The sequence below is a fragment of the Microvirga aerilata genome (genome assembly GCF_016743775.1).
In the GTDB taxonomy this organism is placed as follows: domain Bacteria; phylum Pseudomonadota; class Alphaproteobacteria; order Rhizobiales; family Beijerinckiaceae; genus Microvirga; species Microvirga aerilata.
In genome coordinates, this window is sequence record NZ_JAEQMY010000016.1 from 1 (window position 1) to 55,736 (window position 55,736).

The following is a 55,736-nucleotide window of genomic DNA, read 5'->3' on the forward strand; positions in this document are numbered from 1 at the left end:
TGGGCGCCTCCGCAAATCGGCGCCAACCAGTGAATCACAAGTCATTGCTCGGATTCAAATTTCACTCGGACAGGCTCTAAGAACCTCAAGCTGACCGCGGCTGACTTCCTGATCATCTAAGGAAGGTAACTACACGAGAAAAGCTCTTCCTGGTGAACCAGGAAGAACTTTTCCTGCAGCGTAGAATCGAAGAAAAACGTCAGGGTAGTATTGTCTTCGGGCGAAGAATGATCAGACCGCAAAGGGCAGAACCGCCCGGGTCCCCGCGTGCTTCTGATCGTACTCGACGGCGGATTGCAGGTTTGACGCCATGGCCTTCACGATCTTCGTGCCGAGGCCACTGCCCTGCACCTTTCCGGTGCCTTTCCAGCCGATGCCGTCGTCCTCGACAACGAGGACCACATTCTCACCTGCAGCAGACAACGCAACGCGGATGTCGCCGGTCGCGCCCTCCGGATAGGCGTATTTGAACGCGTTCGTCACGAGCTCGGTGACGATCACCCCCACGGATACGGCCTTGTCGGTAGGGATGGGGATCGCCTGCGCGATAAGGGTGATGGTGTGCTCCCGCCCCGCGGCCCGCATGGCGCCCTCGAGTTCCTCGACGAGGCCCTGAAGATAGGTATCCATTTCGACGAAGCGGACATCGTTCGAGGTGTAGAGGCGGCGGTGAATCTGCGCGATTGCCGCGATGCGGCTTTGGGTTTCCGTGAGAATGTCCTGAGCCACGGTGTCCGTGCCGAGAGCGCGCTGCTGCATGGCGACCAGGGAGGCCACCAGCTGAAGGCTGTTCGCAACGCGGTGGTTCACCTCCCGCAGCAGCATTTCCGCCCGCTCCCGCGCCTCGCGCATCTCCCGCTCTGCGGCTTCCTTCTCCTGGCGGAGCCGTTGGGCCGCAAGGGCCTGCTCGGCTGCCGTGCGCAGGAGGTCGAGGAACACGCCGCCCACATCCTTGACCACGTAGTCGGCCGCACCTGCCTTGAGGGCGGCCACCGCGATCCTTCCTTCGTCCGCCCCGGTCACGTAAACCACGGGGGGTGGATTAGGGAGAGCCTGGATCTCCGAGAGAACCTCCAGGCCTTCCTTGCCGGGCATGAAGTGATCGAGGGCGATCACGTCGAAGCATGCCGATGCGAGCTGTTTCAGCCCATCATCGCCACTGAGGGCATGGCTTACCTGGAAGCCATGGCGCGACAGCGCCCGCTCGACAAGGCGGCCGAGGCCGGGATCGTCGTCGATGTAGAGAAGCCGGGTTGGCTGGCTGTCTGTCACGCCTCTCTCACAGTGTCTCGGGTACCTGGATAACGGAAAGGAACAGTCCAAGCTGGCGTATCGCTTGCGAGAAGGATTCGTACTCGACCGGCTTGGTGATGTAGACATTGGCGCCAAGGTCGTAGCAACGCTGCACCTCGCGCTGGTCGTCCGTGGTCGTCAGCACCACCACCGGAGCGCGCTTCAGCTTCTCGTCGTTCTTCAGCTTGGCCAGAATGTCGACACCGTTCATGTCGGGCAGGTTGAGATCCAGCAGCACCAGGAAGGGACCGGCGTTGCGCACCACGTCGCTGAACAGGTGCTCGATGGCGCTCGTGCCGCTCGCGAAGGTGCGGATCTCGTTGCAGACGCCTGCCCGGCGGATATTCTTCTCGATCAGACGGGCATGCCCCTCGTCGTCCTCGATCATGATGATGGTGACGGGATGCTGGTGGGGCATTACGCGGCCTCCGAACTCATGTTGATGTATTTGGGCAGCACGACCGTGAAGGTCGAGCCTTCTCCCAGCCGCGACGACACCGAGATCGTACCGCCGAGCCTTCGCACAAGAGCGCGCACGTGCGCAAGACCGATTCCCTCCCCCTGCTGATCCTGCACTCCCGAGCGCCGGAACAGGTCGAAGATGCGCTCGTAGTCCTTGGGGTCGATCCCTCGGCCATTGTCCTCGATCTCATAACGGATGCCGATGCCGAGATCCTGTCCGCGCACCACGATCCGGCCCTGACGCGCGGGATCGAGGTACTTGACGGCATTGTCGATGAGGTTTCCGAAGATCTGCTCGACCGCCAGGCGGTCGCTCGTCAGATCCGGAACATTCTCGATCACAAGCTCCGCCCCACGTTCATGGAGCTGGTGTGCGACGCTTTGGCGCTGAGCCTCCAGAAGCGCGCCCATGCCCAGATGCTCCGGGGCCAGGACGCGCCGCCCTTCCCGCGACAGCTTGAGGATGGCGTTGATCAGCTTGTCCATCTTGACGGTCGAGGATCTGATGAAGCCGATCGCCTCCACGAGATCGGCCTCGACGGCCGAGCGAGTGTCTGGAGAGACCAGCCCTGGGTTCGTCTCGAGGACCTTCCTGTAAAACTGCTCGATCTCCGCGTGAGCGCTTTCGAGTTCACTGGTGAACCCCATGACGTTGACCAGCGGCGCCCGCAGGTCGTGGCTGACGATGTAGGCGAAGCGCTGGATTTCCTCGTTCGCGGCGTCAAGCTCGGCAACCCGGTCTGCGAGCATCGACGCGAGCCGCCGGGTTTCCTCCTCGGTTCGAACCGCGCGCTCCCGGCTTTCCCGGAGCTCCTCCTGGGCCTGCTTGAAGTCGTGGATGTCGGTGCAGGTTCCGAACCAGCGTATGATCCGGCCCTGGTCGTCCCGAACCGGCTGGGCCCGCCCGAGAACCCAGCGGTATTGCCCGGAACGATGCTTCAGGCGATATTCGATGTGGTAGGGCTCGCCCGTCTCGAGGCAGTGGCGCCAGATGCTCCAGGCCCGCTCTTGATCGTCCGGGTGGAACATGCCGCTCCAGCCTGCCCCGTCGGTGGTCCCCTCGGGAACGCCCGTGTACTCGTACCAGCGTTGATTGTAATAGTCGTGATAGCCGTTCGGCTGCGTGGCCCAGATCAGCTGATCGATCGAGTTGGCGATTGCGCGGAAGCGCTCTTCGCTTTCCCGCAGCGCCCGTTCCGTCTGCCGGTTTTCCGTAATGTCCACATTCACGCCGATCATGCCCAGGAACTCTCCGCCGGGGCTGAAACGGGGCTGCGCGTTGGTGCTGACGATACGATACTCGCCGTCGGCGCGTTGCAGGCGGGCCTCCGTGGAAAAGGGCGCTTGAGCCTGCATCCCCTGGCCGAACGGGCCGTAGAGGGCGTCGTGATCTTCCGGGTGGACCGTCGTGCCCCAGTCGAAGTCCGCAATGGCCTCAAGCTCCACGCCCCAGAACTCCCGCTGCGCCCGGTTGAGGTAGACGCACTTGCCGTTCTGGTCTCCCATCCACAGCATGACGGGAGCGCTTTCCGCCACCAGCCGGAAACGCTGCTCGCTTTCGCGAAGGGCGTCCTCGACGCGCTTCTGGTCGGTGATGTCGAGGATCACGCCCACAGCCCTTGCGGGGGTCCGGTCGGGGTTCAGCTTCATCTCGGCTCTCAGCAGCATCCACCGGATCGCCTGGTCAGGTCGGATGAAGCGGAACTCGACTTCGACGAAACGCTCGCCCCGAGCCATCGCCTCCTGCCCGGCCGCCTGCATCCGGTCGCGCTCGCCAGGGTAATAATGGGCGCGGATTTCGTCGATGCTTGGGCGCGCGTCGGCAGGAAAGCCGAGAAGCTGGTACAGTTCCGGCGAGCCGACGAGAGTGTCCGTCGCCACGTCGAGCTCCCAGACCGCCATGCGCCCGGCATCGATCGCCAGACGGAGGCGGGACTCGCTTGCCCTTAGAGCATCCTCGCTCCGTTTCTGCTCGGTCACATCGTGCCCTTGCACGAAAATGCCCGAAACGGCACCGTCCGTGCCAAAGATGGGCTGGTAAACGAAGTCTAGGAAGCGCTCCTCCGGAGGGCTCCCCGGCTCCTGGCTAAGCGCGACGCGGATGCTCCGTCCGACAAACGGCTGACCGCGATTGTAGACGCGGTCGAGCAGGTCGATGAAGCCTTGGCCGACAACCTCGGGCAGGGCTTCCCGAACAGGCTTGCCGACGATGTTCTCGCGGCCGACGAGATGGAGATAAGCTGCATTGGCCATCGTGAAGACGTGATCCGGCCCGCTGAGGGCGGCCATGAAGCCAGGCGCCTGTTCGAACAGACCGCGCAGGTGCTGCCGCTCCTTTTCAAGGGCGTCATTGGCCTCCTGCATCGCCTGTGCTTGGCGGAGCATGTTGGTCTCGATCAGGGCAGATGCGGCCGGGGATGGGGCCGAACTCCTCGCCAGAACCCGGAGGCGGTGGAGCTCCGATACGTCAACCGTATGCTGGAGGATGAATGTCATCTCTCCGTCATGGTTGAAAAGGGGAGTATGCGACGCACTCCAGTAGCGTTCTTCGAAGCCCTGCCCGTTCGGAAGCGGGATCGCATATTCGATGAGCGGCAGGTGATCGGCCACCTTGTCCCGGATGACGCGGTCGAAGGAGGCGCGCAGCTGACGGTAGCCGGGGGAGTCCGGATCGCTGGGGAAGGCATCGAACATGTTGCGTCCGATCAGATCCTCCCGCTCCCGCATGGTCACCTGGAGATAGGCATCGTTCATCCCGCGGATGGTCAAGGATGAATCGAGCAGGATGTAAGGGTTCGGCGACGCGCTGAACAAAGCTTCGAAATTGATTGTCTTCAACGGTATGTGCTGGGCAACCGCCAGCCCCCTTCATGATTGCCGGGCAGAGCTTGTCCATATTTAGGACGGATTTGGACAAGTGCCACGGGTCTGCGCAATCGCTGGGCCAGTGTGACCGATCCGTCACTCGGGAGGCTTGAAAGCGGCTCCCATAAGCGCAGGGCGGCTCCTTCATTGCCGGGGAGCCGGCCCTCCTCGCACTGAGGCAGAGCGTTTCTCCTGGAGCATGCGATCCCTTGCACCCCCGGAGCACGCAACCAAACCTTGGCCACAGGCGTTCCGCTGGCAGGATGAGGCTCAGGGCGTCCCGTGGCTTCGGGCGGATTGGGAAGACAGAATGATGGGCGTTGAATCTGGCACCAGACAGCCCACGCCGGAAGCTGACCGGTTCAAGGATCTCCAGGGCCGGCTGACCCAAGCCTTCCGTGCCTTCGCCTCTCCCGACGCTCCCCGCACGGTTCTGATCGTGCCCAGCTTGAGCTTGGATCAGGAGGTGCTCGCAAGGATCTCGGGCGCTCACCATTACGAGGAGCGCATGCTGTGCTACCTCATGCTGCTGCGGCTTCCCCGTACTCGGATCATCTACGTTTCGAGCTATCCGATCCCGGAGCCCATCATCGACTACTACATGCACCTCCTTCCGGGGATCCCGGCTCAGCATGCGAGAGCTCGCCTGACGCTCCTGTCCTGCCATGACGGATCGCCTGTCCCGCTGACGTCTAAGATTCTCGAGCGCTCCCGGCTGCTCCAGCGGATTCGTGACGCGATCCCCAATCCGGCATCCGCCTACATGACCTGCTTCAACGTCACGGAGCTGGAGCGCGACCTCGCATTGCGTCTCGATCTGCCCATCTACGGCTGCAGCCCGGATCTTCTCTCGTGGGGGTCCAAGAGCGGCTCCCGGAAAATCTTCCGGGAGGCCGGCATCGCGATGCCCGAAGGGTTCGAGGATCTTTGCGGGGCCGATGAGGTTGCCGATGCCCTCGTGGAACTCAAGGCGCGGCGCCCGGGCATCAAGCGGGCGGTCGTCAAGCTCAACGAAGGTTTCTCCGGCGAGGGCAATGCCGTCTTCGCCTATGAGGGCTCCCCAGAGGAATCGGAGCTGCGCCCCTGGGTTCGGGAGCGCCTGCCCCATCTCGCCTTCGAGGCGAAGGACATGACTTGGGAACTCTTCTGCAAAAAGCTCGCACAGATGGGCGGGGTTGTTGAGGAGTTCATCGAGGGTGAGGTCAAGCGCTCCCCCTCGGCGCAATTCCGGGTCGACCCGCTTGGGCAGCTGGAGCCCGTCTCAACGCATGACCAGGTCCTTGGAGGCGAAAGCGGCCAGGTCTTTCTGGGCTGCACCTTCCCGGCCGATGATCGTTATCGCCTCGAAATCCAGGCGGATGGCCTGAAGGCCGCCCGGGCGCTGGCAGGAAAAGGCGTATGCGGACGCTTCGCAATCGACTTCCTGTCCGTCGAGGAAGGCGGGGAATGGCACCATTATGCCATAGAGATCAACCTGCGGCGCGGCGGGACGACCCATCCCTTCATGATGCTCGAATTCCTCACAGACGGCCGCTACGATCCGGCCACAGGCTCCTTCCAGACGCCATCCGGGCACCCGCGCTGCTACTACGCGTCGGATAACCTCGAGGCGGCGCAATACCGGGGCCTGGCTCCTGCGGACCTGATCGACATCGCCGCCCTGAACGGGCTCCATTTCGACGGAGCCTGCCAGAAGGGCGTGGCCTTTCACCTGATCGGCGCCCTGTCGGAGTTCGGCAAGCTGGGCGTTCTGTGCATCGCCCCGTCCCATGAGGAGGCGGAGGCCCTTTATCGCCGCACCACCGAGGTTCTCGACCGGGAAAGCAGCCCTGCCTAAAGGCGTGCCGGATCAGTCCTCGTAGGTGATCCGAACCTTTGCGGCTGCCTGCCGCGCCCGCTCCCGGGCTTCGTCGACCGAGCGTCCAGCGGCCAAGGCAACGCCCATGCGGCGATGCTTGCGGGTCGTCGGCTTGCCGAACAGCCGAACCTCCACTCCTCCGCCGTCGCCACCCAAGGCAAGGGCCTCCCGCAATCCCTGGATGGAGAATCGCTCGGCCTCGCGCTCGGCCAGGATCACTGCGGAGGCGGTGGGTCCGTGAAGACGGACCCGGGGGACCGGAAGCCCCAGAACGGCGCGGGCATGGAGGTCGAACTCGGAGAGATCCTGGGACAGGAGCGTGACGAGGCCCGTGTCGTGCGGCCGGGGAGAGAGTTCGGAGAAGATCACCTCGTCCTTCGTGACGAAGAATTCGACCCCGAAGATCCCGTAGCCGCCGAGGTTGTCGACCACCTTCCGGGCCATCTCCTTGGCGTCATCCAGCAGCTTGTCGGTCATGGGAGTCGGCTGCCAGGACTCCTGGTAATCCCCCCTCTCCTGCCGATGGCCGATCGGCTCGCAGAAGGAGACGCCCTCGCGGGAGCGGATCGTCAGAAGGGTGATCTCGTACTCGAAGGCGACGAATTCCTCGACGATGACCTTCTTGCGGTCACCGCGCATGTTGGCGACGGCATCGTTCCAGGCCTGCTCCAGTTGCTCGGGCGTGCGCACCGTGCTCTGCCCCTTGCCGGACGAGGACATGACAGGTTTGATCACGCAGGGCAGGCCCGTATGTTCAGCGCCTGCCCTCACCTCCTCCAGACTCTCCGCATAGCGGTACCTGGAAGTGCGCAGACCGAGCTCGGTTGCGGCAAGCTCCCGAATGCGATCCCGGTTCATGGTCAGCGAGGCGGCGCGGGCGGAGGGAACGACCGTGTAACCCTTATCCTCGAACTCCTGGAGCACTTCCGTCCTGATCGCCTCGATCTCCGGGACGATGAAATCGGGCCTGTGCTTCTCGAGGGCGCCCTTGAGCGCATCCGCATCGAGCATGGAGAAGACCTCGGCCTCGTCGGCCACCTGCATGGCGGGAGCGTTCCTGTAGCTGTCGCAGGCAACCACGTGGCATCCGTACCGCTTGGCCGAGATCACGAATTCCTTGCCGAGTTCGCCCGATCCGAGAAGAAGAATTTTGGCTGTGAACACGGAGTTGCCTTTCATCGGTAGCTTGAGGCCGCAGCCCCTCGGAGAGGGGAAATGCCGCTGCAGTCGGTGTGCGTCGAGACGGTGTGGCCGAGTCGGGCTCTCCCGTAAAGCCAAAGCGATCGAGGCTGTCGACACTCGGGATCACGGCACCTCGACCACCACCTTGCCGACGGTCTTGCCCGATTCCAGCGCCTCGTGCGCCTCGACCGTCCGATCCAAGGTGAAGCGTGCACCGATGTGGTGCTTGAGCCTGCCCGAACGCAGGGCATCCGAAGTAGCGGCAATTGCTTCCGCATGTGCCTGCTCGCCCATGACATAGACCAGGACGAAATGCATGGTCGCATCCAGTCCGGCAAGGGGCCAAAATGGCAGTGCCGGCACGGGAACTTCATCGGATGCGTAGGATGAGACGACGCCGCGCACCTTCAGCACCTTGAGCGTCGTGTCCAGATTGGCGCCGAACGCCACATCGACGATGCGGTCGATACCGCGCCCGTCCGCTGCTCCCGTGATCTCGGCGATCCGGCCGGCTACGTCTTCGTCACGCCGGTTGATGATGAAGTCGGCTCCGGCCTCGCGGGCGACCTTGGCCTGCTCGTCGCGGCTTACGGTGGCGATGACCCTGGCTCCCCCGTGCCTTGCGAACTGCACGGCATAGTACCCGACGGCGCCCGCGCCTCCGGTCACCAGGACGGTCTTTCCATCGACAGCCCCATCGGCGAACACGCAGCGATGCGCCGTCAGGGCCGGAACCCCCAAACAAGCCCCTTCCTCGAAGGATATGTTGTCTGGCAGAGGGACAGCGTTGGCGGCAGGCACGGCGGCATATTCCGCCGCACATCCGAAAGGACGGCCGAGTTGGGCTTCGTAGATCCAGACCCGCTCACCGATACGGCCGGTGTCCACTCCGTCGCCAACCTTCTCGATCGCCCCTGCACCATCCTGGTGCGGGATGATCCGGGGCCAGGGATTAGGTCTGGCGCCGGCGCCGCTCCGGGATTTCGTGTCGGACGGGTTGATGCCTGTCGCATGGATCCGAACCAGCACCTCGCCAGGCTGAGGCTCCGGGGTCGCCATATCGCCGAACTGGAGCACATCCCGCGCCGCTCCCCTGCGCTCATACCAGACGGCCTTCATCGGATCCTCGTTTTTGGCTGAAATCGTTGTGCTTTCATCTTTTCAACAGCGCGCCATGGATCCGGTTTCCTCCAGGGGCGTTCAAGAGCATCGCGTCCTTGAGGCCTCGCTTGCGCCCAGTGCAGCCCTGCCGTCTCAATCGCGCATTACGCCATCGTGAGCCTCGTGGGTTAAGGGACTGCGCAGGAGAAGATTTATGCCAGCCAAGAAGAACTCATCCGCTGCCCAAACCCGGCGTGTGACCCGTGTCGAGCCTCCTGCGCTCGAGGAAGCAGTCGCGGCGGCTCAGGGGCTGACGGACGACATCGAGAGCCAGGTCGAAATCGCCTCGCAGCTCATGGGCCTGCCGGAGGACGAAGTGAGGCCTGTCGTGCTCAAGACCGCTCCCCGGGTACAGGTCCGGCGGCCCGAGCGCTTCCCCTCCTTCGAGCGGAGCGAAGGGCCGAAGGTGGTCGTGGTCGAACGCAAGCGCCCCCGCCTCGCCATTCCCCGGTAACCTCACCAACCTGCCTCCCGCTCGGTTGCGTCGGCCTCTTCGGCCGGCGCCCTCGCGTCTTCGCCGCAACCCTTCCCGCGGGATCCTCCTCACATGGTCAAAGGTATCGTTCTTGCATTTTTGGCCTTTGCGGTCTTTGCCTGGGGCGATGCGGTGGTCAAGGAAATCGGTCACGATCTTGATCCCTTCGAGGTCACCTTCTTCGGCTATCTCATCCCGCTGGTGCTCTCGCCCGTCTTCATGAAGCCCGGGGACAGGGTTCTCGACCTCGTCCGCTGGAACAGCCCTTGGATCATGGGGCTGCGAGTCCTTTTGATCGCCGTGACGACGCCGCTCAGCGTCATGGCCTTTCGGAGCCTGCCCTTCGCGGAAGCCTTCGCCCTTCTGTTCCTGATGCCGAGCCTCGTCACGATCCTTTCGATCTTCGTGCTGAAGGAGAATGTCAGGTGGCGGCGCGGCCTTGCCGTCTGCGCCGCCTTCATCGGCGTCCTCATCATCGTGCGACCGGGCTTCAAGGAGCTTTCGCCCGGCCATGTGGCTGCGCTCGCCGCCGCCTCATGCGCCGCCGGAGGCGTGATCATGGGACGGATGATCGGCCAGACGGAGAAGCGCTACACCCTCATCGGGACCGTGTTCCTGGCTACGACTGCGATCGCCGGCATCCTCATGATCCCGGGCTTTGCCTGGCCCACACCCTATCAGTGGCTCCTGCTGCTCGCTTTCGCCGCAACGGCATTCGCGGCGCAGGCGCTGTTCATTGTGGCCACCATGTATGCGCCGGCCGACCGCCTCGGTGCGGCCCAGTACAGCCAGATTCTCTGGGCGCTGGCCATTGGGGCGCTCTTTTTCGACGAGTGGCCCGATGCGCTCGCGCTCATCGGGATCGTCATCGTCGTAGCCGCCGGCTTGTTCATCTTCGCCCGGGAGCAGACACTCAAGCGCAGTGGAGCGCAGCCCCCATCGGCCGAGGCGCTCCAGCCTGGAACGGCAGCGGAACCGAGTCTGCGCTGAGGGGCAGACAGCCCGGGCAAGCATCATCACCCGCCCGGACGGGCTTCGGCATCACCGATCCGCCTTGTCGCCGCTCGTTGTCAGCTCCACGTAGCGGCGCGTCACCGGCTCGATCAGACCCGCCACCTCCTGAGCTGCCTGCTCCTCCTCCTGGACCGACTGACGGAAGGCGGAAACATGCGCCGTCTCGCCGGCGGACTCGGCGATCGCTATCAGGGAGCGATAGGCCCCTATCTGTTCGTACTGGTACGCGTAGCCGGCATAGAGATTCTTGAGCGTCTCGTCCTGGAACAGCCCATGGATCGTTGCACCGATGGTTCCCGCCACCGAGGTGACGGTTTCCTTGATCGTGGAGATGCCCTCTCCTGCGGACTGGAGAGCCTGCTCGAGGCGAGCCAGCTGCTGGCGCGTGGTCCCGATGTGGCGCTGGAGGAGCGCTGCGTAGTCCGGATATCTCTCCAGGCGAGAAACCTGGGTTTCCATCTGCTGCAGACCCTGCTGCTCCATAGCATGAGTGTTGCGCAATGCTGTGACGTAGATCGAACGGGCATCCGTTGCCATGAACGTGCTCCTCTTTAGGGCGGACGCGACACTAACAAACCCGCCACTGCGGGGTTCCTGCCCTGCCGGAGGTTCATCAGGATAGGCGCGAGCTAGTGCGACGGTCCGGCCATACCGAGGATTCGAATCGGGTGCGACCTCTCTGCCTGCCGTCGTTCACTTCATGATGGGCTGCTCTATGTCGATCCATTGGTCTCTTGAACGACCCGTCAAGATCAGCAGGATGGATTTCGTGGCAGGCGCATACATCAACCGGATCGGCACGGCCGTGCCCGAGCACGACATCCATCAGACCTTCATCGGTTTCGTCGACCAGTTCCTGCCGGAGCGAAAGGATAAGCTCATCTTCAGGCGCCTGGTGCAGCGCTCCGGGATCGAGCATCGCTACTCGACCTTCACGCCCAATGAGAACCTGGAGGAGGCCGCCGACCGGCAAGGGTTCTACCAACCGGGGCAATTTGCCGGCACAGGGGCCCGCATGGCGCGGTTCGAGACCCATGCGGTCGACCTGGCGCAGCAGGCCGTCGAGGCGCTCGAACTCGGGGAGGAGCTGTCCAGTCTCACCCACATGGTGGTGGCGTCCTGCACCGGCTTCACGGCGCCGGGCCTCGATCAGCAGTTGATGGAGCGCCTCGGGTTGAATCCGTCGATCGAGCGCACGATGGTGGGGTTCATGGGCTGCGCGGCAGCCGTCAATGCCCTCAAGGTGGCGCACCATATCGTTCGTTCCGAGCCGTCAGCCAAGGTCCTGGTGGTCAATCTGGAGCTCTGCACCCTTCACCTGCAAGAGACATCCGACATCGAGGTCATCTTGAGCGCCCTGCTCTTCGGCGACGGATGTGCGGCAAGCCTCGTCTCGTCAAAACCGGAAGGCATCGCGCTCAAGGATTTCCGTGTCGCAACGATCCCGGATACCCGCGACCTGATCACATGGCGCATCGGCGATGCGGGCTTCGAGATGAGCCTCTCCGGCGAGGTCCCCCACCAGATCACGAAAGCCCTCCGCCACGAGGCGACGCGCAACGACGACGGCGGGATCCTGCGCGGCCAGCACAAGGACGACTTCGACCTGTGGGCCGTTCATGCGGGGGGCCGCACGATCCTCGATGCCGTCGAGCAGGGGCTCGACCTGGACCCGGAAGCCTTGCGCTGGTCGCGGGGCGTGCTGCGCGATTTCGGCAACATGTCCTCCGCCACCTTGATGTTCGTGCTCGACCGGATCATGCAGCACGCCCCGCCCGCCTCCAACGGCTTCGGAATGGCCTTCGGCCCTGGATTGGTCGCCGAGACCTTCCGCTTCGACCTCGCCGGATAGAAGCGCCATGGGCCGGAACTTTGCGGAGCGAAGCCTTGAGACGGAGCTCATGGATACGGAATCCGTGGGCGTTGAGGACTACGGCGTTTGCCTGAAAGACCTCGCAACCGTCAACACCCTGACCCTCACCCACGGCCCGATCCTGAAATGGCTCGACCATGCTACGCGCGATCTGGGTCCCGGCCAACGCGTGACCGTGCTCGACGTCGGGTATGGCTACGGCGATCTGCTGCGCCGGATCCATGCCTGGAGCCTTCGCCGCGGCCGTGCCCTCGACCTGATCGGCGTTGATCTCAATCCCATGAGCGAACCGATCGCCCGGGCCGCAACACCGCCCGATGTTCCCATCGAATACCGGACCGGCAACGTGTTCGACTTCGCCCCCGAAAGGCCTATCGATTTCGTGATCAGCTCGCAGACCACGCATCACCTGTCGGACCAGGAGCTTGCAGTCTTCGTCCGCTGGATGGAGCGTGTGGCGGCGCGGGGCTGGTTCATCGCCGACCTGCACCGCCATGCCATCCCCTTCTATGGCTTCAGCCTCCTGTCCCGGCTGGCCCGCTGGCACCGTTTCGTGCAGCACGATGGACCTGTTTCAATCGCCCGCAGCTTCCGACGGGAAGACTGGGAGCGGATCCTGCTGACGGCAGGCCTTGAGCCGGGAGAGGCCGAGATCCGCTGGCACTTCCCGTTCCGCCTCTGCGTGAGCCGCCTGCGATGAGCGGCATCCGCGAAGAGATCGTGATCGTCGGCGGGGGCCTCGCCGGGGCTTCCGTCGCCTGCACCCTGGCGCGGGCCGGACGCCCTGCCCTCCTGATGGAACGTGATCCGGAGCCCCGGCATAAGGTCTGCGGCGAGTTCCTGAGCGTCGAAGCGCAGGCCTATCTTGCGCATCTCGGCATCGACCTGGATTACTTGGGCGCAAGCCGCATCTCGCTCCTTCGCCTCTTCCTTGGACGAGACATGGCCGAGGCGGATCTGCCTTTCGTGGCCCGAGGTCTCTCCCGCAGGATCCTGGACGAAGCTCTTCTTCAGGAGGCCAGGCACGGTGGAGCGAGAGTCGTCCGAGATATGCCCGCCCGCTCCCTTTCGTGCGACGGAGGGCGCATCCGTGTCGAAGCGGGCTCTCTGGGCGAGATCCACGCCGACACCTTGTTCCTGGCAACCGGAAAGCACGATCTTCGAGGAGCCAAGCGCCAGTCGGCCGGATCCATCGATGACCTGATCGGGTTCAAGCTTCATTATTCCCTCGCGGAGGATCAGCGCCGCGCGCTTGATGGCGTGATCGAGGTTCTTCTGTTCACAGGCGGCTATGCAGGGCTGCAGATGATCGAGGGCGGTCTCGCCAATCTTTGCCTTGTGGTCTCCAAGCGACGTTTCGAGCAGGTCGGCAAAAGCTGGGACGGCCTCATCGATCATATCGCCCGTGAGTGCCCGCATCTGAATGAACGTCTGCAGGGCGCGGAACCCGTCTTCGAACGTCCCTTGTCCATCTTCCAGATCCCCTACGGCTTTCTCCATGCGCCGGACCCTGCCGAGCCGCAGAATCTGTTCCGCCTCGGGGATCAGGCCGGCGTCATACCGTCCTTTACCGGGGATGGGATGTCGATTGCCCTGCACAGTGGCTGCTTGGCCGCCTCTACCTTTCTGTCGCTTGGCCATGCAAGCACGGTTTTTCATCGGCGCATCCAGGCCGACATCCGCCGCCAGGTGCGCCTTGCATCTTTCATGAACCGGGTGGTGCGCCAAGCAACGGGCCGTAGGATGGTATTCGGTCTATGCCGCGCATGGCCCGCGGCCATGCGGCACGTGGCAGCCCTGACGCGCGTGGAGGATGCCTCCATGCGGAGGGCGCTGGCGGCGTCATGATCGTTCCAAAGGAAGTGCAGACATCGGCCGCCGTCGCGGAGCATTACGACGAGCTCGACCCGTTCTATCGCGAGATCTGGGGCGAGCATGTGCATCATGGCCTGTGGACCACAGGCCGGGAAACGCCCGAACAGGCCGTCGAAGCCCTGATCGCCCACCTGGCCGGCACATTGCACTTGGAGCCCGGGCAAAAGGTTTGCGATGTGGGCTGCGGCTATGGAGCGACGGCTGAGTGGCTGGCCAATCGTCACAGGGTTCATGTCACAGGCGTTACCCTCTCGTCCGCTCAGCTGCAACAGGCGCAGAAGCGCAGCGCAGGATCGTCCCTCCTGCGCTTCATGCGGCAGGACTGGCTGGAAAACACCTTCGAGGATGGCGCCTTTGATCGTGTGATTTCCATCGAGAGTTCCGAGCACATGCCGGACAAGCAGAGCTTCTTCGACGAGGCGTTTCGGACCCTCCGCCCCGGCGGCCGGCTTGCAGTTTACGCGTGGCTCGCTCGTGACGGGGCACGCCCATGGGAGGAGCGCCATTTCCTGGAACCCATCTGCCGCGAGGGGCGCTTGCCGGGAATGGGCACCGAGACGGAGTATCGCCATTGGGCGGCAACGGCCGGATTCGTGGTCGACGGGTTCGAGGATCTCAGCGCCAGGGTGCGGCGCACCTGGGCTTTGTGCGCGGGGCGGGTTGCCAGGAAGCTTGTGACCCACTCGCCCTACAGGCGCTACCTGATGAATGCCCGCGCGAAGAACCGCATCTTCGCCCTGAGCCTTCCTCGTATCTGGGCAGCCTACGCCACGGGCGCCATGCGCTACGGCCTGCTGACGGCCCACAAGCCCAAGGACGCCTTGTAGTGCACCCGGTCAGGACGCTCGGGCAAGCCGCTCCGCCGCATCCGCAGCGCCCATGGCGCCGGCGAGCTGCTCGGCTGTGAGGCCACCAGCATCGCGGGCCTGAATATCCGCACCCCGCGAGAGGAGCACATCGACGATCTCGGTGCGGTTGAACATGGCAGCCACCATCAGCGGCGTCTTGCCCCCGTCGCTGCGGCCATTCACATCGGCCCCGCCGTCCAGGAGACACTGAACACTCGCAAGGTCCCCCTTGAAGGCAGCGCCGGCCAAGGGGGTCTGCCCCCGGTCATTGGCAAGCTCGGGGTCCGCGCCGTGCTCCATCAGGAGCCGCACGGCCTCCGCATGGCCATGGTAGCTCGCGAGCATCAGGAGGGAGTCGCCCTTTTCGTTGCGCAGGTTCGGCGGCAACCCCATGCGAAGCAGATCGCCTAATTCCTGCACCTGCCCTGCTCGCGCATGCTGGAAGACCCTCTGCGCGAAGGCGATCGTCTCCTCGTCCAGCTCCGGCAGGGTTTTCGGCGTCTCATTGTGCATGGCCTTCTCCGAAATTGGTTCCCGCCTAAGTAGCGGTAAGGCGCCCGGCGAGAAGGCCGAGAACGGCGGGAGCATCGACAGCTATTGCGACCTGAACGGCCGTGCCTGCCTCTTCGACGGTCAGCGCCCCTGCCTCTTCAGGCGATTCGGTGCAGACGCTCAGATGCAGGCTTTCGAGTCGAAACAGGTCCGGCGCGAGAGCAAACAGCATCACGCATGGATCGTGAAGCGGGCGGCTCTCCTGGTTCGTGGAGGATTCGAAATAAGCCTCGATGAGCCCACCCACCATGGCGGCGACAGGCTTTCCGCTCGCCGCCAGTTCGTTTGTGAAGTCGCGCGTGGCGCGCACGCGCCGGGTCACGTCCAGCGGGACGAGCACGAGGGGCAGTCCCGAACGAACGACGGCAGCCGCAGCCTCGGGATCCGCCCAAAGGTTGAACTCGGAACGCGGTCCCACATTGCCCCTTTCGTGGATCGCTCCTCCCATGGCGACGATCCTGCCGATCCGCTTTGCTGCCTCCGGCCTGTCGAGGATGAGCTGCGCCAGGTTCGTCAGCGGCCCAAGCGCCAGCACGTCCACCGTGCCGCTGGGCTGCTCGAGCAGGAGTTCCGCCAGCCACTCGACGGCAGGCCGGCTCTGCGGCAGGCGGGCAGGATCGGGGAGAGCAACACCGCCGATGCCGTCCTCCCCATGCAGGTTCAGCGGCTCCGGGCCGGGGCGAGACAGGGGCGCGGCAGCGCCCTTGAAGACCGGAATGCCTTCCCGTCCGGCAAAGGCTAGCAGCCGGCCCGCGTTGCGCGTGGTGGTGTCGATGCCGATATTCCCGGCAACAGTCGTGATCCCGGCAATCGCGAATTCGGGCGAAGCGAGCGCGAGCAGGATGCCGATGGCATCGTCGATACCAGGGTCCGTGTCGATAACGGTCAGCCGGGCTTTTGCATGGGTCATGATAGGGTTAGACACTCCGCTTCTGGTCCGCGCGTTCCTTATCGGACAGCGGGCGTCGATTGACCATAGCCGCAGGTGCCCCGTGACCGATTCCAGCCCGCTTCCTGACGACCTGCTCGTGAACGCCGGGGACGAGGTGCGGATCCGCCAGGATCTCGTTCTGGTCGCCCTGGGCAAGCGGCCCGCCGATCTGATCCTGCGCGTCGGCCGCCTGCTCGACGTTCACACCCGCACCTGGGCGGAGGATCAGGAGATCGCCATCCGCGGACGGCGCATTGCCTGGACAGGACCTGCAGGCACCTTTCCCGGCACCGCCCTGGCGCGGGAAGAACGGCGCAGCCTTGCCGCCGTTCCGGGTTTCGGCGAAGTGCACAAGCATATCGAAAGCTCGCACCTCACGCCTGAACATGAAGCGGCGCTGGTGCTCCCCCGGGGCAACACCTGGACCTGCGAGGCGAGTCATGAATTCTCGAACGTGGACGGTCCTCACAACCTGGAATTCTGGCTCACGGCCCGCCGGAACGGCTCGCCCATGAAGATCTTTCCGCTGCCCGGATCCGCCGTTCCACCAACGGCTTACGAGTGGGGCGGCGGCCACTATGGTTATGACGAGCAGGCGGGCTTCTTGAAAGAGAGCCTCATGGTGGCCGGCCTCGACGAGGTGATGGACTGGCCTGCCGTGTGGAACCCGGAGAACCCTTCGCACAAGCGGCTCTGGGGCATGATCCAGGCCACGTTCGAGCAGCGCGGCGTGGTGGAAGGCCACGGTGCGGGCCTGCGCGACCTGAACTCCATCAATGCCTTCGCGGCGGCAGGCCTTGCGTCAGACCACGAGGGTTGGACCCCGGAGGAAGTCTGGGACAAGCTGCGCCACGGCATCTTCATCGAGATCAGGCCCCATTCCATGCCCGAGATCATTGGAGGACTGCTCCAGCGCGGCCTCTCCGACTGGTCGCAAGTGGCCTTCGCCACCGACGACCGCAGCGCCTCCGACACCCTGCGAATGGGTGCAACGGACTACAATGTCCGGCTTGCGATCCAGTCGGGGCTCTCGCCGGAGACCGCAATTCAGTGCGTCACCATCAACCCGGCGCGCCACATGCGGCTCACCCCCTGGGTCGGCAGCATCGCGCCGGGCCGCTTTGCCGACGTCGTGCTGCTCGACGATGTGGAAAATCTCTCCATCGCCGAGGTCTGGGCCGATGGTCGCCCGGTCTCCCGGGGCACGGACTATATCGGCCCGCTGCCGCAGATCCGCTGGCTGGACTGGGCCTCGAAAACGGTCAATATCAGCCGCACAATCGAGGCCGAGGATTTTGCCGTTCAGGCCGAGCCCGGCCGCGCCACGATGCAGGCGGCGCTGCTGCGGCCCTTCCACTGGCACGACGACTTCATCACCATGGAGCTTCCCGTGGAAGACGGCGAAGTTCAGCGCGATACGGACAGAAACGTCACGAAATTTGCCATCGTCGATCGTTTCTCGGGCGAAGGGAAGATCTCCCGCATGTTCTGGCTCGGCTGCGGGCCCAGGACCCCGGACACGGCGGTCGGCTGCACGGTCGCGCACGACAAGCATAATCTTTGGGTCGTGGGCTCGTCCGACGAAGCCATGGCGCTGGTCGCCAATCGGGTGGCTGAGATCGGCGGCGGCTGGGTTCTCGTCAGCGGCGGAAGGGTTCTGGCAGAGGTGCGCTACGAGATCGGCGGCCTGATGACCCAGCGCCCGGCCGAAGATCTCGATATTGAAATGCAGAACCTCTACGCGGTAGCCGGCAAGATCGACTGGCTCTACGAGCCCACCTTCTCGCCACGGTGGTATCCGGGATTCCCGGAGCGGCTCCAGTTCGCGACTCTCACCTGCGCTCCCTGGCGCTGGGTTCTGGTCGCGCCATGCGAGGCCGCCCCGCAAGGCTTCGTCAACGTGGTGACCGGGCAGACGCACCCGGTCGTCTGGTAGGCATCAATCGGCCGCGTCAATCCGGGCCATCTCGGCCCGGAAGGCTGCCGCGATCTGGCCCGCATCGCGCAGGATCTTCTTGCGCTCCAGGCTTTCCACATTCCGGCCGCGCATGATCCAGCGGCCACCGACCATGACGTCTTGGACATCAGCCGGCATCGCGGAGAACACGAGGGTCGCGTAGATGTCGTAGACGGGCTGCATGCGCGGTGCGGAGAGATCGATCCGGATGAGGTCCGCCTGCTTGCCGGGCGCGAGCGAGCCGATGCGGCCATCGAGACCCAGCACCTGCGCGCCCTCAAGGGTTGCCATGCGGATCACCTGGGCCGCCGGCATGGGCTTGCGGCTGTGCCCGAGCAGCTTCTGGAACATGGAGACAGGTCCGAACTGGCTGAACAGGTCGAGGGTGTTGCCGCTCATCGGCCCATCCGTGGCGATGCCCACCTTGATGCCTGCCGCGCGCATCGACTCGACGGGTGCGATGCCGCGTCCGGCCTTCGCGTTCGAGCGCGCATTATGGGCAACCCGCACATCCGCTCTCGCCATGCGCTCGATCTCGAAGAGGTCGATGTGCAGGCAATGGGCTGCGATCAGCCCAGGCAGCAGCAGGCCTGCCTTTTCGACGACGGCAACAGGACGCAGGCCGTGATTCTTGCGGCACCACTCCATTTCGCTGTCCATCTCGGCGAGATGGAGCTGCACCGGCACCCCAGGATGCGCCTCGGCCCAGCGCGCGACCCGGGCCATGACCTCGATGTCGGTGGAGTAAGGCGCATGAGGCGCGATGGAGGCGAGGATCCGCTCGTGCCCGGAGAACTCGGCCACCAGCTCCTCGACGAGGGCAAAGCCCTCATCGATGGTCTTGTGATCCGGCGGGTCGAAGGTCGCCAGCGTCTGGCCGACCACGCCGCGCAGACCCGCCTGGTCCAGAGCCCGCCCGACCTCCGTCTCGTAGTAGTACATATCGGCAATCGTCGTGACGCCGGCCTCGATGGATTCGAGCGCGCCGAGCAGCGTGCCCACGCGGACCATCTCGGGCGTGACGAACTTGCGCTCCATGGGCAGCACATAGCGGAACAGCCGGTCGTCCACGTCCTCGCCGAGACCCCGGAACAAGGTCATCGCCAGATGGGCATGCGGATTGACCATGCCGGGCATGACCACGTCGCCCGCGACGTCGATCACCTCCGCGCCTTCCACCTGCGGCGGCTCGCCCGAACCAAGGGCCTGGATCGTGCTGCCCTCGATGTGGACCCAACCATGCTCGATGACCGTCATGGTCTCGTCGATCGGGAGAAGGCAGGCGTTCCTGATGATCGTGGATGCCATCAGCGGGCCTCGTCGGGCATGAGGATGCTGCACTGCTCCGGCACCGGCACCAGCTTCACGCCGGTTCCCGGATCCAAAGGCGCCGTCAGGCTGCCATTGGCAACCAGATGCCCGGCGGCCGTCTCGCATTGATACTGATAGGCGCGACCGAGATAGGTTCTCAGTCCCAGTTGCGCCGGGATACCCTCGGCTGCGGGATCGGTGGAAACCATCAGGCCATCGGCTCTCGTTGCAAGCAGGAACGTGTCCGGAATGGCTCCGAATGCGTTTTGCGAGAGGCGCAGCCGCATGCCCGCCGTTTCCGCCGTGACCGTCTCGCCTTCGCGGCCTACGACCGTGAACGGGATGATGTTCTCGAATCCGACGAAGCTTGCCACGAAGGTGTTGGCCGGCTGCCTGTAGAGCACCTCCGGGCGGTCGAACTGCATGAGGCGGCCGGCATTCATGATCGCGACGCGGTCCGAGATCGAGAACGCCTCCTCCTGGTCATGGGTCACGTAGACCGAGGTGGTGCCGTTTGCGCGCTGCAATTGGCGGATCTCGACGCGCATCTCGACCCTGAGCTTGGCATCGAGGTTGGACAGGGGCTCGTCGAACATCAGAAGCGGCGGCTCGATGACGAGCGCCCGCGCCAGCGCCACGCGCTGCTTCTGCCCACCCGAGAGCGCCCCAGGGGTGCGCTCCGCCAAGGGCGCAAGGCCGACGCGCTCCAGCATGGCAAGGGCACTCTTGCGCCGGTCGGACGCCCCAAGCCCCCGCTGCTTGAGGCCGAAGGCGACATTGTCGAGCACGGACAGGTGCGGGAACAGGGCATAGTTCTGGAAGACGAGGCCGATGTCGCGCTTATGAGTGGGAAGGCGCGTCAGATCCCTTCCTCCAAGCTTGATCGATCCGCTGGTTGGCGACAGAAACCCGGCAATGAGGCGCAAGGTCGTGGTCTTGCCGCAGCCGCTGGCGCCAAGAAGGGAAACCAGTTCACCAGCCTGGACCGAGAGCGAAAGGTCTTCAAGAACCTTGGTGGTCCCGTAATGGGCCGAGACCGCATGGATATCGAGAGGCTGTGTCACAGGACGCTACTTCGCAAGAAAGGTGAGGCCGAGTGTTCGCTCCACCACGGCCATCACGGCCACGGTGAGGAACATCAGGAGCACGGAAACGGACGCGACGGTCGGATCGAAGAACTGCTCCACATGCGCCAGGATCTGAATCGGCAGGGTGCTGATTCCGGGACCCGTCAGGAAGAGCGACACCGAGACGTCGTTGAGCGAGGTGATGAAGGCGAGGATGAAGGCTGCGATCACCCCTGCCCTCACATTCGGCATCACGATGGTGAAGAACGTCTTGAGCGGCGCGCTGCCCAGGCTGATCGCCGCCTCCTCGATGGAAAAGTCGAAGGAGGCGAGGCTCGCGCTGATCACCCGCACCACATAAGGCAGAACCAGAAGCGTGTGGCCGATCAGGAGGGCCGCGAAGATCGGCACCCCCGCCCCGACGGTGAGCGACTTCAGCAGGGCAAAGCCGAACACGATCTCGGGCACCAGGATCGGCAGCACGAAGAGCGTTCCGAGCCATTTCGGCAGCTCGACCCGGAAGCGGTTGAGCGCATAGGCCGCCGGAATGCCGATGATAAGGGCGATCAGCGTGCCCAGGAAGGCGATCTGAAGACTCGTCACGATGGTTCGCCGGAAGGCGCTGATCTCGAAGATGTTCTCGAACCATCGCAAGGAGAGACCCTGCGGCGGGAAGGTCAGATAGGTGGTGTCGCTGAGCGCGGCGCCTACGACGATGACGAGCGGCACCATCAGGAAGAAGTAGACCAGCGCCGCGACGGCGATGAGAAAGGGATGAGGTCTGTCGGACATCAGGTCGCCATGGGATTGATGCGGCGGGCGATATGGCTCATGGCGAGCACGATGGCGATGGTGATCACCGTCATGATGGCTGCGATCGTCGAGGCGCCGACCCAGTCGAAGGACACCATGGCGCGCTGATGAAGCAGCGTTGCCAGCACGGTCTGGCGCTCGCCGCCAAGAAGCTGCGGCGTGGCATAAGCCGTGAAGCTGCCGGTGAAGACCAGCACCGCGCCGACGATCAGGCCCGGCACGGCAAGAGGCAGCAGCACCTGCCAGAAGGTGGCAATCGGCGAAGCGCCAAGGGACGAGGACGCCTGAAGCACATCGCGGGGAATGTTCTCCAGCACGCCGACCAGGGACAGGACCATGAGCGGCACGAAAAGATACACCATTCCGACGATAACCGCCCCTTGGGTGTAAAGCATCTCGAGCGGCTCGCTGGTGATGCCCAGACCCAGCAGCGTCTGGTTCAAGATGCCGTTGCGACCCAGGATGATGAGCCACGCGAAGGCACGGACCACAACCCCCGTCAGCAGCGGGAACACGGCGGCGATGATCAGCAGGCTCTTCAGCTTGCCCGGCGCGCGCGACACCACATAGGCGGTCATGAAGCCGAAGATCAGCGAGATGATCGTGGTGAGAGCAGCGATCTGGAGCGTCCTGAACAGGACGGTCGTACGAAAGCCGCTGTTGAAGTAGGAGATGTAAGGGGCAAACACCCCGCGCGGGTCCATGAAGGTGCCGGCGATCACCGCCCCGATAGGCACGAGCAGGAACCCGAGCACCGCGAGAGTGGCGGGTGCCGACAGCGCCCACCCGGTTGCGCCCTGCAGGCGCGGAAAGCGTCTCTTTGTCATTGTCGCAGGATCAGCGTCCGAAGACCTCGCTCCACGCATCGAGCCAGTCGGTCTTGGCGGCATTGAGCTTTTCGTAGTCAATGCGCTTCAACGACGAGATCATTGTCTGGCCATAGGTCCAGCGGGCTGCCTCTTCCGGCTTCAACTGCACTGCGGTCGCAACCGGAGCATCGACGCCGCGCTCGGCCAGGGTCTGCTGGATCTTGGGATCGAGGATGAAGTTGATGAACTGATGCGCCAGTTCGGGATTGGCAGCGCCCTTGGCGATGTTGATGGTGTTGAGGGTGGCGTAGTCGCCCTCCTTCAGCTCCGCCCAACGGGCAGTCGGCACCGCCGCCTGGATCTGAGCCAGGGTGAAGTCCTGTGCCATGGCCACGGAGACCTCGCCGGTCGAGAACAGGTTCACGAGCTCGGAACCGGTGTTGTAGTTCTTCACCACGTTGGGCTTGAGCTTCTCGATGGCCGCAAAAGCCGCCTTCTCGTTCTCATAGGGATCGACGCCCGCCTGATTGGCGGCGACCAGAACCGTCATCGGGCCGGCGGTGGTGGTGATGCCGGGCAACGAGACGCGGCGCTTGAGATCGTCCCGCCACAGGTCGTTCCAGGAGGTGATCGGGCTCTTCACCTTGGCGCTGTCGTAGATGATGCCGACGCGGCCGATGGTGTAGGCGGGGCCGAACTGGCCTTGAGGAGCGCGGGCGACCTCGTATATCCCGTTCAGGTTCGGGATCTTGGAGCGATCGACGGGCTGGAACAGTCCTTCGGCGATGCCGATCTGCGAATAGCTGTCTGTGAGGTAGACCACATCCACGCCGCCGCCGCCGCGGATCTTGATCTTGTTCAGGCGGTCGGCATTGTTGCCCGTTTCGAAGACGAGCTCGCAGCCGCACTGAGCACGGAACGGCTTGAGGACAATCTCTTCCAGCTTGTCGCCATTGAATCCCCACCAGGAGATCGTGAGGGTCTTGTTCTGCGCCATGGTCGGGGCGGCGGACAGCGCCGTCACAACCAAGGCCATGCTCGCGATCGGATTGCGCCAACGCCCTAACATCTCAGGATCTCCCAGGTTTCAGTGTTTCAAGACCAAGGATACCGAAGCGGCATCCCCTTTGAAGGGCAATATTGGCACTGCGCCTTCCGACGAAGTCATTCGCTATAGGCATCAGGCATTAGCACAACCGCCGGCCCGGGAAAGCCCTGTTCCCCCGGGCTCCTGCCCACCTTATCGCCATTTTGCCCAAAATGCTTGCAATTCGGAATCGGTCTACTCGGCGGCCCAACCGCCTCCCGCCAAGCGCTTCAGACGTGGTGTCCTCAGGACGCCGACGACGCGGTCCAGCCATTGCAGATCCATGGCCGCGAGCGGCTTTTGCCATGCATCGGTCTGCAGCATCGCCGCGCCGATGACGACCGGCCTGATCCCGGATCGGGCGAGCAGCTCAAGTGCGGCGGTGATGGACCGGCCGCTGCTGATCACGTCGTCGATGAGCAGGACCCGCCTGTTTTCAAGCAGGGGCAGCATGCGCGGGTCGAGATAGAGCCGTTTCGTCTGCTCCGGACTCGTGATGGATGTCATCGGCACGGAAAGCTCTTCCCGATACCAGAACTTCCGCGATGTCCCGAGGGGAACGTAGCGGCTGAGCCCGAGCCTCTTGGCCGTGCCGCTCGCCAGGGTAAGGCCGAGGGTCGGAAGGCCGACCACCACCTCCGGCTCGAAAGGACGGACCTTCTCTGCGAGGCTGGCGCTCAGCGCCTCTTCGACGGCAAAACCCGCCTGGTTGACGATGAGCGAAGCCAGGGCTTGCTCCCCGTCTGCCAGTTCCCTGATCGGAAGGCGCAGCTGGCGCCCATCCTCGAATTCCGCCGGGAAGAAGCCGCGATGCCCGTCAGCCGGCTGACGCTCGAAGGACAGGGGCGGATGGATCTCCTGCCAGAAATCGTGGGGCTGCATCGCACGTGTCTTTCATTCGGGTTCGCACAGGACGATTGTGACCTGTCCTCTGCCGCTGTATCGAACGATTCAGCCGGCATTTCCAGGACAGCAGAACGATGCCCCTTCAGGACCTCATCCAGGCGGACCTATCATTCCTGCGCAGCCTCCGCCAGGATCTCCATGCGCATCCGGAGCTGGGCTTCGAGGAAGAGCGGACGAGCGGGATCGTCGCCTCTCTGCTGGAGGAGGCAGGACTTCGGGTGCATCGGGGGTTGGGCAGGACCGGCGTCGTCGGCACCCTGCAGGTGGGCAACGGTACGCGTACCATCGGCCTTCGTGCCGACATGGACGCCCTTGCCATGCCGGAGCAGGCCGAGCGCCCCTACAAGTCGACAATACCTGGAAAGATGCATGCCTGCGGCCATGACGGGCACACGACCCTGCTGCTTGGAGCGGCTCGCCATCTGGCGCGCACCCGCAACTTCTCAGGGACGGTGCACTTCATCTTCCAGCCGGCGGAGGAAGGCCGCGGCGGCGCGAAGAAGATGGTGGAGGACGGGCTCTTCGCGCTCTATCCCTGCGACGCGGTCTACGGGCTGCACAACATGCCGGGACTGGCGGTCGACGAGATGGCCGTCACCGCAGGTCCGCAGCTTGCCTCGTCCGATACCTGGTACGTGACCTTCAAGGGCGTGGGCACCCACGGGGCGAAGCCTCATCTGGGCAAGGATCCGATCACCGCAAGCGGTTATTTCCTATCCGCCCTGCAAACCATCGTCGGACGCGTGGTCAATCCGCTGCAGCCTGCGGTGGTGAGCGCCTGCTCTGTTCAGGCAGGCGACCCGCAAGCCCTCAACGTCATTCCGGATCAGGTCGAGATCGGCGGCACGGCCCGTGCCTATTCCGCAGAAGTTCGCGATCAGCTCGAGATCGAGATCGGGCGGCTGGCGCGCGGCGTCGCCGCCATGTTCGGCATCGAAGCGGCTTACGAGTTCCGCCGTCGCATCCCGCCGGTGATCAACCATGCGGATGCGACGGCGCGCGCCTTCAAGGCCGCGCAGGCCGTGTGCGGCCCCAAGGTCGTGACCGATTTCGAGCCATCGACCGCAGGCGACGATTTTGCCTTCTTCGGCGAAAAAGCCCCCGGAGCCTATGTGTGGCTCGGGAACGGTCCGGCCGTCGATGGAGCGCTCCACCACAACACAGCCTATGACTTCAACGACGAGGCGATCCCGACAGGTGTCGCCTTCTGGGTCGCGCTGGTGGAGCAGGAACTCGCCGCCTAGGCTACTGCCCCCGGACGCGACGCTGCTCCACCTCGACCGGATCGGCATCGGCCCAACTGCGCCGGTTCTTTCGCTGCCGCTGGGGCTTCTTGCCCCTGTCGCGACGCGATTTCTCGTCTGGCTTGCGCCGGTGCGAAACCGAGGTCGCAACCAGCTTCTCCTCGATCTTCGCGTTGAGGGTTGCCCGCAGGTCCACCACGGCTTCCACATCCTCGAACACGTCCGGGTAGCGCTGCGCCAGCCAAAGCCAGCTCGTGGCGATTTTGACCCGGGCTTCCAGCTTCAAAAGGTCCGTGTTCACGCCGAAATCCGGCGCCTGAACCCGCCCAAACCGGGCATGTTGCCGGGCCCAGTCGAGCAGAAGCTCGACCGCCAGCTTCTCACGCCCGTCAACGGGCGCCATCGAATAGGACAAGCGGTCGAGGATCGGCATGTCCACCGTATCGAGGAGCGTCGCCAGTTCGATCATCTCCTCCATGTCGGCCATCCGCAGATCCGGGTGACCGGCCACGAGGGTGTCGTTCAGGTGCCGCAGAACTCTGCCGAGCCGGTCGGTCTGCAGGACGTCGCTTGCAGCCAGCACCGTCTCCTGGTTCGGCCGGACATAGGCCTTGCCCCGCAGCTTGCCGGCATCGCCCTTCAGGGCATTCCCGATAATGGTCTCAACCTGCGCGTAGGCTCCCACCTCCGGCAGCGCCGTCACGAGACCTTCGTCGTGGTGCCCGAAGCGCCCTGCCCGGCCGGCAATCTGCTTGATCTCCATGGTCGTGAGCTGCCGCTCGCGCACGCCGTCGAACTTGCGCAGGGTCGAGAACACCACACGCCGCAAGGGGCCGATGTTCAGCCCCATGCCGATGGCGTCGGTCGCAACGAGGATTTCGGCATCGCCGTTGCGGAAGCGCGCGGCCTCGGCCCTGCGCACCTCAGGCCCGAGGGCGCCGTAAACGGTTGCGACCGTGCGCCCGGCCTGCACCAGCTGTGCGCGAAGATCGTGCACATTCCTACGGGTGAAGGCCACCACCGCATCGCCGCGGGACAGCTTCTTGAGATTGGCCGGGACGCCCTCGACACGAAGCTTGCCCTTGCGCTTGAGGATCTTCACCTCCAGGGGCTCGCCGGTCATCGCGAGCAGATGCTCCACGAGCGGGATCGCCTCCGGCGCGCCGGTCAGAACCACGAGGCGGGCGGGAGCGCCGATCATGGCCTGGGTCCAAGCCCAGCCCCGGTTGGGGTCTCCCAGCATCTGAACCTCGTCGATCACGCAAACATCGACGACGCGGTGGAGGTCCAGCGTCTCGATGGTGCGGGCGATATGCGTCGCTTCGTCAGGCAGAACACGCTCTTCACCCGTCACCATGCCGGCGGCAAAGCCCTCCTCGCTCATGCGCTCGTAATGCTCCAGGGCGAGGAGCCGCAGGGGTGACAGGATTTCGGCAGTCTCGGCCTCGCCGGCGAGCTTCAGGGCCTCATAGGTCTTGCCCGAATTGGTAGGACCCGCCAGGAACAGGAACCTGCGGTTCAGCGAACGAGCCACCGGAAAGATCGCCGCATAGCGCTCATATCCGGAGGCCTCGCGGATCTGAGCCTCGCGCAGGTGCCGGAGCCGTCTGGCGGCGGCCTTCGAGCGGAGATCGTCGAGCTTCTGGCGCAGCTTGCGCCCGGCACCGGCCGGCCCACCCTTGTCGGAGGCATGGATTCGGTCGAGCTTGTCGAGGGCGGATCGGATGCCGCTCAGGATGGCTTGGCGTTCTTCGGTGTCCTCGTAGGCGGCAAGATAGGTTTCAAGCTCGTCGCGCCAGCTTGCCAGCTCCCCCTCGCAGGCTGCGAACGTGGCGTCCCGCAGCTCGATGATCCTGGCTTCGAGAACATCGGACGCAGCAGCCATCTCGGCCCGCTCGACCCGTGCCGGCGACAGCACGGCAGCCGCGACTTCCAGGGGCTCGGCAAAGGCGAACTCGACCATAATGTCGATGGGATCGCGGTCGGGCAGGATCTGCATGGGCAGACCGAACACCGCACGGTAGCCGGCAAAGACGCGCTCCGGCTTCCAGCGGCCGCTCTCGATCTTGCGGATATCCTCAGCCACGTAAATGCTCGTGTTCTTGCGAACGGGCGCGAGGATGCTCTGACGCCGCCGATGGGCTGCGTCGTCCATCGGCTGGACGGTCGGGTGATCGGGATCCCTCAAGCTGGAGCCGGAGCGGCTCTCGCCTTCACCATTCGCAGCCCGCATCCGCCAGGCGGCAACCTCGGCCGCGAGCTGCGCAACCACGTCGGGATCGAACATGGGCGCCTCGAAGGTGCGCCCACGCTTCTGGAATGTCCGACGTTCGGCAACAGGGATCAGACCCGCCTCGATCCAGCGCTCGCACTCGGCCGTACTGGCAAGCAGGATTCCAGGCAGGTGATTGATGCTGACAAGGTTCTTCGATCGCTTGGACATTCACAATTCCGATTGGCGGAGCACACTTTCGCTGCTCCGGCCTCGTTTGAACGCATCTGCCACTGCCTTATCAGGCTTGCCGGAGTAAACTCCGGAAGGGCAAAGTTGTTTTCGGGGGCGCTGCCGGGCGGTGGCGCCCGGATCTTCAGGAAGGTTCCTGACCGTGCATCAGCCCAAGGCTCAATGCATTGAAGTGTCGGTATTTCCTGCAGTTTTATATGTTGACGGCAGAGCAGAATATCAAGGCATCCGCGCCCGCTGACGGATTTCATTCACATCAGTTTTTATCACATTCAAAGAAAAACCCGCCCGGATCGGTCCGGGCGGGCATACTGGAGAAGCCCCAGACTTCGATCATCTTCAGATCACGAAGAAGTCGTGGTAGTAGAGCTTTGCCTTGTTGGTCAGCGTGGCGATCTTCACCTGGGCTTTGGAGCCGGTGCCGTCCTGGTCGTAGTACAAAGCTCCCGTCTTCTTGTCGTACACGATCCGGTCTTCCCGGTCCTGCGCCTTGTTGCCCTCCACAAACATGTCGGCCTTGAACTTCTTGGGCTTGGAGGCGGTGCCGGCGCCCAGCTTGGTGAAGACCTGGTTGTCCAGCCAGACGCTGTCGTCCTTTGACTTGAAGTCGTAGAGCTTGTCCACGTTGGTGCGCTTGTTCGCCCCTGTGTCGAGCACGAACACGTCCTTGCCGGCCTCGCCGTAGAGCCGGTCATTGCCGTCCCCGCCATACACCTTGTCGTTGCCGGTGCCGCCATGGACCCGGTCATGGCCCAAGGAGGCTTTCAGCACGTCGTCGCCGCCTTGCCCCTGGAGCAGGTTGGTGCCCGCATGGCCGGTGATCTCGTTGGCGGTGTCCGAGCCGGTCAGGGTGTAGCTCGCCCGGCTCGACACCCCCAAGAGCTGCAGCACCTCCACCTCGGCAGAGGCCGAAAGCACGAAAGACGAGGATGCCAGCACCGTGTCCAGGCCGCCCCCTGCACTCTCGCTCACCAGATCCGAGGCATTGTCGACCAGGAAAGTGTCGTCACCCAGACCGCCCAAGAGACTGTCCGCCCCTGCACCGCCATCCAGTGTATCGGCGCCGGCCTCACCGAGGAGCTGATCCTCGCCGGCACCGCCGTTGAGGCGATCCCCGCCGAACCCGCCTTGCAGCACGTTGCGGGCAGCGTTTCCAGTCAGGGCATCGTTGAAAGCGGAGCCGGTGAGATTCTCGATTTCGACATAGATGTCGCCGGCGGCGGCTCCGCTGTTCGTGCCTGGTGTCTCTAGACTTGCCGTTACGCCACTCACGGCCATCATGTACGAAGCCGTGTCGATCCCCGCTGCGCCGTTGAGCGTATCGGCCCCTTCTCCACCGTCCAGCACGTTCGCGGCTGAATTTCCTTTCAGGGTATTGGCTTGGCCGTTACCGGTGAGGGCGACGGCAGCCGATCCGGTTGCGACAAGCGCCTCGACATGCTACCCGAGAGTGAAGCTGACGCTGCTCAGCACCGTATCGAAGCCGCCGTTCTCGATTTCCGTCACCCGGTCGCCTGCATTGTCGACAGTATAGATGTCGTTGCCGGTAAAGCCGAGCATCGCGTCTGCGCCAAGGGTGCCATCGATCATATCGGCGGCCATGCCGCCAAAGATCATGTTATCCAGCGAGTTGCCCGTCAGACGCCCGGTAGCTTGCCCATGGAAGTGGAGTTCTTCCACATTCGCATAGTCGGCCAGGCTGAAGCTGCCGCCGGCCAACAGACTGCCGCCCAGCACAATCCTGTCCCGGCCTCCATCAGCGGTTTCGATGACGTTGTCCAGAAGAGTATCGATCACGTAGGAGTCGTCGCCAGCGCCACCCCGCATCTCGTCGGCGCCGAGACCACCATCGAGATGGTCGTTGCCGCCCAGCCCGCTGAGAACGTCGGCGAAATCCGTACCGGTGAGTGTGTTGTCCTCCTCGTCGCCGTTGATCGTCTGGCCGCCTCCGCCCTACCCCGTCGGATCGAGAATCTGGGCGCGGATGTTGACGGGGTCGTTCCAATCAGTGCCAGGTTGGTCCTCCCAGCCCACGACGATCCGTCCATCCTTCAGGGTTGTGAGGGTGGGATACCATTGCGTGCCGACGGTTCCGGTATTCGCTACGGCTTCGCTGCCGCTTGCGGCTCCGGTGCTGTCGAACATGACCACATGGATGTCCGAGTCACCGCTGGACGTATCTGCATAGGCTACCGCGAAGCCCCCATCAGACAGGGCGGAAACTACGGGATAGCCCACGTCGCCGGCATCTGTGACGTCGACCTCGATTTCGATATCGCTGCTGAGGGTTGAGTTGTCGACGGTGAAGATCCGGGCCTTGATGCTGTAGGGAAAGCTGGCGCCCTGTGCATTCCAGTGTGTCCAGACCACCACGAAGCGGTTCCCGGACAGCGCCGTTACTGTCGGGTCGATCTGCGTGCCGGCTGTGACGTCCGGGATCGTGAACTCGGCGGAGGTGGCACCCGCTGCCGTAACGATCCGCCCGCGCACTTCGTTGTCGGAGCGCCCGGTGCCGTCATGATCCTGGTTCACGTAGACAGCGACCACGCTGCCGTCACTCAGGGAGGCGATGCTCGGCGTGCTGGTGAGCGCGGAGGCCGGATTGTTGACGGTGAGGTCCCTGACGGTGGGATCGGCATGACCGTCCGCATCGTAGAAGGTCATCTCGATCCGGGGGAGATGGCCGTACTGCTCCGCATAGGCAACGGCAAAGCCGCCGTTGCTCAGAGACGTGACCGACGGGGAGGTCGCGTTGCTCCAGGGCCATTCGACCTTGGGGTAGAACTCGCCGGCATCGGCGGTGCCGTCCTCGTCGAAAGTACGGGCGCGGACTCGGCTAAACTGCTCCCCTTCAACGCCACTGGAGTTCCAGGTGACCACGAACCGGCCGTCGGACAGAACGGCAACCGCAGGCATGGTGTGGTAACCGGTCGCCGTCGTGTTGATGATGAACTCGCCGTCGACCTTTGCGCCCTCAGCATCGAAGATCTGTCCACGGATATCGCTGCCGGAATCCGTGGAGGATGCATACACGGCGACAAACCCGCCATTGTTGAGCGCGTGGAATTCAGGCCGCGTCTGCATGTTGTCGGGCGGATTACTGACGAGGATCTCGGGTCCCCAGGGCTGAGGCGTAGGCATGATCAATCCGTTCCGCGGCAGCTGCAGCCGCAGTTTCGATGGGACAGGAATCGTATGTGAGCCCGTTCTAACGGGTCATGCCCGACCGGAAGCCTCTTCGAACGGGGAGTGCGACAGGAAGCCCATGCCAAAGGTCTCCTGCCAATCGTCTCCGCCTCACCCGGAGCCGGATTGTGCCGGATCAACTGTTTGCCGGATCGCGTCAAACGCCGCGGGGGCGATCCTTACCTGCCCCTCAAGGCGTGTCGGCGTTATAAGACAGCGCTTCAGACGCTCTGCTTGCCGCCAAGCATCCTCCTGAGAAACGCAAAGCCCAAGGCGGACAGGAAAGCCGCCTGCTCCTTGTTGGCCGCCCCGTGCCCGCCGTCGTCGGGCTCGTAGAAGAACACCGGCTGCTTCATGGCTTCGAGCTTTGCCGCCATCTTGCGGGCGTGACCGGGATGAACGCGGTCGTCGCGCCGGGAGGTGACGAGCAGCATCGGAGGATAGGCCTTCCCCTCTTCCAGGTTCTGATAGGCCGAGAGGCCCGCCATGTAGGCCCAATCGTCCGGCTTTTCCGGATCGCCGTATTCGGCCACCCAGCTCGGGCCGGCCAGGAGCCTCGTATAGCGTCGCATGTCGAGGAGCGGCACGGTGCACCAGATGGCCCCGAAGCGCTCCGGAAAGCGGGTCAGCATGTTGCCGACGAGCAGGCCTCCGTTCGAGCCACCGTAGGCTGCAAGCTGCCCCGGCGTTGTGACGCTGCGCTCCGCGAGATCGCGCGCAATCGCGGCGAAATCGTCATGAGACAGGCGCTTGCCTTCGCGCATGCCCGCCTTGTGCCAGGCCGCTCCGAACTCGCCGCCGCCGCGAATATTGGCGACCACCCAGACATTCCCGCGCTCAAGCCAGGTTTTGCCGACGCCGCCCATATATCCGGGTGTCATCGAGACCGAGAAGCCGCCATAGCCGTAGAGCACGGTCGGGCGTGGACCATCCTGGTTCTTGGGCCCGATCTGGTAATAGGGGATGCGCTCGCCATCCACCGATACGGCCTCGTGCCGCGTGACCTCCAGGGCGGAGGCATCGAAGGCGGAAGGGGTTTCCTTGAGCACCTCGATCCGGTTGTCTTCCGTGACCAAAGCAAGCTTCGTCGGCTCTATATAGCTCGAGATCGAGAGGAGAAGCTCGTCCGTGCGTTCGAGCTGGCCTACATCGAGGGACATGGCGTGGACGGAAGCGGTGTCCGGCAACCCCTCCAGCCGCTCCAGGCTCCAGGAGGCCTCAGCCGTGGCAGACGGTCCAGGCGTGGCAAGCCAGATCTGGCTTGCGAGATTGTCGAGCACGGTGAGCACGAGCCTGGATTTCGCCCACCAGAACCCGGAGAGCACGCGCCTGGCCCCGGGCTCGAACAGCATCTCGAAATCCCGGTCGCCGTCGAGAAAGCGGGAAAAGCCAATCGCCAGGAGCGCGTCGGCCGGATAGGTGCGCCCGGGCAGAGCCCAATCGCTCTTGAGCTTCACCACGAGCCAGTCCTTCTCGACGTCGAACCGGGCGTCGAGAGGAAGATCGATCAGCCGGGGCGGGCCGTCACCTTGCGCGAGGTAGCTGATTCCTTCCTCGAAGGTGATCTGGCGGCGGTAGAAGGTGCGCTCGAAGCCCGGCTCCAGGTCGACGGAGGCGGAGATGTAGATGTCGCTGGGTTCGCCTTCGAAAAGCAACGGCCCCTGCCCGAAATCCGTGCCGCGGCGCCAGAGGCGCACCGTGCGGGGATAGCCGGAGGCGGTGGCGGCATTCTCGCCCAGGGTGGTCGAGACCAGCAGCCGGTCCCGGTCGAGCCATGCAGCCCCGCCCTTGGCCTCAGGCAAGGCAAAGCCGCCCTCGACGAAGCGCTTCTCGACAAGGTCGAACTCCCGGGTCACGACCGCATCCGCGCCGCCTCGGGATAGGCTCACCAGACCATAGCGCTGCTCCGGCTGGAGCGTGCCGCAGCCCTTCCAGACCCAATCCTCCCCCTGGGCGCGGGCAAGCTCGTCGATGTCGAGCACCGTCTCCCAGGACGGATCCGGCTTGCGGTATTCATCCATGGTGGTGCGCCGCCACAGGCCGCGCACATGGGCGGCATCCTGCCAGAAATTGTAGAGCAGCCCGCGCCGGCGTGTGATGAAGGGAATGTTGTCGGGACGCGTCGAGATCTCGTAGAGCGCCTTCTTGTCGGCATCGAAAGCGGCATCGCAGAGAGCTGATTGCGTGATCTCGTTGTGGGAGCGCACCCAGGTCAAAGCCTCCTCGCCCTCCACTTCCTCCAGCCAGAGATAGGGATCGTGGCGCTCCTGCATCCGTTCGGTCATGGCTGATGGGGTCCGTTCAGGTTCTCGAGATGGGGCGGAAGGAGTTCCGTGGCAGGGATTATTGGGCGGCTGACGCCCCCGGCAACACTTTGCCCCGAACCGAACGGATCACCGTCCGTTGATGATGAAACCAATCTGAAAGGGGCAGCGATGGATCCGTTCGTTTCCGCTCTCGAAGAACTCTCGGAGGCGCTGCTGGCCGGTGAGGACCCGGAGCAGGCCTTGCCGGATATTGCCCAAGAGCATGACCTTCCCGCCCCCGCCCTGCGCAATCGGGCGCTGCGGGCCTTCGGACCGCTGGACACCTACAAGCAGCGGCAGGCGGACCAGAAGAAGGAGCGCGAGCAGGCGGCCCGGCGCCGCGATCCAGTTCTGGCCGGTGCGTCCTTCCTGGCAGCTATCGCAAGCCTCAGCCCCAAACTCTCGGCCGAGGAGCGGCAGAACGAGGTCAAGCGCCTCGCCGCCGAGTACGACGTGGACCCTGCCGCACACCGCGACGCCATCGAGCGGCTTCGCAAGCGCTGACGAACTGGGCGCCGGGTGCGTCATGCTTTCAGTCTAAAGGTCTTTCGCCGATGCGGCCTCGGGCATGACGGGAGCCCCTGCCTTGTCCACGCGCTTGCGCTCCCGCGTCACCAGCCGGCAGAACAGCGGCACGAACAGGATCGCCAGGAAGGTGGCGGCCAGCATGCCGCCGATCATGCCTGTTCCGACCGAATGGCGGCTGGAACCCCTGCGATACGGTGCCGGCCGATTGCAGTTCCTGATACGCGGACCCGGTCCAGCCGACCGAGTAGTCGGAGGACAGGGTTTGCGCCACCACCTGCTCCATGGCGGCAATCGCCTGCCCGACGAGAAGCCGGGGGCCGGGCTGCCCTGAATTTTCGCCGCCGGGAACACATTAAACCGGTCGACCACGTCCGCTCCCACCGTGCGTGTGGTGGTGAGAAGTACGCTGAGCGGCACCATGGTGCAGTTGCTGGAGCGGACGAACACGTGCTGCAGGCCCTCGGGCGACTGCCGGAACTCCGCCTCCGAGGGGAGGCTCACCCGATGGGCACGGTCGGGGCCCCGTTGAGGTGGCAACCGTGGAATAGTTCTGGGAGCCGAACCCGGTGGACGTCGATTGCATGTAGAGCATGCCTTCGACCCCGTTGACCTGCTGCTCCAGGGGAGCCGCGACGGTCTCGACAGTAGTCTGGGCGCTCGCTCCCGGATAGGTGGCCGAAACCACCACCTGCGGCGGCACGATCTCAGGATATTGCGCGACCGGCAGGATCCTCATGGCGATGAGGCCGACGAGCACGATGGTGATGGAAAGGACGGAAGCGAAGATCGGACGGTCGATGAAGAACTTCGAGATCATGGCCGCGCTCCGGGTGCCTGCGCGGCTGGAGACGCCGTGGCCTGCGCCGCCGGAGGCTCCATCGGCACGGGCCTCACCGGCTGGCCCGGCCGGCGACGAGGAGGATGCGCTTGACCACTTTGCTCTTCGGAACATTCAGAACGCGCTGTACCATCGGGAGCTAAAGTCTTGACCGTTTGATCAAGGCAGGCAGCAGGTCTCGGGCCTCAAGCATGAACAACCCGGCCATGACTGAGTTCCGTGAAGGCGCACAAGGACCGAGCAGGAACGGATCAGACCCGAAGATAATTGAGACACCCGGCCGGCAAGCCGGCGCCGGTCACGAGGATTGCGCCCTGCCCGAACAGCTTCAGTCCTGACCGCCCCTCCGCCATCCGGATCACCACCAGCTCTCCGCTCGGGTCCGTCCAGACCAGCCGCGCATCGACCGACGCGATGGCTCCGAAGATGCGGGCCGGACTGGTTCCCGGGGCAAACAGCACCGTGGTGAACTCACTGCCTTGCGGCGGCCAAAGAGCCAGGGCCCCTGCCCCGGTGACCAGCAGGGCAGCGATCGACCGAGCAGCCCCCGACGAGCGGAGCCCCGACGACCCGCCGTCCCGGGGCCCCCTCATCACGAGGCCGACGATGAGGGGCGCGACCCCGAACAGGCCGAGCCACAGAAGGTCCCAAAAGAGAGGATTGCCCCTGTCCATGCGGACGCGATGGATGCCCAGCAGCCAATGGGAGAGGACTGCATCGACGGCATGCCAGGCGCCGAAGCCGATCAGGATGAAGGCCAGCAGCAGGCGGCCTGACGCTTGGCCGGAAGCACTTCTCGACGCCCACAGCAGCCACAGTCCAATGGCCGCAACACCATACATCAGGGCATGGAAGTAACCGTCCGCGGCAACCTGGAAGCGGATGTCGTCGGTGTTGATCGTGCTCAGAAGGTGATGCCACTGAAGGATCTGGTGAAGCAGGATGCCGTCGAAAAAGCCCCCGAGCGCAAAGCCCAGAAGATAGCCCGACCATTGATAACGGCGATCAGCTCCGAGGTGTGCCACTGCTCATCCTTGACCGGGAAGCCACTTCCCTACGAGGCGTCAACTGTCGGGCGGGGCAGTGGTTTCGACGAGCCGCCAAGCATCTGCCGAGGATGCAGGGTGTATGCCCTAGAAGTGACGGGCTCGCATCATCTGCGGCAACGAACGCGATGGCGACCACGGCAGGGCTCGAACCTGCGACATCTCGCTTAGAAGGCGAGTGCTCTATCCAGCTGAGCTACGTGGCCATCCGGTCGCAGGCCTGGACTTCAGTGGGTCCAGGGGCCGACACGGTTGAATTTGAAGTTGTCGGAGTAGGAAATCGTCCGCCGCTTGATCTCGTGCGGCTCCTCGACCCGGTAGGCGATGCCTTCGCGCTCGGCGTAGGCCATAGCCTCCTCCTTCGTGTCGAACCACAGGCGGAGCTGTTGGCGGGTGTCGCCGGAGCTCGTCCAGCCCATGAGAGATTCGATCTCGCGCGGCTTGTCCTGCTCGAACACGAGGAGCCATTGCTTGGTCCGGGCCATTCCGGACTGAGTGGCGGATTTGGCAGGCTTGTAGATCCGTGCAGGCATTGGTTTTGGACTTTCTCCAAGACTCGTCCGGTGAAGATGGTCGGGGCGGCAGGATTTGAACCCGCGACCCTCTGCTCCCAAAGCAGATGCGCTACCAGACTGCGCTACACCCCGAATTCCTCAACAGCTTGGTTTCTCTATCGATTTGAGAACCCCTGTGCAAGCCCTCCAGTTCCGATTGCAGAACATAAGCAGGAGGCGGCACGAACGGTCTGCTGGGCACTCTGACAACTCCCATGATGCTGACCGATTCCTCTCTTCCACCATGATCTTTGACGGAAACGGGGATACCAGAGGCCCGATGAGCTCAGGCGGACCTGTCGATCCTCATCAAAGATTGTCGACGGTGCACTGCTGGCTGCTGGAGGTCACATTGTCCGTGATCACCCAGTGGACGATCTTCTCGCTCTCGTCGAGCTCAAGAACCATTTCGAAGATTGAAGTCTCCGTATAGACGGCGAAGAAACCGAAGCTCCGGGCGCCCCATGAAGGGGTGCTGAGGCGAAAGATGTCGTGCGTCAGCACCCTGCAATGCGTCAGCACCGTGCGAAGCCTCTCGACAGGGTATTTAGCTTGCAGGGAAGGAGCCAGAAGCCCATGGAGAGCCAAGGCATCTTCAGCGTTGTAGATCCGGAGGAGCTCCTGGGAAATATTGCTCATGGAATGCCGGCGGACCTCCGCCACCGAAGAGGTCGCCAGGATCGTGCCCAGGACAAAGGCGGCTGCGCATCTCAATTTCTTAGGCATTCGAGACAAAGCCCCGATCAGCGCTTGAAAACCGGGTGTTCGACCCGGTCCCCTGCCTTGATCCCGAGCCGGGCTGCCGTGCCGGCATTCAGCTCCAGAACGGCCAGAACGGGTTCGCCCGAGGGAATCGTGCGCGTGGAGAGCGGCTCCGTGTTGGCGGCTATGCGGGCGATGGTGCCATCGGGGCGGATGAACAGCATGTCGAGTGACAGATAAGTGTTCTGCATCCACATGGAGACGGGCTCGACCCGGCCGAAGTCGAACAGCATGCCTTGGTCGGCCGGCATGGAACGGCGGTACATCAACCCCTGCGCCCGGTCGGCATCGTTGCGGGCAACCTCCACCCGGAAGGTTTGTTTCTGCCCGCCCTGGGACGTAATGGAAAGGGTCTCAAGGGCCTGGGCATAGACCGCGCCTGCGATCAGCACGAAGAACGCAAGAGCCGGAAGAACCGGCCGCAACCGCTGCAGCACGGGAAGGCTCATCAGTGGGAGTGCGGCAGGGCCATTTCGGCCAGGCGGACCTCGGCGGCCATAAGCCCCTTCGAGCCGTCGCCGAAGCGCACGAACACCCGCTCACCCGGCTTCAGCTCGGCGATGCCATAGCGGCGCAGGGTTTCCATATGGACGAAGATGTCCGGCTTGCCCTCGCCCTGGGTGAGGAAGCCGAAGCCGCGAAGCCGGTTGAACCACTTCACGATGGCAGGCTCCAGGCCGCTGGTGGGCACCACCTGAACATGGGTGCGGGGCAGCGGAAGCTCGGAGGGGTGGAGAGCGGTCGACTCGTCGAGTGAGACGATGCGGAAGGCCTGGAGGCCGCGGGGGCGCTGAACCGCCTCGACCACGATGCGGGCTCCCTCGTTGGCGGCCTGGTAGCCGTCCCTGCGCAGGCAGGTCACATGCAGCAGAACGTCGGGCATCCCGTTGTCGGGCACGATGAAGCCGAAGCCCTTGGCCACGTCGAACCACTTGATGCGGCCGCTGACCTGAACAAGTTCGAGAGCGCTTTCCTCCGGGGAAGACTGGGCAACCTCGCGGTGGCCCTGATCGAAAGAGGAATTTTCCCCTCGGAGAGTGAAAGAATTGGAGCCGTAATCGCTAGTCATGAAATAACCCAAACTCGAATCATGAACCCGATTCTTAAAAAGAGGATAACATCGTCCTGAATCAGGGGAAGCCACAAACGCGCCTCGCAGGGCGATGAAATTTTCGGCAACCTGCATGTTCTTGAAACCACTAAAAAAATACTGAGAATACCGATCCGATTTCCGCATGAATCACCAGATCCGCGGCCTCATCGAGGGGTGTAGGCTCGCGGTTGACGATCACCAGTTGCGCACCGTTTTCCTTGGCGAAGGCCGGAAAAGCCGCAGCGGGATAGACCACCAAGGACGATCCGGCGACCAGGAACAGGTCGCAGGATGCGGCAAGCTTCTGCGCCCGCCGCATCGGTCCTTCGGGCATGGCCTGCCCGAAAGAAATGGTGGCCGATTTGAGGATCCCGCCGCAGGCAACGCATTCGGGCGGATCGCCGCTGGCCTCGAAATGACGCCTCACCCAATCGAGTTCATGACGGCGGCCGCAGGCCAGGCAATGGGCATAGGTGCCGTTGCCGTGCAGCTCGATCACCTGCTCCTCGGCAAGACCGGACTCCTGATGGAGGCCGTCGATGTTCTGAGTTATCACCGCCGGCATGCAGCCCGAGGCAACAAGGGCCGCAAAGCCCAGATGCCCCCGGCTCGGGCGCGCACCACTATAAATGTCGTCCATCACGAACTTGCGCCGCCATGCCTCCCGCCGGGCCTCCGCGCTCTGACGGAAAAGATCGAATGGGATCGGCTTGTTGCTCATCCAAGGGCTGCCCGGAGATCTGAAGTCCGGAATGCCGCTCTCAGTCGAAATTCCCGCCCCCGTGAATCCGGCGATGATCCGGGCGTCTTGAATCATTTCCTGAAGTGTGGCGATTGACGCGGCAAGGCTCTCGGTCATCTCACTCAGATAAGGCCCGCAGACCGGGATGGAATCCCCCAACGGATGAGACACACAGACGTGAACGCCCCTCCCCTGGCCCGAACCGCCGCATCCCAGCGCTGGGACGCCATCGATGTCGCCCGCGGGATCGCGATTGCGGCGATGATCGTCTACCATTTCAGCTGGGATCTGAGCTTCCTGCGGCTGATCGAAACCAACATCCTTCAGATTCCGGCTTGGCGCTGGTTCGCACGGGGCATCGCGGGCTCGTTCCTGATGCTGGCAGGCTTCGGCCTTACCCTTGCCCATCTTCAGGGCTTTCGGCGCCTGCCTTTTCTCAAGCGTCTGATGAAGGTGGGCGGCGCGGCCCTGGCCGTGACCCTGGTGACGTATTTCGCATTTCCCCAGAGCTACATCTTCTTCGGCATTCTTCACTGCATTGCCGCGGCAAGCGTCCTCGCCTTGCCGTTCTTGAGATTGCCCCCTGCCCTCATCTTGGGCTTTGCCCTGTTCTGCCTTGCGGCGCCTTGGCTCTTTACGAGCCCTGCCCTCGACGAGCCCTGGCTCGATTGGCTGGGCCTCGGCTCCTCCGATCCCGTGACGAACGATTACGTGCCGATCTTTCCCTGGTTCGGGCTCGTCCTGATCGGCGCTGCGGCAGGCCAGATGCTGCTGGCGCGAGGGGAGACGATGGCGCTTGCGCGCTGGCGTGCCGGCAACCCGCTCGCGAGGATCCTGGTGTGGGCCGGACGCAAGAGCCTGCCGATCTATCTCACCCACCAGATCGCTCTTCTCACGGTGCTCTACGGGGTGTTGCAGATCGTCGGTCCCAACCGCGTAGCCGAGGCGCAGCCCTTCATGGACCAATGCCAGGCGATCTGCCTCCAGAACAGCGGGCCTCAGACCTGCCGCACCCTGTGCTCGTGCACGGTCGAGAGCCTGCGCGAGAGCGATCTCTGGCAGAAGGTTCTCAGCAACACGACGAGCCCCGAGGATCAGACGCGCATATCCCGGGCCGCGCAGCAATGCCTGCGCAAAAGCCCGCCGCCATGAGAGCGTTGAAACGTCGCCGTCGCGCCCGGCACAGATCCGGGCACGAGGGCAGGCTATCTCAAACCACGTTCAGCCGGGTTTCCTTCGCGGTGCGCTCCGCCCTCGCCTCCGCCAGGAGGCACAGGAGCTCGAAAGCGATGGATGCGCCCACCAAGGCCGTGCCGCCGGTTTGATCGAGCGGAGGCGAGACCTCGACCACGTCGGCGCCGACCAGATTCAGGTGCCGGAAGCCGCGCACGAGCTGGAGAGCCTCGCGGCTCGTGAAGCCGCCGATCTCCGGCGTTCCCGTGCCCGGTGCAAAGGCCGGGTCGATGGAGTCGATGTCGAAGGTGAAATAGGTCGGCTCCGTTCCGACAACCCGGCGGGCCTCGGCGATGGCATAAGGTATGCCCTTTTCCGCCACTTCTTCCATGTCGATGATGCGGATGCCCTGGTCGAGAGCCCATTGACGCTCGTCGGCGGAATACATGGTGCCGCGGATGCCGATCTGCACCACCCTCTCCGGGTCCAAGACACCGTCCTCGATCGCACGGCGGAAGGGGGTGCCGTGGGTGAGCTTCTGGCCGCCGAAATAGGTATCGCCCGTATCGCTGTGGGCATCCACATGGATCATGCCGAGCGGTCCCTTGGACCCGAGGGCCCGCAGGATCGGGTACGAGATGATGTGGTCGCCGCCGATGGACAGAGGCGTGACGCCGCCTTGGTGGAGATAGGCCACCTCTGCCTCGATCCGGCGGATCGTGTCCTGCACATCGATGGGATTGACCGGAACGTCGCCCACATCCGCGCAGGCGCAGAGATCGTAAGGCGCCACCAGCGTTCCGTAATTGACGAGGCGCATGAGCGAGGAGGCCTCGCGAACTTGGCGCGGGCCGAGGCGGGCGCCCGGACGGTTGGTGGTCGCTCCATCGAACGGAATGCCCAGAAGCGCGATGTCGATTTCGCCGGGTGCCTGGGTCGGTGCAAGGTAGGGCAGCCTCATGAAGGTCGAGATGCCGGCAAAGCGCGGCACAACCATGCCGGACAGCGGCTGAAAAGCCTCCAGGCGCTGCTCGCGGGTGGCGGGCTCGGCATTCTTCTTCAGGTTCTGTGCCATCAATATTCGTCCTTATGCATCAATGAATGGCGCGGGCGAAAACCCGCTCAATCCGTTCCATCCCCCAGTCGATCTCATCGCGGGTGATGGTGAGAGGCGGTGCAAAGCGCAGCACCGTTCCATGGGTGTCCTTCGAGAGAACGCCGTTTTCGAGCAGCGCATCGCACACGGCCCGGGCGGAAACGACATTGGCGTCGACCTCCACGCCGACCCACAGGCCACGGCCGCGCACATCCTTCACGATATTGCTGCGCATGGCGCGCAGGCGATCCTGGAGATAATCCCCCATCTCGGCGCTCCGCTCGACGAGGCGCTCCTCCTCGATAACGGCAAGGGCCTCCAATCCGATCCGTGCAGCCAAGGCATTGCCGCCGAAGGTGGACCCGTGAGAGCCCGGATTGAACACCTCCATCACCTCCCGTGTGCCGACGAAGGCGGACACGGGGTAAACGCCGCCGCCCAGGGCCTTGCCGAGGATCAGGCCGTCCGGCTTGATGCCCTCGTGCTGATGGGCGAACCAGCGCCCCGTCCGTCCGAGGCCGGACTGAACCTCGTCGAGGATGAGGAGGACGTCGTGCCGGTCGCAGATGGCGCGAAGCTCCCTCAGATAGCCTTCAGGCGGCACCACGATGCCGGCCTCGCCTTGGATCGGCTCGATGAGAACAGCGCAGGTGCTGGCGGTGATCGCCTGTTCCACTGCGGCGGCATCCCCGAAGGGAACGAGCCTGAAACCGCCCGTGAACGGGCCGAAGTCCTCTCGATAGGATTCGTCGGACGAGAACCCGACTATAGCGGTGGTGCGGCCATGGAAATTGTTGTCGGCGACGATGATCTCGGCCTGGTCCCTGGCGATCTTCTTCCTCCGGTAGCCCCAGCGTCGGGCGGCCTTGATGGCCGTCTCGACGGCCTCCGCGCCCGTGTTCATCGGCAGCGCCATATCGAGCCCGGTGACTTGGACGAGGCGCTCTAGAAAGGGACCGAGCAGCTCCGTGTGATAGGCGCGGCTGGTGACGGCGAGCCGGGACGCCTGCTCCATCATCGCGTTCAGGATGCGCGGGTGAGCGTGACCGAGGCTGACCGCCGAATAGGCGCTCATCATGTCCAGGTAGCGCCGCCCCTGGACGTCGGTTGCCCAAACCCCTTTCGCCTCTTTCAGAACCACCGGCAGGGGGTCGTAGTTGGCGGCCGTGACGGATTTTTCGAGCGTGATGAAGTCCATGGGTTCCTCCATGGACAAGCTTAAGGGATCACCGCTCCGGTTGAGGCTGAAATTCCCTGCGGAGACAGCAGATTCTGTCGTTTCACTCGCGCGAATGCCTCAAGACCGGTTGTCGGCCACGGGATAGCCGTCGAAGTCCTTGAGGGTTTTGAGGACGAAGGTCGTATGAATGCGCCCGATTCCGAAGCCCGGATCGGCCAGAAACGCCTCGGTCAGAGCCTCGTAGGCCGCAAGCGTCGGGGCAACGATCCGGGCCGTATAATCATACTCGCCGTTTACGACCTGCAATTCGACCACAGCCGGATTGGCTGTCAGGGCCCGCTCGAGCCGTTGTCGGGTTCCGGTCGAAGGGTCGCGCATGCTGATTCCGGCAAGCGCGATGATGTCGTGTCCGAGAGCGGAAGGCTCAACCAGCGCGGTGTAGCCCCGGATCACGCCCTTCTGCTCGAGCCGCCTGACCCTCTCGAGGCAGGGCCGCGCGGAAAGGCCCACGCGCTCGGACAGGGCCTGATAGGTGATGCGCCCATTCTGACGGAGGGCTTCAAGGATCAGAAGGTCGATCCGGTCGAGAGCGGTTTTGGCGCTGCGGCTCGGCAGCTTGGCGGGCGGCTTCATGGTTCTGCTCGGGCAGGACCTGCTTCAGAAGCGGTCCGGTGGAAGGTCGCAGGTCTGTATCGCAGGAACCGGGAAAGTTGCAATTGCACCCATCGATAAAGGCCGGGACGCTCAATCACCGGAGACCCATTGAGAGCTTCCACAACTCACAACCGAACGCACAGGCCGGTTGAAAGTAGTCCGTTTATACGCCACCTAGAACCGGCCGGTTAGTGGAAGGCCTGAAGGGAAACCGGTTGTTCCTCCTGTCAGGATCACAAGGGAGTCAGGGTCAGTGGGAGCTGCTGTTGTGCTGCGCAATTATTTAACCGAACTTCCTCTTGTGGCGATCCTGCGGGGCTTGAAGCCGGGCAATGCCGAAGCTGTCGGGCATTCCTTGGTGGAGGCAGGGTTTCGCATCATCGAGGTCCCCTTGAATTCGCCTGAGCCCTTTCGCAGCATCGAGATCCTGGCAAAAACCATGCCGGAGAACGTTCTGGTCGGAGCCGGGACTGTCCTCGACCCGGACCAGGTGAATGGCATCCGCGATGTGGGCGGCCGGCTGATCGTCATGCCTCATGGGGACGTGGGGGTCATCCGGCGGGCCAAGGAGCAGGGCCTCGTGTGCACGCCCGGCGTCTCCACGCCCACGGAAGCGTTCGCGGCCTTGAAGGCGGGCGCCGATGCCATCAAGATCTTCCCGGCCGAAGCAATTCCGCCTGCCGTCGTGAAGGCGTGGCGGGCCGTGCTCCCCAAGGACTGCATCGTCCTGCCGGTCGGGGGCATCAAGCCGGACAACATGAAGCCCTATGTGGATGCGGGCGCCGACGGCTTCGGGCTCGGCTCCGCCCTCTTTACGCCCGCCATGTCGGTGGAGGAGATCGGCCGCAACGCACGGGATTTCGCCTCGGCCTGGCAGACCCTGCGCCGGTAAGGCTGCGGCCGGAGGAGCGAATAAGGTTTCTCGTGAATGCGCTTCGGCAGGAACCCTTGGGAGGAAAAGCACGTTCTCAGGGAGAAATACTTGTCCACGGAGTTTTACGATGAAGAAAGCAGTATTCGTTCTCGCGGCTTCGCTCCTCAGCACGGCCGCCTTCGCGCAGGACACCACGACGACGATCAAGAAGGAAGAGGGCCTGCTCGGCAGCCAGACCACCATCGAGCGTAAGACTGAGCCGAGCACCACGTCTTCCACGACCGTGACCACCACCGGATCGGTGGGCTGCTCCACGGAAACCAAGCAGAAGACGGACGAGTTCGGCGACACGACGACCCAGAAGAAAACCGAGTGCTGATCGGACACAAGTTCCACTGAGCAAAGGCCCGGCATGAAAGCCGGGCCTTTTTGCATGGGGCCTTCTACCGGCGCCGGCCGCCGTGACCACCGCGAAAGAACGGGACAGTCAGGAGACGTCGGCCAGTCTCGTCGGTGATCTCAAGCTCGATGTTGCCTGCATCGGCCAGTTCGTCCCGGAGTTCCTCGACGGTGGCCAGCGCCTCGGCGCGAGCCGCTTCCAGGTCGGGAAACTCGATTCCCTCCTCGTCTTCATCGACGTCGTAGCCGTCTCGGATATTGAAGAAGTATCGGGGCATGGGCACAGCTTCGGAATGGAGTTTGGCGAGGAAAACGCCTTTGCGGGCGGCAGGTTCAATCGGATCCCTGCCTCCCTCATATACACGTCTTTCTCCGAAACGGTGACGCGGGAAGGGCCTCCGCTGGAAAAACCCGAACGAGACTCAATGGCCCTTAGACGTTTACGACGAGGCTTGTTGGCCCTGCCGGGCGGCCCGACGGAACAAGCGCTTTCGCCCGGGATGAGAGCCTGATCTGGTTTCGGCCAAGGCGCTTTGCTTCGGACAACGCCTCGTCGGCGTCTGCATAAAGTGTTTCGAAGGTCTCGGCCGGATCGCGCAGGGCGATGCCCGCAGACATCGTCACCTGAACCGCCCCTGCCGGCGTGATGATGGGAGTTCTCTCCAGGGCACGCAACAGGTCGCCGATGGCAGCAACGACCCGCTCAACGGGCGTGTGCGAGGAGATGAGGGCGAATTCCTCTCCGCCAAGGCGGCCGACCAGCCCGAAATCGGAAAGATGGGTCGCCATGGTATTGCCGATCATCTGCAGAACGTGATCGCCCGTCCGGTGACCATGCTTGTCGTTGACGATCTTGAAGTGGTCGATGTCGACGATCACGAGAACCATCGTCTGCAAGGAGGGAGCCTCGCTGGCCTCCAGCAAGGCCCGGCGGTTCGGCAATCCGGTCAGCGGATCCGTTCGGCTGATCTCCTCAAGGCGGCGCTTGGCTATCTGCAACTCCCGTTGCGCGCGCCCGAAAACAAGCGCGACAGGCGTAGCAATCACCCCGACGGTCGCAATCGTGATCGCACAGGTCCGCGCTACAGCGGCCCATGACGTAAAGAAAACCAGCTGAGTGGTCAGGTCGACAGAAAGCGCCACGGTGAGAGCAAACAGGTTGACCAGCAAGACGTATCGAACGAGTTGCCTGCTGCTCGTGATCGTCGGCATGGTCAGCTTCTGAATCAAATGACGTAGTGTGAACATAGTATTATTGCCCCATTAGGATACTTTATAGCAGGACAATCTGACGAGGCCAAGATCGGCTGCATTCGTTCTCTTTCCTTGGAGCTTTTGATGCGCCTGCGCGTTTAACCGCACGCCAAGGGTTCTTGCGGGTCAACCGGTAAGGACACATCATGATCCTTCGACCCATTGCTCTCTTCGCAGCCCTTGGCGCCATGGCCGCGCTCGTGCCTTCCTCAGCAAGCGCTCAAACCTCCTGCGGCCCGCGCGAACAGCTCGTGAAACTGCTGGCGGACCAATACAAGGAAGATCCCGTAGGGATGGGCTTGGCTCAGCCAGGCCAGGTTCTGGAGGTGTTTGCCTCCTCGTCCGGATCGTGGACGATGGTGATCACCCTGCCGGACGGCAAAGCCTGCATGATCGCCGCAGGCGACAATTGGGAGATGGTGACCAAGATCAAGGGCAATCCGGTCTGAGCGCACGCTGTTTCCTGAAGGTCGTCGGTTCTATAGCGGCAAACAGGCTCGAAATCCCAGCGCCTCGCAGGCGCGTCGGAGCACGGTTGGTGCTGGCTGAGAGGGGTATTTTTCGGGAGTGTGGAGTGGCGCGCCCTAGGGGAGTCGAACCCCTCTTTCCTGCGTGAAAGGCAGATGTCCTAACCGATAGACGAAGGGCGCGCAGTGCTTCGCGGCGGTGCCGCCGAAGTGGGCGAACCTATAGATGGGTTCGTGACGCATCGCAAGCATCAGATTTGAATTATTCCGGCCGTGCAACATCCATGATGCGAACCTCGACCTTTTCGTTGCCGCCCCAACGATCGATGGAGAGCGTTCCGGCCACATGCAGGGGATTTCCCATGGCCTGGGACAGGGCGATGCCCAGCGGCTGACCCGCGGCACGGAAAGCGATTCCGCCGATCACGCTGCCATCGCCGCCCCGCAGCTTCACGCGCATATGCCCTCCGCTGCCGACCTCCCGCGCCTCGACGAGACGATGCTGTGGAAAAACGAAGATCGGCTCCGGCTGGCCCGACCCGAACGGCCCTGCCCGCTCCAGAGCCGTCACTACGGCGGGTTGCGCGCCTGCCGCCGTCAGCGTCGCGTCGACGGCAAAGTTGTCCCGCAGGCGCATGGTGCTGACCGGCTCGGTGAGCCTCTCCGTGATGAAGGCGAGGAAGTGCTCCAGGTCGGCGGCCTGGATCGTCACGCCCGCCGCCATGGTGTGGCCGCCACCCTTGATGGCAAGCCCTGCTTCCACTGCCGCACGTACCGCATAGCCGAGATCGACTCCGGGCACGGAGCGGCCCGAGCCCGTCGCCGTGCCGTCGGCATTGAGGGTGAAGGCAAAGGCCGGGCGGCGGAAGCGCTCCTTCGTGCGGGCGGAGATCAGGCCCACAACGCCCGGATGCCACTCGGCCGAGGCGGTGACGAGAACGGGCTGATCCGGCATTCGCTCGAGAGCCATCATTGCCTGGGCCTCGGCTTCGGCAACGGCAACCACCTCGATGGCCTGACGCTCCCGGTTGAGACGGTCGAGTTCCGTTGCCAACCGTCCTGCCTGAATGGGATCGTCGGTCAGGAGAAGCCTTGAGCCCAGGGCTGCATCGCCGATGCGGCCGCCTGCATTGATGCGAGGTCCGACAAGGTAGCCGAGGTGCCAGCACTCCGGCGCTCCGGCGAGGCCCGCCGTGTCCAGAAGCGCGGCAAGGCCCACCCGGCGGCGGCTCCTCATGATGGCGAGGCCCTGGCGCACGAAAGCCCGGTTGAGGCCGACAAGCGGCACCACGTCGGCAACGGTCGCCAGCGCCACCAGGTCGAGGCTTCCCATCAGGTCCGGCTCGGGCCGGTTCTGGAAGAAGCCGCGCGACCTCAAGGTCCGATTGAGGGCGACAAGGAACAGGAACACCACGCCGGCCGCGCACAGATGGCCGAGCCCCGACAGGTCGTCCTGCCGGTTCGGGTTCACGATGGCGAGCGCCTCCGGCAGCCGTTCAGGGGCCTGGTGATGGTCGAGCACGACGGGATCGAGGCCGAGACGTTTGGCTTCCGCGAGGGGTTCGATGCTCGCGGTCCCGCAATCGACGGTGACCAGAATGTCGGCTCCCTGCTCCTTCAGCCCCCGGATCGCATCCACGTTCGGGCCGTAGCCTTCCGTGATGCGGTCGGGGATGTGGATGGCATAGGGGACGCCGCAGGCCCGGAGATACTCGGCCAGGAGAGCGGCGCTGCAGGCTCCGTCCACATCGTAATCGCCGAAGATGGCCACTTTTTCCGACCGCATCACCGCATCGGCGAGGCGCGAGGCCGCTGGCTCCAGATCGGTGAGCACGTGCGGATCCGGCATGAGATCGCGAAGGCGCGGGTTGAGGAAGCCCTCCGTGTCATGGATGCCGACGCCCCTTCCGGCCAGCACCCGGGACAGAACATCGGGCAGCCCGTGGGTCTGCGCGATGGCAAGCGCGATCGTGCTCTGGGCGGCATCGCAGCGCTCGACCCAGGTTCGCCCGAGGGCGGAATTGGTGATGCCCAGGAAAGGCCGGGGCAGGAGAAGAGGAGATGATTCGGTCACGGCCGGAGTATTATCCCCGAATTGTGGTCAAAGCATCCTGCGATAATGATCGCACCTCATGCGCGTTGCTATCCGGAAGGATGCGTCACGCAGGGGAAAGGAATCCATCAGCGTTGAGGATGTGAGTGGATGCCCTTCCCGGCCCTGCTGGCCGTCGGGGTTGATGCAGGCATCAATAAAGCAGATGACGGCCTGGGATAAATGCGATTCGGGCGGCGACCTTGCCGTAGAGCGCCTGCGCCTCCCGTGCCGGGCATCCACGCCTTGAAGCCTGCCCACAAACGTGCATGGCCGGGACAAGCCCGGCCATGACGATAGAGGCGTTCTGAAACGTACTAGTCCAGGTGGAACTTCGCCAGTTCGCGGTGCTCGCCGTAGATGCGGCGCACGGTGCCGGTGGCGGAGCGGTAGACCACCGTCTCCGTCGTGATCACGTCCCGGCCGAAGTGAACGCCCTTGATCAGCGCGCCGTCGGTCACGCCGGTGGCTGCCACGATCACGTCGCCGCGGGCGAGGTCCGTCATGTCGTATTTGCGGTTCGGATCGGTCACGCCCATCTGGAGGGCCCGCGAGCGCTTCTCCTCCGTGTCGAGGATGAGCCGGCCCTGCATCTGGCCGCCGATGCAGCGCAGGGCGCCGGCCGCCAGGACGCCTTCCGGAGCGGCGCCGATGCCGAGATAGATGTCGATGCCAGTATCGGCAGGCTTGGTCGTGAAGATCACGCCGGCCACGTCGCCGTCTGAGATCAGGCGAATGCCCGCACCCGTCTTGCGGATCGCCGCAATGAGATCGGCATGGCGCGGCCGGTCGAGCACCAGGGCGGTGAGCTCGTTCACCTTCACGCCCTTCGCCTTGGCGAGGTTGTGCAGGTTTTCCTCGGGGCTGGCGTCCAGGTCGACGGTGCCGGTCGGGTAGCCCGGGCCGATGGCGATCTTGTGCATGTAGACGTCGGGGGCAGCCAGCAGGGTTCCGGCCTCGGCCATCGCCATCACGGCGATGGAGCCCGGCATGTCCTTGGCGCAAAGGGTCGTGCCCTCGAGCGGATCGACGGCGATATCGACCTTGGGACCCTGCTTGTTGCCAACCCGCTCGCCGATGAAGAGCATGGGCGCCTCGTCGCGCTCGCCCTCGCCGATCACCACCGTGCCGTCGATGGGAAGCTTGTTCAGCTCGCGGCGCATGGCATCCACGGCCGCCTGGTCGGCGGCCTTTTCATTGCCGCGGCCGCGCAGCCTGGCGGAAGCAACCGCCGCGCGCTCGGTGACGCGGACGAGTTCCATGGTCAGGATGCGCTCGATGATTTGGCCCGGTTGGACGGTAATGCCTTGCGACATGGACGTGTCGTCTCCCTCTTGAGGTGGTCGGCGGACCCATGGGTCCGGCCGTGGTTTATTCGCGTTCGATGCGAATGACTTGGGGCGGCTCGGCAATAAGACCATCCCCCGAAATTTTTTCTAGGGCCGAGCGGATGGAAGCTTCCGTGGCCGCGTAGGTGATGAGCACCAGCGAAACCGGCGCGCCCGAGCGCCCATGCGGGTCCTGAGTCGCCGCGATTTCGGAGCGCTTCTGCAGGATGCTTTCCAGGGAGATGTCGGCCTCGGCCATGCGGGTGGCCACGCCCGCGGCAACGCCCGGGCGGTCATGGACCGTGAGGCGGATGTAATAGCCGCCCTCGTGGCGCTGCATGGGAGCCCGCGGCGCCCGCTCCAGCAGTTCGATGGAACGGCCGAAGAAGGGCAGCGCCGCGCCGGTTGCAACATCGGCGATATCGGCGACGACGGCGGAAGCCGTGGCATCGCCCCCTGCCCCCGGCCCGATCAGGGTCAGCTCCCGCACGGCATCCGCATCGATGGTGACGGCATTGGTCACGCCCATGACCTGAGCGATGGAGGATGTTCTGGGCACCATGGTCGGGTGGACGCGCTGCTCGATGCCGGTCTTGGTGCGCTCGGCAACGCCCAGGAGCTTGATGCGGAAGCCCAGCTCCTTCGCCATGGCGAGATCGAGCGGCGTGATGGAGGAGATGCCCTCCACATAGATCGCATCCGCATCGATCTCGGTTCCGAAGGCGAGGCTGGTCAGGATGGCGAGCTTGTGAGCCGTGTCGAAACCTTCGACATCGAAGGTCGGGTCCGCCTCCGCATAGCCGAGGCGCTGCGCGTCCTTCAGGCATTCCGCGAAGGTGAGCCCCTCCAGCTCCATGCGGGACAGAATGTAGTTGCAGGTGCCGTTGAGGATGCCGTAGAGGCGCGAGATCCGGTTCGCCGGAAGCGCCTCGCGCAGGGTCTTGATGATCGGGATGCCGCCTGCGACGGAGGCTTCGAAGGCAAGCGACGCGCCCTTCTCCTCCGCGAGCCTTGCCAGCATGAGGCCATGCTTGGCAAGCAGCGCCTTGTTGGCCGTCACCACATGCTTGCCCAGCGACAGGGCCGTCTGCACCGTCTCCAGGGCCGTGCCGTCGGCGCCCCCCACCAGCTCGACCACGCAGTCGACCTCGGCCGAGCGGGCAAGCTCCACAGGGCTGTCGAACCATGAGAAGCGGGACAGATCGAAGCCTCGATCCTTGGTCTTGTCACGGGCCGATATGGCCATGACCTGAACGGGCCGCCCGCCGCGCTGGGCGACAACCTCGTTCTGGCGCTCGAGAATGCGAATAACCGATGCGCCGACGGTGCCGAGGCCGGCGATGCCGACCCGAAGGGGACGTGTCACGAACAGCAGCTCCTTGAAAATCTGGGCTGCTTTTACGACTGCCCGGGTTCCATGTCCATGTGAACCCGAAACCTTGCGGTGGGCATCGCTCCCTTCTCAGGGCGGCGATCAGCCCCTGCGCGCCATGGGCACCACGTTGTGGAGCGTCTGGTCCGCCGTGTCGAAGAACTTGCGGATGTTGCGCGCGGCCTGGCGGATGCGCTGCTCGTTTTCCACAAGGGCGATGCGCACATAGTCGTCGCCGTGCTCGCCGAAGCCGATGCCGGGGGCCACCGCCACGTCGGCCTTCTCCACCAGAAGCTTCGAAAACTCGAGGCTTCCCATCGAGCGGAACTTCTCCGGGATCTGAACCCAGGCGAACATGGAGGCCGTGGGCACCGGAACGGTCCAGCCGGCCTTGTCGAACGAATCGACCATGACGTCGCGGCGGCGCCTGTAGGTCGCGCGCATCTCGCGGATGCACTCGTCTGGCCCGTTGAGCGCTGCGGTGGCCGCCACCTGAACCGGGGTGAAGGCGCCGTAATCGAGATAGGACTTCACCCGCGCGAGAGCCGCCAGGAGACGCTCGTTGCCGACCGCGAAGCCGATGCGCCATCCGGCCATCGAGAACGTCTTGGACATGGAGGTGAACTCCACGGCCACGTCGATGGCGCCGGGCACCTGGAGAACCGAAGGCGGCGGGTTCGCCTCGTCGAAATACACCTCTGAATAGGCCAGGTCCGACAGGAGGATCAGGTCGTGCTTCTTCGCGAAGGCCACGAGATCGCGATAGAAATCCAGGGAAGCCACATAGGCCGTCGGATTCGACGGATAGCAGACGACGAGCGCCACAGGCTTGGGAATCGAGTGAGCCACGGCCCGCTCGGCGGCGGCAAAGAACTCGGGGGTCGGCTCGGCGGGAACCGAGCGGATGACGCCGCCGGCCATCAGGAACCCGAAGGCATGGATCGGGTAGCTCGGATTCGGCACGAGGATCACGTCGCCGGGCTCCGTGATGGCCTGGGCCATGTTGGCGAAGCCCTCCTTCGACCCGAGGGTCGCCACCACCTGCGTGTCCGGGTTGAGCTTCACGCCGAAGCGGCGCTCGTAGTAGCCCGCCTGGGCGCGGCGTAGCCCCCCGATGCCTTTCGAGGCAGAGTAGCGGTCCGTGCGCGGCTTGCCGACCGTCTCGACGAGCTTGTCGATCACATGCTGCGGAGCCTGAAGGTCCGGATTGCCCATCCCGAGATCGATGATGTCCGCTCCATTGGCGCGTGCGGCGGCCTTGATGCGGTTGACCTGCTCGAAGACGTAAGGCGGGAGGCGCTTGATCCGGTAGAAATCAGACATGGTTTCTTCGTCCTCGGGCGGAATCAGGAGATCCCGGTATAGATTCTATGGGGTCCGCTTGGAATTCGTCTTCTGGCCCGGCTACTGCGACGTGTTGGCCGGGAGCCTTACCGGCTGGGGAGGCGGCGTCTTGCCCATTTCGATCGCTGCGGCTCCCGCGGCCTCGTTCCGGGCCCGAATTGCATCGAGCTCGGCCTCGGCTGCCTTGATCTCGGCCGCCGACCGCGCCGGAGTCGGGCGTCCCTCGCTGGCGGTGCCGATCGGCATATACTCAAGATTGGTCGGTCTGGATCGGGCGACGAAGTCGGGAGTCACCGCCATCTGCGGGCCTGCGCCCACCGCGGAAGCCACATCGCGGACAGGGTTGAAGCTGCCGTTGCAGCCTGCAACACCGACAGCGGTGAACATTATCAGCACGACGGCTGACGCCCGTTGGATCGAAAGAGGCTTCATACGCATTGTGATACCTAAGAATGGCAACATGACTCTGGCAAATCCGACAGGCCCAGCGCTAAGATGTCGGAAATACCGCCCGTGAGCAATGCTGCTGCGATAGAGGGAGATCGCCTTATGGACAAGCCATACGGTGAGGAGAAGACCCAGTCCTCAGCGCCGGACTTCGAAGAACTCTCCCGCAATGTGGCTCGCCTCGTGGAAGGAGCCAGCAAGGCAGCTGCCGCCTACCTCAAGCCCGTTCAGGAAGGGCAAGCGCCCCCCGAGCTTCCAGGCGATGCCTCCGAGGCCGTCAAGTCCTTGGGCCGTGTGGCCGAGGCCTGGATGAGCGATCCGCAGAAAACCTTCGAGGCTCAATCGCGGCTCGGAACACAGTTCCTGAGCCTCTGGGCCTCGACCTTGAAGCGCGCCCAGGGCGAGCTTGCCGAGCCGGTGGCGCAGCCGGAGCCGAAGGATAACCGCTTCAAGGATCCGGAATGGTCGGAAAATCCGGTCTTCGACTTCCTGAAGCAGGCCTACCTCATCTCATCCCGCTGGGCCGAGGACCTTGTGGAGAATGCCGAAGGGCTCGATGAGCGGACCCGCCACAAGGCCCAGTTCTACCTCAAGCAGCTGTCCAGTGCGCTATCCCCTTCCAACTTCCTCCTGACCAATCCCGAACTCATCCGGGAAACCCTGCGCGAGAATGGGGCCAATCTGGTGCGCGGCGTCACCATGCTGGCGGAGGACATCGAGGCCGGCGGCGGTGGGCTGAAGATCCGACAATCCGATCCGGGCAACTTCAAGATCGGCGTGAACATCGCCACCACGCCGGGCAAGGTGATCTTCCGCAACGATCTCATGGAGCTGATCCAGTACGCTCCCGCAACCGAGAAGGTGCTCAAACGGCCGCTCCTGATCGTGCCTCCCTGGATCAACAAGTTCTACATCCTCGACCTGAACCCGGAAAAAAGCTTTATCCGGTGGGCCGTCTCGCAAGGCCTGACGGTCTTCTGCATCTCCTGGGTCAACCCTGCGGAGCAGCACGCGGAAAAGGGCTTCGAGCACTACATGCGTGAGGGCATCTTCGCGGCGCTCGATGCCATCGAGGCGGCGACCGGCGAGAAGAAGGTGACGACCATCGGCTATTGCGTCGGAGGCACGCTGCTGGCCACCACGCTTGCCTACATGGCGGCCAAGCGGGACAAGCGGATCGACAGCGCGACGTTCTTCACCGCCCAGGTTGACTTTACCCATGCGGGCGACCTGAAGGTTTTCGCCGGCGAGGAGGAAGTGCGCTCCCTCGAAGCCAGCATGAGCAAGCGCGGCTATCTGGAAGGCTCGCGCATGGCCAATGCCTTCAACATGCTGCGGCCCACTGATCTGATTTGGCCTTACGTGGTCAATGTCTACATGAAGGGTAAGGCCCCCCTCCCGTTCGATCTGCTGTACTGGAACGCCGACTCCACCCGGATGCCGGCCGCGAACCACGCCTTCTACCTGCGCAACTGCTACCTCGAGAACAAGCTCGCCAAGGGGGAGATGGAGCTGGCCGGCGTGAAGCTGGACCTGAAGAAGGTGAAGGTGCCAGTCTTCAACCTGGCGACCAAGGAGGATCACATCGCCCCTGCCCGCTCAGTGTTCCTCGGCTCGAAGTCATTCGGCGGCCCGGTCGATTTCGTTCTTGCCGGATCGGGCCATATCGCAGGGGTCGTCAATCCGCCGAGCAAGCCGAAGTATCAGTTCTGGACCGGTGGTCCCATCGAGGGCGAGCTTGAGACCTGGATGAGCCAAGCGTCCGAGACATCGGGCTCCTGGTGGCCCTACTGGTTCGAGTGGGTCAGGGCTCAGGCGCCCAAGATGGTGGCCGCGCGGGAGCCGGGAGGCGGCAAGCTGGAGCCGCTCTGCGATGCGCCGGGAACCTACGTGCTGGCGAAATCCTAAAGCCCTTCACCTTTTGAAGAACCCAAAAAGAAAGGCCGGCAATTCACCGGCCTTTCTGCTGTGTGCTCCTGAACGGAACTCAGTACTTGCGGACGATCGGTGCCGCCGGGATCGCAACGACCGGGTCATCCCAGCGGTAGCGCAGGCCGACCGACACGATATCCACATCCGAGTTCACGTCGGCCACGAAGGGCAGTCCTTCGTAGTCCTGATGGCCTGGAAGGATGCGGATATCCGTCTCCTTCGCGAAGATGTGGGTATAGGCGATGTCGAACGACAGCTTGTTGTTCCACTGATAGCTGGCGCCAACCGATGCCCAGATGCGGTCGTTGTCAGGCAGGCGGGTGGAACGGATCTCCGTATCGATCGGCGACTCCTCGTAGGCCACGCCGGCGCGCAGGGTCAGCTGATCGGTCAGCTTGTAGTCGAAGCCGAGGGAGTAGAAGAACCCGTCGTCGTAATTGAGCGGCAGATCGGTGACGACAGCGCCTCCGGGGCCAACAACCAGCGGCGTCTTCAGAACGCTCCAGTTGGTCCACTCGAAGCCGGCATGGACGGTCAAGGCGGGGGTGACCACCTGCGAGATGCCGATGGTGAGCTGATCCGGCGTCGTCAGGTCGGAGCTGATCGGAATCCGACCCGCAGGGGAAGTGACCGTTCCCTCAAGCTCATGATCGATCTGCGAGCGGTAGCCGATGCCGATGGTCGTGCCGGCAAACGGCGTGAGCGTCACGCCGGCCGTGAAGCCGAAGCCTATATCGTCGCCGTCGAGGGTCACGCTCGGGGCGCCCGGCGTGACGGCGGCGGCCCTCTTGAGGCGGATGTCGAAATACTGGAGCGACGGACCCGCCGCGACCGAGATCCACTCGTTGATCTTGATGCCCACAACCGGGTTCACGTTCAGTGAGAAGATCTTGGACGAGCGCGAGTAGACCTGGCCGGCCCAGTTGTCGCGAGGATCGGTGACAAGGCCATACGGGGAGGTCGACGAAAGACCGACCCAGAGCATGTCGTTGATCTGGTAGGAGTTGTAGCTGGCCGGGACG

At 64.0% G+C, this 55,736-nt stretch carries 52 protein-coding genes, 3 tRNA genes and 3 pseudogenes (1 of these 58 running past the window's edge); 15 read left to right on the top strand and 43 right to left on the bottom strand.

What is annotated here, in order from left to right:
* Nucleotides 1-231: 231 nt before the first annotated feature.
* Genes JKG68_RS13015 through JKG68_RS13025 form a run of 3 tightly spaced genes read right to left on the bottom strand, consistent with a single transcriptional unit; the run spans nt 232 to nt 4,593 of the window.
* Nucleotides 232-1,272: a histidine kinase dimerization/phosphoacceptor domain -containing protein gene (locus JKG68_RS13015; RefSeq protein ID WP_312890788.1), complete on the bottom strand. Its 1,041-nt coding sequence runs from the start codon at nt 1,270-1,272 to the stop codon at nt 232-234.
* Nucleotides 1,273-1,279: 7 nt separating this feature from the next.
* Nucleotides 1,280-1,711, bottom strand: coding sequence for a response regulator (locus JKG68_RS13020; RefSeq protein WP_202060044.1), 432 nt, complete (start codon nt 1,709-1,711; stop codon nt 1,280-1,282).
* On the bottom strand, nt 1,711-4,593 hold the full coding sequence (locus tag JKG68_RS13025) for a PAS domain-containing sensor histidine kinase (RefSeq protein WP_202060046.1): 2,883 nt from the start codon (nt 4,591-4,593) through the stop codon (nt 1,711-1,713). Before JKG68_RS13025 ends, JKG68_RS13020 begins: the two co-directional genes overlap by 1 nt.
* A 337-nt stretch (nt 4,594-4,930) precedes the next feature.
* On the opposite strand from JKG68_RS13025, the gene JKG68_RS13030 reads away from it, so the two are divergent.
* Nucleotides 4,931-6,457: a peptide ligase PGM1-related protein gene (locus JKG68_RS13030; RefSeq protein WP_202060048.1), complete on the top strand. Its 1,527-nt coding sequence runs from the start codon at nt 4,931-4,933 to the stop codon at nt 6,455-6,457.
* 12 nt (nt 6,458-6,469) lie between these two features.
* On the opposite strand, the gene purT is transcribed toward JKG68_RS13030, so the two are convergent.
* Together purT and JKG68_RS13040 are read right to left on the bottom strand one after the other, a co-directional pair.
* Complete coding sequence (purT, locus tag JKG68_RS13035; RefSeq protein ID WP_312890789.1) at nt 6,470-7,642, bottom strand: formate-dependent phosphoribosylglycinamide formyltransferase; 1,173 nt, start codon at nt 7,640-7,642, stop codon at nt 6,470-6,472.
* 141 nt (nt 7,643-7,783) lie between these two features.
* A complete protein-coding gene (locus tag JKG68_RS13040; protein ID WP_202060052.1) occupies nt 7,784-8,779 on the bottom strand; it encodes an NADPH:quinone reductase in 996 nt (331 codons plus the stop codon).
* Nucleotides 8,780-8,975: 196 nt separating this feature from the next.
* Between JKG68_RS13040 and JKG68_RS13045 the strand changes: the two genes are divergently transcribed.
* Both JKG68_RS13045 and JKG68_RS13050 read left to right on the top strand, forming a co-directional pair.
* The gene (locus tag JKG68_RS13045) at nt 8,976-9,275 is read left to right on the top strand and encodes a hypothetical protein (RefSeq protein ID WP_202060054.1); all 300 of its coding nucleotides are present in this window, start codon (nt 8,976-8,978) and stop codon (nt 9,273-9,275) included.
* Nucleotides 9,276-9,368: 93 nt separating this feature from the next.
* Nucleotides 9,369-10,286 (top strand): DMT family transporter, encoded by a 918-nt coding sequence (locus JKG68_RS13050; RefSeq protein WP_202060056.1) that lies wholly within the window; start codon nt 9,369-9,371, stop codon nt 10,284-10,286.
* 51 nt (nt 10,287-10,337) lie between these two features.
* On the opposite strand, the gene JKG68_RS13055 is transcribed toward JKG68_RS13050, so the two are convergent.
* A complete protein-coding gene (locus JKG68_RS13055; RefSeq protein ID WP_202060058.1) occupies nt 10,338-10,847 on the bottom strand; it encodes a ferritin-like domain-containing protein in 510 nt (169 codons plus the stop codon).
* 223 nt (nt 10,848-11,070) lie between these two features.
* Between JKG68_RS13055 and JKG68_RS13060 the strand changes: the two genes are divergently transcribed.
* Genes JKG68_RS13060 through JKG68_RS13075 form a run of 4 tightly spaced genes read left to right on the top strand, consistent with a single transcriptional unit; the run spans nt 11,071 to nt 14,885 of the window.
* Nucleotides 11,071-12,162: a type III polyketide synthase gene (locus JKG68_RS13060; protein WP_202060060.1), complete on the top strand. Its 1,092-nt coding sequence runs from the start codon at nt 11,071-11,073 to the stop codon at nt 12,160-12,162.
* Between the two features lie 7 nt (nt 12,163-12,169).
* Entirely contained in the window at nt 12,170-12,883 is a 714-nt protein-coding gene (locus JKG68_RS13065) for a methyltransferase domain-containing protein (protein WP_202060062.1), read from the top strand.
* Nucleotides 12,880-14,031: an NAD(P)/FAD-dependent oxidoreductase gene (locus JKG68_RS13070; RefSeq protein ID WP_202060064.1), complete on the top strand. Its 1,152-nt coding sequence runs from the start codon at nt 12,880-12,882 to the stop codon at nt 14,029-14,031. Before JKG68_RS13065 ends, JKG68_RS13070 begins: the two co-directional genes overlap by 4 nt.
* Nucleotides 14,028-14,885: an SAM-dependent methyltransferase gene (locus JKG68_RS13075; protein ID WP_202060066.1), complete on the top strand. Its 858-nt coding sequence runs from the start codon at nt 14,028-14,030 to the stop codon at nt 14,883-14,885. The genes JKG68_RS13070 and JKG68_RS13075 overlap by 4 nt, the downstream gene beginning before the upstream one ends.
* Before the next feature lie 9 nt (nt 14,886-14,894).
* Here the strand turns inward: JKG68_RS13075 and JKG68_RS13080 are convergent, their stop codons facing one another.
* Together JKG68_RS13080 and JKG68_RS13085 are read right to left on the bottom strand one after the other, a co-directional pair.
* The gene (locus JKG68_RS13080; protein WP_202060068.1) at nt 14,895-15,419 is read right to left on the bottom strand and encodes an ankyrin repeat domain-containing protein; all 525 of its coding nucleotides are present in this window, start codon (nt 15,417-15,419) and stop codon (nt 14,895-14,897) included.
* A gap of 25 nt (nt 15,420-15,444) precedes the next feature.
* On the bottom strand, nt 15,445-16,368 hold the full coding sequence (locus tag JKG68_RS13085) for a nucleoside hydrolase (RefSeq protein ID WP_202060070.1): 924 nt from the start codon (nt 16,366-16,368) through the stop codon (nt 15,445-15,447).
* Between the two features lie 82 nt (nt 16,369-16,450).
* On the opposite strand from JKG68_RS13085, the gene JKG68_RS13090 reads away from it, so the two are divergent.
* Entirely contained in the window at nt 16,451-18,325 is a 1,875-nt protein-coding gene (locus tag JKG68_RS13090; protein ID WP_312890790.1) for an adenine deaminase, read from the top strand.
* 3 nt (nt 18,326-18,328) lie between these two features.
* On the opposite strand, the gene JKG68_RS13095 is transcribed toward JKG68_RS13090, so the two are convergent.
* The 6 genes from JKG68_RS13095 to JKG68_RS13120 all read right to left on the bottom strand — a co-directional run bounded on the left by JKG68_RS13095 (nt 18,329) and on the right by JKG68_RS13120 (nt 24,315).
* Nucleotides 18,329-19,654, bottom strand: a complete 1,326-nt coding sequence (locus JKG68_RS13095) for an amidohydrolase family protein (RefSeq protein WP_202060074.1) — start codon at nt 19,652-19,654, stop codon at nt 18,329-18,331.
* Complete coding sequence (locus JKG68_RS13100) at nt 19,654-20,721, bottom strand: ABC transporter ATP-binding protein (protein WP_202060076.1); 1,068 nt, start codon at nt 20,719-20,721, stop codon at nt 19,654-19,656. The genes JKG68_RS13095 and JKG68_RS13100 overlap by 1 nt, the downstream gene beginning before the upstream one ends.
* 6 nt (nt 20,722-20,727) lie before the next feature.
* Complete coding sequence (locus JKG68_RS13105) at nt 20,728-21,519, bottom strand: ABC transporter permease (RefSeq protein WP_202060266.1); 792 nt, start codon at nt 21,517-21,519, stop codon at nt 20,728-20,730.
* Nucleotides 21,516-22,364 (bottom strand): ABC transporter permease, encoded by an 849-nt coding sequence (locus tag JKG68_RS13110; RefSeq protein ID WP_202060078.1) that lies wholly within the window; start codon nt 22,362-22,364, stop codon nt 21,516-21,518. The genes JKG68_RS13105 and JKG68_RS13110 overlap by 4 nt, the downstream gene beginning before the upstream one ends.
* Nucleotides 22,365-22,374: 10 nt before the next feature.
* Complete coding sequence (locus JKG68_RS13115; RefSeq protein WP_202060080.1) at nt 22,375-23,415, bottom strand: ABC transporter substrate-binding protein; 1,041 nt, start codon at nt 23,413-23,415, stop codon at nt 22,375-22,377.
* 213 nt (nt 23,416-23,628) lie between these two features.
* Entirely contained in the window at nt 23,629-24,315 is a 687-nt protein-coding gene (locus tag JKG68_RS13120) for a phosphoribosyltransferase (RefSeq protein WP_202060082.1), read from the bottom strand.
* Between the two features lie 98 nt (nt 24,316-24,413).
* On the opposite strand from JKG68_RS13120, the gene JKG68_RS13125 reads away from it, so the two are divergent.
* Nucleotides 24,414-25,583, top strand: coding sequence for a M20 aminoacylase family protein (locus JKG68_RS13125; RefSeq protein ID WP_202060084.1), 1,170 nt, complete (start codon nt 24,414-24,416; stop codon nt 25,581-25,583).
* 1 nt (nt 25,584) lies between these two features.
* On the opposite strand, the gene JKG68_RS13130 is transcribed toward JKG68_RS13125, so the two are convergent.
* The 6 genes and pseudogenes from JKG68_RS13130 to JKG68_RS13155 all read right to left on the bottom strand — a co-directional run bounded on the left by JKG68_RS13130 (nt 25,585) and on the right by JKG68_RS13155 (nt 33,518).
* A complete protein-coding gene (locus tag JKG68_RS13130; RefSeq protein ID WP_202060086.1) occupies nt 25,585-28,026 on the bottom strand; it encodes a helicase-related protein in 2,442 nt (813 codons plus the stop codon).
* Nucleotides 28,027-28,386: 360 nt separating this feature from the next.
* Nucleotides 28,387-29,328: a calcium-binding protein gene (locus JKG68_RS13135; RefSeq protein ID WP_312890793.1), complete on the bottom strand. Its 942-nt coding sequence runs from the start codon at nt 29,326-29,328 to the stop codon at nt 28,387-28,389.
* A gap of 21 nt (nt 29,329-29,349) precedes the next feature.
* A pseudogene (locus JKG68_RS34250) lies at nt 29,350-29,430 on the bottom strand (hypothetical protein); the annotation flags it as partial.
* A gap of 57 nt (nt 29,431-29,487) precedes the next feature.
* Nucleotides 29,488-29,982, bottom strand: coding sequence for a calcium-binding protein (locus tag JKG68_RS13140; RefSeq protein WP_312890794.1), 495 nt, complete (start codon nt 29,980-29,982; stop codon nt 29,488-29,490).
* Between the two features lie 18 nt (nt 29,983-30,000).
* Nucleotides 30,001-31,188: a hypothetical protein gene (locus tag JKG68_RS13150; protein WP_202060092.1), complete on the bottom strand. Its 1,188-nt coding sequence runs from the start codon at nt 31,186-31,188 to the stop codon at nt 30,001-30,003.
* Nucleotides 31,189-31,454: 266 nt separating this feature from the next.
* Complete coding sequence (locus tag JKG68_RS13155) at nt 31,455-33,518, bottom strand: prolyl oligopeptidase family serine peptidase (protein ID WP_202060094.1); 2,064 nt, start codon at nt 33,516-33,518, stop codon at nt 31,455-31,457.
* Nucleotides 33,519-33,668: 150 nt separating this feature from the next.
* Here JKG68_RS13155 and JKG68_RS13160 point away from each other — a divergent pair, with 150 nt between their 5' ends.
* Nucleotides 33,669-34,043 (top strand): hypothetical protein, encoded by a 375-nt coding sequence (locus JKG68_RS13160; RefSeq protein WP_202060096.1) that lies wholly within the window; start codon nt 33,669-33,671, stop codon nt 34,041-34,043.
* Nucleotides 34,044-34,076: 33 nt separating this feature from the next.
* Here JKG68_RS13160 and JKG68_RS13165 read toward each other — a convergent pair whose 3' ends face one another.
* The 11 genes and pseudogenes from JKG68_RS13165 to JKG68_RS13210 form a co-directional block, all read right to left on the bottom strand.
* Entirely contained in the window at nt 34,077-34,220 is a 144-nt protein-coding gene (locus JKG68_RS13165) for a hypothetical protein (protein ID WP_202060098.1), read from the bottom strand.
* A gap of 201 nt (nt 34,221-34,421) precedes the next feature.
* Nucleotides 34,422-34,568: pseudogene (locus tag JKG68_RS33420) on the bottom strand (hypothetical protein); the annotation flags it as partial.
* A gap of 16 nt (nt 34,569-34,584) precedes the next feature.
* Nucleotides 34,585-34,881 (bottom strand): annotated as a pseudogene (locus tag JKG68_RS33425) (efflux RND transporter permease subunit); the annotation flags it as partial.
* Between the two features lie 275 nt (nt 34,882-35,156).
* Nucleotides 35,157-35,930: a DUF2243 domain-containing protein gene (locus JKG68_RS13175; RefSeq protein ID WP_202060103.1), complete on the bottom strand. Its 774-nt coding sequence runs from the start codon at nt 35,928-35,930 to the stop codon at nt 35,157-35,159.
* A 150-nt stretch (nt 35,931-36,080) separates the two neighbouring features.
* A tRNA-Arg gene (locus tag JKG68_RS13180) sits at nt 36,081-36,157 on the bottom strand.
* A 21-nt stretch (nt 36,158-36,178) separates the two neighbouring features.
* Nucleotides 36,179-36,484: an ETC complex I subunit gene (locus JKG68_RS13185; RefSeq protein ID WP_202060105.1), complete on the bottom strand. Its 306-nt coding sequence runs from the start codon at nt 36,482-36,484 to the stop codon at nt 36,179-36,181.
* A gap of 37 nt (nt 36,485-36,521) precedes the next feature.
* Nucleotides 36,522-36,598 (bottom strand) — tRNA-Pro (locus JKG68_RS13190).
* Between the two features lie 216 nt (nt 36,599-36,814).
* Nucleotides 36,815-37,144 (bottom strand): hypothetical protein, encoded by a 330-nt coding sequence (locus JKG68_RS13195; RefSeq protein WP_202060107.1) that lies wholly within the window; start codon nt 37,142-37,144, stop codon nt 36,815-36,817.
* Nucleotides 37,145-37,248: 104 nt separating this feature from the next.
* Entirely contained in the window at nt 37,249-37,716 is a 468-nt protein-coding gene (locus tag JKG68_RS13200) for a DUF192 domain-containing protein (protein ID WP_202060109.1), read from the bottom strand.
* Nucleotides 37,716-38,336 carry a cold-shock protein gene (locus JKG68_RS13205; RefSeq protein ID WP_210346315.1) on the bottom strand — a complete coding sequence of 207 codons (621 nt, stop codon included), beginning with the start codon at nt 38,334-38,336 and terminating at the stop codon, nt 37,716-37,718. The genes JKG68_RS13200 and JKG68_RS13205 overlap by 1 nt, the downstream gene beginning before the upstream one ends.
* 130 nt (nt 38,337-38,466) lie before the next feature.
* Nucleotides 38,467-39,177 carry an SIR2 family NAD-dependent protein deacylase gene (locus JKG68_RS13210; protein ID WP_202060270.1) on the bottom strand — a complete coding sequence of 237 codons (711 nt, stop codon included), beginning with the start codon at nt 39,175-39,177 and terminating at the stop codon, nt 38,467-38,469.
* Nucleotides 39,178-39,279: 102 nt separating this feature from the next.
* Here JKG68_RS13210 and JKG68_RS13215 point away from each other — a divergent pair, with 102 nt between their 5' ends.
* Nucleotides 39,280-40,254 (top strand): acetyltransferase domain-containing protein, encoded by a 975-nt coding sequence (locus JKG68_RS13215; protein WP_202060111.1) that lies wholly within the window; start codon nt 39,280-39,282, stop codon nt 40,252-40,254.
* A 58-nt stretch (nt 40,255-40,312) separates the two neighbouring features.
* On the opposite strand, the gene speB is transcribed toward JKG68_RS13215, so the two are convergent.
* From speB to JKG68_RS13230, 3 genes are all read right to left on the bottom strand, one after another.
* Nucleotides 40,313-41,350 carry an agmatinase gene (gene speB, locus JKG68_RS13220; protein WP_246515394.1) on the bottom strand — a complete coding sequence of 346 codons (1,038 nt, stop codon included), beginning with the start codon at nt 41,348-41,350 and terminating at the stop codon, nt 40,313-40,315.
* A gap of 19 nt (nt 41,351-41,369) precedes the next feature.
* Nucleotides 41,370-42,569: an ornithine--oxo-acid transaminase gene (gene rocD, locus JKG68_RS13225; protein WP_202060113.1), complete on the bottom strand. Its 1,200-nt coding sequence runs from the start codon at nt 42,567-42,569 to the stop codon at nt 41,370-41,372.
* Nucleotides 42,570-42,668: 99 nt separating this feature from the next.
* Nucleotides 42,669-43,184 carry an Lrp/AsnC family transcriptional regulator gene (locus JKG68_RS13230; protein ID WP_202060115.1) on the bottom strand — a complete coding sequence of 172 codons (516 nt, stop codon included), beginning with the start codon at nt 43,182-43,184 and terminating at the stop codon, nt 42,669-42,671.
* 289 nt (nt 43,185-43,473) lie between these two features.
* On the opposite strand from JKG68_RS13230, the gene JKG68_RS13235 reads away from it, so the two are divergent.
* Together JKG68_RS13235 and JKG68_RS13240 are read left to right on the top strand one after the other, a co-directional pair.
* Complete coding sequence (locus JKG68_RS13235) at nt 43,474-44,097, top strand: 2-dehydro-3-deoxy-6-phosphogalactonate aldolase (protein ID WP_202060117.1); 624 nt, start codon at nt 43,474-43,476, stop codon at nt 44,095-44,097.
* A 109-nt stretch (nt 44,098-44,206) separates the two neighbouring features.
* The gene (locus JKG68_RS13240; protein ID WP_202060119.1) at nt 44,207-44,458 is read left to right on the top strand and encodes a hypothetical protein; all 252 of its coding nucleotides are present in this window, start codon (nt 44,207-44,209) and stop codon (nt 44,456-44,458) included.
* Nucleotides 44,459-44,522: 64 nt separating this feature from the next.
* Here the strand turns inward: JKG68_RS13240 and JKG68_RS13245 are convergent, their stop codons facing one another.
* On the bottom strand, nt 44,523-44,756 hold the full coding sequence (locus tag JKG68_RS13245; RefSeq protein ID WP_202060121.1) for a DUF6894 family protein: 234 nt from the start codon (nt 44,754-44,756) through the stop codon (nt 44,523-44,525).
* Nucleotides 44,757-44,910: 154 nt separating this feature from the next.
* Complete coding sequence (locus JKG68_RS13250; RefSeq protein ID WP_202060123.1) at nt 44,911-45,690, bottom strand: GGDEF domain-containing protein; 780 nt, start codon at nt 45,688-45,690, stop codon at nt 44,911-44,913.
* A gap of 188 nt (nt 45,691-45,878) precedes the next feature.
* Here JKG68_RS13250 and JKG68_RS13255 point away from each other — a divergent pair, with 188 nt between their 5' ends.
* Nucleotides 45,879-46,181, top strand: coding sequence for a hypothetical protein (locus JKG68_RS13255; RefSeq protein WP_202060125.1), 303 nt, complete (start codon nt 45,879-45,881; stop codon nt 46,179-46,181).
* A 126-nt stretch (nt 46,182-46,307) separates the two neighbouring features.
* Here the strand turns inward: JKG68_RS13255 and JKG68_RS13260 are convergent.
* From JKG68_RS13260 to JKG68_RS13285, 6 genes are all read right to left on the bottom strand, one after another.
* A tRNA-Glu gene (locus JKG68_RS13260) sits at nt 46,308-46,382 on the bottom strand.
* A 79-nt stretch (nt 46,383-46,461) separates the two neighbouring features.
* On the bottom strand, nt 46,462-48,273 hold the full coding sequence (gene recJ / locus JKG68_RS13265; protein ID WP_202060127.1) for a single-stranded-DNA-specific exonuclease RecJ: 1,812 nt from the start codon (nt 48,271-48,273) through the stop codon (nt 46,462-46,464).
* A gap of 335 nt (nt 48,274-48,608) precedes the next feature.
* Nucleotides 48,609-49,607 (bottom strand): class II fructose-bisphosphatase, encoded by a 999-nt coding sequence (glpX, locus tag JKG68_RS13270; protein ID WP_202060129.1) that lies wholly within the window; start codon nt 49,605-49,607, stop codon nt 48,609-48,611.
* Between the two features lie 55 nt (nt 49,608-49,662).
* The gene (locus JKG68_RS13275; RefSeq protein WP_202060131.1) at nt 49,663-50,985 is read right to left on the bottom strand and encodes a homoserine dehydrogenase; all 1,323 of its coding nucleotides are present in this window, start codon (nt 50,983-50,985) and stop codon (nt 49,663-49,665) included.
* Nucleotides 50,986-51,093: 108 nt separating this feature from the next.
* Nucleotides 51,094-52,314 (bottom strand): LL-diaminopimelate aminotransferase, encoded by a 1,221-nt coding sequence (locus tag JKG68_RS13280; RefSeq protein WP_202060133.1) that lies wholly within the window; start codon nt 52,312-52,314, stop codon nt 51,094-51,096.
* Between the two features lie 81 nt (nt 52,315-52,395).
* Entirely contained in the window at nt 52,396-52,722 is a 327-nt protein-coding gene (locus tag JKG68_RS13285) for a hypothetical protein (RefSeq protein ID WP_202060135.1), read from the bottom strand.
* A 162-nt stretch (nt 52,723-52,884) separates the two neighbouring features.
* Between JKG68_RS13285 and JKG68_RS13290 the strand changes: the two genes are divergently transcribed.
* Nucleotides 52,885-54,690 (top strand): PHA/PHB synthase family protein, encoded by a 1,806-nt coding sequence (locus JKG68_RS13290; protein ID WP_202060137.1) that lies wholly within the window; start codon nt 52,885-52,887, stop codon nt 54,688-54,690.
* A gap of 79 nt (nt 54,691-54,769) precedes the next feature.
* Here the strand turns inward: JKG68_RS13290 and JKG68_RS13295 are convergent, their stop codons facing one another.
* Nucleotides 54,770-55,736, bottom strand: partial view of an OmpP1/FadL family transporter gene (locus JKG68_RS13295; protein WP_202060139.1) — the 3' portion only. The gene runs 320 nt beyond the window's last position; 967 of the gene's 1,287 nt are visible here — the last part of the coding sequence; its start codon lies beyond the right edge, outside the window — the gene reads right to left on this strand; its stop codon occupies nt 54,770-54,772.

Bases quoted from the DNA above. Each gene is read 5' to 3' on its own strand.
- JKG68_RS13065 (WP_202060062.1), top strand. From the start codon at position 12,170: ATGGGCCGGAACTTTGCGGAGCGAAGCCTTGAGACGGAGCTCATGGAT.
- JKG68_RS13060 (WP_202060060.1), top strand. From the start codon at position 11,071: ATGGATTTCGTGGCAGGCGCATACATCAACCGGATCGGCACGGCCGTG.
- JKG68_RS13285 (WP_202060135.1), bottom strand. From the start codon at position 52,722: ATGTTCACCGCTGTCGGTGTTGCAGGCTGCAACGGCAGCTTCAACCCT.
- JKG68_RS13255 (WP_202060125.1), top strand. From the start codon at position 45,879: ATGATCCTTCGACCCATTGCTCTCTTCGCAGCCCTTGGCGCCATGGCC.
- rocD (WP_202060113.1), bottom strand. From the start codon at position 42,569: ATGGACTTCATCACGCTCGAAAAATCCGTCACGGCCGCCAACTACGAC.
- JKG68_RS13195 (WP_202060107.1), bottom strand. From the start codon at position 37,144: ATGAGCAATATTTCCCAGGAGCTCCTCCGGATCTACAACGCTGAAGAT.
- JKG68_RS13045 (WP_202060054.1), top strand. From the start codon at position 8,976: ATGCCAGCCAAGAAGAACTCATCCGCTGCCCAAACCCGGCGTGTGACC.
- JKG68_RS13210 (WP_202060270.1), bottom strand. From the start codon at position 39,177: ATGATTCAAGACGCCCGGATCATCGCCGGATTCACGGGGGCGGGAATT.
- JKG68_RS13120 (WP_202060082.1), bottom strand. From the start codon at position 24,315: ATGCAGCCCCACGATTTCTGGCAGGAGATCCATCCGCCCCTGTCCTTC.
- JKG68_RS13070 (WP_202060064.1), top strand. From the start codon at position 12,880: ATGAGCGGCATCCGCGAAGAGATCGTGATCGTCGGCGGGGGCCTCGCC.
- JKG68_RS13205 (WP_210346315.1), bottom strand. From the start codon at position 38,336: ATGACTAGCGATTACGGCTCCAATTCTTTCACTCTCCGAGGGGAAAAT.
- JKG68_RS13110 (WP_202060078.1), bottom strand. From the start codon at position 22,364: ATGACAAAGAGACGCTTTCCGCGCCTGCAGGGCGCAACCGGGTGGGCG.
- JKG68_RS13155 (WP_202060094.1), bottom strand. From the start codon at position 33,518: ATGACCGAACGGATGCAGGAGCGCCACGATCCCTATCTCTGGCTGGAG.
- JKG68_RS13280 (WP_202060133.1), bottom strand. From the start codon at position 52,314: ATGTCTGATTTCTACCGGATCAAGCGCCTCCCGCCTTACGTCTTCGAG.
- JKG68_RS13185 (WP_202060105.1), bottom strand. From the start codon at position 36,484: ATGCCTGCACGGATCTACAAGCCTGCCAAATCCGCCACTCAGTCCGGA.
- JKG68_RS13250 (WP_202060123.1), bottom strand. From the start codon at position 45,690: ATGCCGACGATCACGAGCAGCAGGCAACTCGTTCGATACGTCTTGCTG.
- JKG68_RS13240 (WP_202060119.1), top strand. From the start codon at position 44,207: ATGAAGAAAGCAGTATTCGTTCTCGCGGCTTCGCTCCTCAGCACGGCC.
- JKG68_RS13075 (WP_202060066.1), top strand. From the start codon at position 14,028: ATGATCGTTCCAAAGGAAGTGCAGACATCGGCCGCCGTCGCGGAGCAT.
- JKG68_RS13290 (WP_202060137.1), top strand. From the start codon at position 52,885: ATGGACAAGCCATACGGTGAGGAGAAGACCCAGTCCTCAGCGCCGGAC.
- JKG68_RS13200 (WP_202060109.1), bottom strand. From the start codon at position 37,716: ATGAGCCTTCCCGTGCTGCAGCGGTTGCGGCCGGTTCTTCCGGCTCTT.
- JKG68_RS13150 (WP_202060092.1), bottom strand. From the start codon at position 31,188: ATGCCTACGCCTCAGCCCTGGGGACCCGAGATCCTCGTCAGTAATCCG.
- JKG68_RS13030 (WP_202060048.1), top strand. From the start codon at position 4,931: ATGATGGGCGTTGAATCTGGCACCAGACAGCCCACGCCGGAAGCTGAC.
- JKG68_RS13080 (WP_202060068.1), bottom strand. From the start codon at position 15,419: ATGCACAATGAGACGCCGAAAACCCTGCCGGAGCTGGACGAGGAGACG.
- JKG68_RS13165 (WP_202060098.1), bottom strand. From the start codon at position 34,220: ATGATCGGCGGCATGCTGGCCGCCACCTTCCTGGCGATCCTGTTCGTG.
- JKG68_RS13050 (WP_202060056.1), top strand. From the start codon at position 9,369: ATGGTCAAAGGTATCGTTCTTGCATTTTTGGCCTTTGCGGTCTTTGCC.
- JKG68_RS13130 (WP_202060086.1), bottom strand. From the start codon at position 28,026: ATGTCCAAGCGATCGAAGAACCTTGTCAGCATCAATCACCTGCCTGGA.
- JKG68_RS13085 (WP_202060070.1), bottom strand. From the start codon at position 16,368: ATGACCCATGCAAAAGCCCGGCTGACCGTTATCGACACGGACCCTGGT.
- JKG68_RS13160 (WP_202060096.1), top strand. From the start codon at position 33,669: ATGGATCCGTTCGTTTCCGCTCTCGAAGAACTCTCGGAGGCGCTGCTG.
- speB (WP_246515394.1), bottom strand. From the start codon at position 41,350: ATGGCACAGAACCTGAAGAAGAATGCCGAGCCCGCCACCCGCGAGCAG.
- JKG68_RS13095 (WP_202060074.1), bottom strand. From the start codon at position 19,654: ATGGCATCCACGATCATCAGGAACGCCTGCCTTCTCCCGATCGACGAG.
- JKG68_RS13230 (WP_202060115.1), bottom strand. From the start codon at position 43,184: ATGAAGCCGCCCGCCAAGCTGCCGAGCCGCAGCGCCAAAACCGCTCTC.
- JKG68_RS13020 (WP_202060044.1), bottom strand. From the start codon at position 1,711: ATGCCCCACCAGCATCCCGTCACCATCATCATGATCGAGGACGACGAG.
- JKG68_RS13135 (WP_312890793.1), bottom strand. From the start codon at position 29,328: ATGATGGCCGTGAGTGGCGTAACGGCAAGTCTAGAGACACCAGGCACG.
- JKG68_RS13245 (WP_202060121.1), bottom strand. From the start codon at position 44,756: ATGCCCCGATACTTCTTCAATATCCGAGACGGCTACGACGTCGATGAA.
- JKG68_RS13040 (WP_202060052.1), bottom strand. From the start codon at position 8,779: ATGAAGGCCGTCTGGTATGAGCGCAGGGGAGCGGCGCGGGATGTGCTC.
- glpX (WP_202060129.1), bottom strand. From the start codon at position 49,607: ATGTCGCAAGGCATTACCGTCCAACCGGGCCAAATCATCGAGCGCATC.
- JKG68_RS13125 (WP_202060084.1), top strand. From the start codon at position 24,414: ATGCCCCTTCAGGACCTCATCCAGGCGGACCTATCATTCCTGCGCAGC.
- JKG68_RS13115 (WP_202060080.1), bottom strand. From the start codon at position 23,415: ATGTTAGGGCGTTGGCGCAATCCGATCGCGAGCATGGCCTTGGTTGTG.
- JKG68_RS13055 (WP_202060058.1), bottom strand. From the start codon at position 10,847: ATGGCAACGGATGCCCGTTCGATCTACGTCACAGCATTGCGCAACACT.